Raw genomic sequence first — 57,671 nt, forward strand, 5'->3', positions numbered from 1 at the left:
TGAAGGGGCGAACAACATTATGTAAAAATGGACCGGGTCGAATACGGGCTGTTTTATACATGGCTGCGATTGTTGCCACTAAATATAATCCTGATATTAAGATTCAATATGAACGTTTATTGAAGACAGGAAAAACAAAAATGCAGGCGCTGGCGCTGCAATGAGAAAGTTAGTACAGATTTGTTTTGGGGTGTTAAAGCACCAAAGCGAATACCGATCTCAAGCAATTTAAATGAGTGTTTGAAATCGGTATAGAGAGATGGTATCTACAAAGTGCCTACGGGTGGTCATTTGGCGTTGTGTGCAGGGGTTTTTGTGAGTTTTGTATGATTTTTTGTGAATTTCTTTTGATTTTTGTAGGATGGACTTTAGTCTGTCAACTGCTTAGCGGGAAATTAACGAGATGGGTTAACAAACAGCTATCGCGGGTATTATTTTTTCGGTGTTTGTGCTGTTGACGGTTAAATTTCATTTAACTTGATGGACTAAAGTCCAACCTACAAGGGTTTGCGGGTGAATATTTGGCGTTGGGCGTTTGGTTGTGATTTTTCTTGTGATTTTTGTAGGATGGACTTTAGTCTGTCAACTGCTTAGCGGGAAATTAACGAGGTGGGTTAACAAACAGCTATCACGGGTAATATTTTTTTTCGGTATTTGTGCTGTTGACGGTTAAATTTCATTTAACTTGATGGACTAAAGTCCAACCTACAAAGTGCCTAGTGCTTTTTATTTCTACCTGTTTACATGACTAATGTTAGAATAAGTTCTTTCCCTGTTTTCTCTCTCCAGTGTTAGGTTTTTGTTGTAAATGAAATATATCCCTTCAAGTGTTTTTGGCCGTTTTATAGGTAAAAACACGACAATTAATATCAATGAAATTGGCTTGTCTTTTGATGTTGAAAACAATTTAATCGAAATTAAATGGCAAGATCTTCTAGCCCCTCCGATGTTTTGTATCAGTTTTTTTGGGCAAATTGTTACCTTAAAAACGGCTAATAAAAGCTATGTTCTTACTATGCTAGCTTATAGTTCAAGGCTTATGCAGCAGGGCCATTGTCAGCAACTCTGGGTCGGGGCTAACATGCAACGGCTTGACACCTTATTAAGTGCGATAAAAAAAATCACCCATGAGCAATATCTACGACAATCGACTATTAAACGCGTTCAATCAACCGTTAATCAAGAGTTTACGCGTTGGTTTCCTTGGATAAACAAGAGTAAAGCAAAAGCAATAGTGACTGAAAAACTGCAATTGCTTAACCATTACCAACATTGGCAAGCGCAGGATATAGATGATTGTCGTGAACGCTATATCAAGCGGCAGCTGCAAGTTCATCAACACTTTTTTGATGATGTTGAGTCTAATCCTTTAACATTACATCAGCGTCGAGCTTGTATTATCGACAATGATAATAATTTGCTGTTAGCGGGCGCTGGCACAGGCAAAACCAGTGTTATGGTGGGGCGGGCCGGGTATTTACTTAATAGCCAACAAGCGCAGCCTAGTGAAATGTTATTACTGGCTTATGGCCGTAAAGCCGCTGACGAAATGGATGAAAGAATAAAAGACAAACTGGCGACTACTGAAATAAGTGCGACAACTTTTCATAGTTTAGGCCTAAATATTATTGCTCAGGTGGAAGGGGTTAAACCTAGCTTGTCGGTATTAGCGACAGATGAAAAAACTAAGGCTAAGTGGATCCAAAGCTGTTTTGAACGCTTAATTGATCAGCATGCTCAGTATCGATATTTACTCATCGAATATTTCACTCAGTACTATTACGTTGAGCGAAACGATTTTGATTTTAATAGCTTAGGTGAGTACTACCAATATTTAACCGACAACGATATTCGGAGTTTAAAAGGCGATAAAGTTAAAAGTTTTGCTGAGCTCACTATTGCCAATTGGTTATTTAATCACGGTATAGAATACCAATATGAGGCTAGCTATGCACACAAGCTAAAAACCATAGCGCGTAAGCAATATCAACCAAACTTTTTTCTGCCTGAATTGAATGTTTATATTGAATATTACGCTATAGATGAGCAAGGCAATACCGCGCCTTTTATTGATAAAAAGGCCTACCATGAGGCGATAACATGGAAGCGCAATACTCATCAGCATTATCAAACCCCTTGTCTTGAATTAAGCTACGCGCAGCATAAACAAGGTCGGTTAATTAGCGCGTTAGCCGCGTTTTTTACTCGCCAAAAAATTGCCGTTGAAGTACTGCCTGATGAAGCGATACTGGAAAGTTTAAAAGAAAGTGGACGAATAACCGTACTCGCTAGCTTGTTTTATCAGTTAGTTGGGCTTTATAAAGCGGCTGATGTCGACTCAAGCTTAGAGGCCGCGTTAGAGCATAGCTTAAAAGATAAGGTTATTGCCCATTCTGCTGATCCACAGCAAACCGCCAAGGCACTGGTGTTACTTAAGCCCATTTTAACTGCCTATGAAGCCCATTTAAAACGCCAAGCAGAAATTGATTTTGAAGATATGATCAATAAAGCGCTAGTTTATGTTCAAACGGGGCAATTTAAATCGCCGTGGCGTTATATTATGGTGGATGAATTTCAAGATATATCAGCGCCACGGGCGCGATTAGTTAAAGCATTACGTGATAATAATAATGCCTGTTCAATTTTTGCCGTTGGTGACGACTGGCAAGCTATTTATCGTTTTAGTGGTGCAGACCTGAGGTTAACCACAGGTTTTGCTAATTATTTTGGCGCCACCACGCAATCAGTATTAGATAAAACCTTTCGTTTTAATAATCAAATTGGCAAAGTCGCCAGCAATTTTATTGGTAAAAATCCGGCACAAATTCATAAAAAAATTAACGCATTTAAACAGGTTCAAGCTCCTGCGGTTTCACTGCTGAAACGTGAGAATGCGGCTTTTAACTCATCAAATAAAAATGTCATTGATGAGCTGGAAAATGGCGCGGTTGATGAGGCTTTAGCCGCTATTTCAGCTAAAGTATCTCAGCCAGTGAGTGTTTACTTACTAGCGCGTTTTTGGTTTCAGTTACCCAGTAAAGCAGCGTTAAAGCAGTTAAATAATCAATACTCGCTATTAAACATTGAAGCGCAATCTTTTCATGCTTCAAAAGGTAAAGAGGCTGATTATGTGATTATTATCGGACTGAAAAAAGGTGCGCATGGCTTTCCTTCTGAAAAAGCAACGCCCGCACTGCTTGATGCACTGCTCGCTAAAAAAGAAGCTTTTGCTTATGCAGAAGAGCGGCGTTTATTTTATGTCGCGCTAACCAGGGCTAAAGACAGAGTTTATATTATTGCCGATATGAGCAATGCTAGTTGCTTTGTTAAAGAGCTTATCGATGAACATAGCCTTGACCTTGAGCTGGATGAATTTGGCAGTGCAGTCAGCCAAGCATTTATTGATGAGCTAAATTGTCTGGTTTGTGAAACCGGCAGATTAAAAAAACGCGCCAGTCAGTATGGCGCTTTTTATTCCTGTTCACACTTTCCGCGCTGCGAGCATACAGAACAACCTTGCGCTAACTGTGCAAGCCCCATGAGCCAAAAACGTCATAAAGGCTTTAAAATTTGTTTAAATCCATCATGTCAAAATGTCATACCCACTTGTGAAAAATGTAATGCAGAGATGGTGTTACGTTCCAGTAAAAATGGCGAATTTTGGGGCTGTAGAAACTATAAAGGTAATGATCCTATGAGTTGTAAAAATGGTATTGATGGCTCAAAAATAAACTGGCCTGAAGTAGCAGCTGAATAAAGTTGGCAGCATCTCAATAAATATGGCAACACCCAATAGGCAAAATCAACTAAAGTTGGAAGCTCACTATGCTATGTGTTGAGCGGAAGCTAGTTATCGGTTACCTCTTAGGTCAGCGGACTAAAATTTATCTCAATATATAGTCCGCTTATCCACCATAGTCATTGAGTTACCATGAAATCAAATACCGGTCTGAATTACTGATGCTCGTTTTAAACACTCTATTGCATTAAAAATCTTAATAGAGAATTAATTATCGTAATTTATCCACAACAACCCCCTCTGTTAGCTTTTTTTGGCGACAAGTTGAAGTCAACCTCACTTGTTGAGGTTTTGGTGTGAGGTAAGCTATTTCATTCAGTATGTCTTGTTCAGTATGTATTTTTCAGTATGTCTTGCCGAGTTTCGAGTTAGGTATATTCCAAATGTTTTTATGCTTAGTTGCTGTCTATTTTCATTTTTCTGATGGCGACACTACGGCAATGTTGTAAAAAGCATTACCAATGTCGTTTAAATGATTTAGATGTGTCAATGGCTCTTTTGATCTAAATCAATGATATATAAAAGTTTTGAGGTATGGTTACGACTTAGCGTTGGTTAGAACGTAATTGATAATAAACCTTGGAGACATAATGTGAATCCTTTTAAAAAATTAGCCCTAAGTATCGCAGTCACTACAACACTGGTAACCTTTTCGGCAGGGTCATATGCTGGTGAGACACTTGATACGGCTAAAGTAGGCCTTGCATCACAGGCGCAAGGACTTGAGCGCGTAACACAAATATTAGTAGCACCACCATTTTTACCTAAGCATGAGCAAGTGGCTAAGGGTGGCCCTAAAATTATTGCCATGACCATGGAAGTGGTTGAAAAAGAGATGGAAATATCACCAGGCGCATTTGTCCAAGCAATGACCTTTGAAGGTTCAAACCCGGGTCCAATGATTGTCGCGCATGTAGGGGATTATGTGGAGCTAACCCTGAAAAATCCTAAAACAAATACACTGCTCCATAACATAGATTTTCATGCGGCAACAGGTGCTTTGGGTGGGGGTGCTTTAACTGATGTATCTCCTGGCGAACAAGTTGTACTTCGTTTTAAAGCCACTAAAGCGGGTGTGTTTGTTTATCATTGTGCACCAGGTGGTGTAATGATTCCATTCCATATTGTTTCAGGTATGAATGGCGCTATTATGATTTTACCTCGTGAAGGTTTAAAAGATGAAAAGGGTCAACCTGTAAGCTATGACAAAGCCTATTATATCGGCGAGCAAGATTGGTATGTGCCTAAAGATGACCATGGTAAATACAAACGTTATAACTCACCGGCAGAGGGCATGGCTGAAACTATGGCTGTAATGCGAGGTTTAATTCCGACACATATTACCTTTAATGGCAAAGTGGGTGCTTTAACGGGGGAAAATGCCATGACAGCCAAAGTGGGGGAAACGGTTTTATTCCTACATTCAGAAGCAAATCGTGACACCCGTATCCATTTGATTGGTGGTCACGGCGATCTTGTATGGCCAGGTGGTTCATTTAATGACACACCGATCACTAATCAAGAAACATGGTCAGTACTTGGCGGTTCAGCTGTAGCAGCAATGTATACCTTTAAACAACCTGGTAGTTATGCTTATGTTAACCATAACTTAATTGAAGCCGTTATGTTGGGCGCTTTAGCGCATGTATCGGTAGAAGGAAAATGGAATAATGATTTAATGGAACAGGTTTCTAAACCTAGTCCTATTAAATAAAACCTAGTAGTGAAACTGAACAATAAGCTTTAGAAAAAGTTATGATGAAATCTATTTTAGTCATGATGCTATTTTTTTTAGGTGCTGCAAGTGCCACGTCCACAGAAGTAGAACAACGGATTGCATACACCTCATGAAGATATGTTTAAGCGGTAAATTTGTTAATTCACCGCTTTTTTAAACGATAGCTTTGTTAGACTATTATTTTTTAAGTTACTGGTTTTTAAGTTATAGGTTTTTAAGTTATAGGTTTGTTGTTACCAAACACGCTTATAGTGAACGTAAAAAATCATCATGGCTTGGCATAGTTTCTACCGTGCGATTGATTAATATTTTTAAGTTTTTCATTAAATCGTCTACCTGTTCTTCTGATAAGGTATCCACTAATGGGTGATAATCTTCGGGTATATTACCTTGACCTATCATGACTTGTTGCCATGCTGTTTCAGTAAATAAATCGTCAGGCTGACAAAATACTTTCCCTGTTTTTTTGAATAACTGAATTTTATTCATTAATGACTTAGGTACATCCATGCGCTGACAAGCCCGCCAAAATTCACTATCGCGGCGGTTATTAAGTTTGTAATGTAAAATAATGAAATCGCGAATACCTTCAGACTCCACCTTTGATTGACGATTGAATTCGTTAACTTCTTCAAGGTTAATACCGTAGTGAGGAAAAAATTTAACTAAGCGCGTGGCAGCCATTTGAATTAAGTGAATATTAGTGGCTTCTAAGGGTTCAAAAAAGCCACTAGATAAACCAATGGCAATAACATTTTTATTCCATTGCTTACGGCGGCGACCGGTTTTAAATGAGATTATTTTTGGCTCGGCTAGCGGTTTACCGTCAATGTTTTTGAGTAATAACGCTTTAGCCTCTTCATCACTCATGTGTTTACTGGCATAAACTAAGCCATTCCCTGTTCTATGTTGCAGTGGAATGTGCCATTGCCAGCCAACTTTATGGGCAGTTGAGCGGGTGTAAGCTTCAATATTATCGGTTTTTTCACAAGGTACGGCGATGGCACGATCACAGGGCAACCAGTGAGAGTAGTCGTCATAACCGGTACTGAGTGTTTTTTCTATTAAAATAGCCGCTAGGCCCGTACAGTCAATAAATAAATCACCGCTAATACTGGTGCCATCTTCAAGTGTTACGCTGTTGATATCGCCTGATTTATGATCTTGCGCTATGTCGGTAATCGTTCCTTCAATGCGCCTTACCCCTAAGTCCTCTGCGTGTTTACGTAAAAATTTAGCGTATAAACCGGCATCAAAGTGATAAGCGTAGGCTAACCCAGGTAAATTGGTATTGGGAATGTGTTTAATTGGCGCGAACTTACCTTGCTTAGCGGCTTGGTAGTTTAAGGAATAATCCCAGAAACTGTTACCGTCAATATTGTCGCTGCCACTTTGTAATTGTTGATGTTTTTGCCAGAAATGATGAAAATCACAGAAAGGGAATTTTTTACCTATGCTGCCAAAAGCATGCATATAGCGCTCACCGTCTTGATGCCAGTGATTAAATTCTATCCCCAGTTTCATTGTGCCTTTAGTGGCTTTAATAAACGCTTTTTCATCAATGCCAATAGCGCTGTTAAAGTTAACGATAGGAGGTATGGTGGCTTCACCCACACCAACAATGCCAATTTTATCTGATTCAACTAAAGTAATATTGAGGGTTTTACCTAGTACTTTTGCGAGTAGTGAAGCTGTCATCCATCCAGCGGTACCACCACCGACAATAACGATATTTTTTATCTGACCTTGAGTGTTATTTTTATGCATAATATTTCTCGAGCGTGATAGCAGTGTAGGTTAATTAATACCAATCTCACTCATTATCTGATCATTTTTACTGGTTAAAATAACCCACTACTGCGTTATTTATTTAATAATTAGAACAACTAGTTATTAAAATAAATGCCTTGTATTTGGCCATTTTTCCTGCGTATAAAGTAGACCACCTAATTAATGAAATTGGTATAAAAAAGCCCTTGCAAGAGATTATCACAAGGGCTTTACTTTATCGCACTAGACTAAAAAATTACATTTTGTAGCTAAAGCCTAATAAATAAGAGCTACCGTAGTCTTGGTAATCACGGACTTGTAGTGCATTGTCACCTTGTAATGAGGTGAATGGCTCTTCAGTTAAGTTATAACCTTGTAAGAAGATAGATAAACCTTCTAAGCTTTCAAAACCACCTTCAGCGAAGTCATAACCAATTTGTGCATCAACAATAGTTTCACCCACAATATCAACTTGTACTGTATTGAAACCTAGGCCGTAAACATCACCTTTAAAGGCATCACGTTTACGCATACTGGCACGAGCAGAGAAACCATTTTTATCGTAATAAAAGGTCGCACTGGTAATACTTTTAGATAAACCAGGTAACTCGTAGTCATTATCATTTTGATCTTTCATATCAGATTCAATGCCAGTATAACTCGCAATAAGTCCGAAACCATCAAGATGCTCTGTTAGCATGTTAAGAGGTAAAGTTGCCGATAATTCATAACCCCAAAGTGTGCCTTCGCCACCATTGACTTTACCATTACCCGTACCTGATGTTGTTGCGGGTATTTCACCTGTAGCTGGGTTTGCTACGCCAGTCATATCCACGGCGTAACTACCATCAAAGATCCAGTTTTGTAAATCTTTGTGGAAAAGAGCTACGGAAAAGTAACCTTCAGCACTGAAGTAATTTTCATAAGATAAATCAAGTCCAATGGCTTCTTTTGGCTCAAGTGAAGGGTTACCACCTGAGACACTCCAGTAGTTACCTTCGGTATCGGGTTGTTGATTATATGAGGCGTTAAATGACGCATTCATTTCATCTAAACGTGCACGAGAAATAGTTTTTGCAGCACCAAAGCGTAATGTTTGAGTATCGTCAATTTGCATTGACAAGTTTACACTCGGTAAAAAGTGACTATAGTCATGGCTCACGTCAGTCGGTTGAGTAACCACTAAACCATCAACGGTGTTAAAAGCATTACCTTGTGACGATTGGTCGGTATAAACATAACGTACACCCACATTACCGGTTAATGGCATACCCGCAATTTCAGAAGATATTTCAGCTTGTACAAAAGCAGACATTACTTTTTCATTGACCATCCAAGACTTGGTGGCATGGGTTGGATTAGTTAAGCTTTCTTGCATTAGGTTATAATAACCATCTTTGATTAAGCCCATAGTGTCATAAGCGATCATATCGCCCATACCAATAAAGTCTAAGTTAGCAGTGCCTTCACGGTATTCTTCTGGTACAACTTTCATGCCTGGATTATCAAGAGAAAAATCACTTAAGGTCATGAAATAACCTTCAGACTGTTTGGTTTTTTCACGTTCGCGATAAGCAACGCCGTAAGTAATTTCAGTGATGAAGTTTGAATCAAGCTCTTGGCTAGCAGCAAACTTTAATGACATTAGCTCATCATCAATGCTTGGGGTATTGATAAAGCCATCTTGTAATTGGTTTTCGTACTCAGTACCGGTAACGCCATATTGGTCATTTAATGCGCCACTCCAACCCCAACTTAGTGGACCGCCGAGTTGCATTAGGTTGTAGTCGCTATAATCTAAGCCGTGAGCGAAGGTAGCACCGGTATTGCCTGAGTTAAAAGTGTAACCTAAGTCATCACCAGCACCTCGACTATCACCACGACCCGTACCAGCATAACTTTCAACACTGTACACATCACGTTCAACTTTTGAATAAGCCACATCAAAATCTAATGTCCAACCATCCGTTACGGCCCAGTTAGTATTAAAACCTAATGACATTAATTGTGCTTCACGTTCTTCATAGTCATTACGTACTACAACGCGTTGATCTTGTGTGATTGCACTGGTAACAAAGCCTGTTGCCGCGTCAATTACCGCGGTATCAGCCGAAATAGAACCTTGACCCCATGCGAAAGGTATTTCAATACCACGTAAAATTTTAGTATCTAAAAAGTCGACATAAAGTGCATCAAAGGTCATTTTTATGTCATCGGTTGGCGTAGCTTCAATCACTAACATAGCTGAGTCACGCTCTAAGTTAGATGAGCGAACGAATGGCTTAGCACCACCTAAGATAGAACCTTTTGAGCCATCTTCATATTCAAATTCAGGATAACCCCATGCATTCCAACGCTTTTCTTGGTTAGGCGAGGCCATGGTGGTGTAGGCAAAAGCGACACCTAAGGTATCATCAGCAAATTGATCCATATAGAAGAACGTGCCTTTTAAACCATCATTATCACCATCAGGGTTTAACTTATCAAAACTGGTTTTTTCATAGGTACCATTAAATTGAATAACACGACCGTCTTGGTCTAACGGTTTAATGGTTTGTAAATCGATTACACCGGCGATACCTTCACCTTCAAGGCTAGCATTGGGTGTTTTATAAACGGTAACGCCGCTCATAATTTCAGAGGGGTACAGGTCAAATTCAACGCCGCGGTTATCACCAATAGACACTTGCTCACGACCATTTAAGGTGGTGCCACTTTCATTTTCGCCAAAACCACGAATACTTACTTTGCTCGCACGGCCATCAATACGCTGCGCTGCTAGGCCCGGTAAACGAGCAATTGATTCAGCAATTGAAGAATCTGGCAATTTACCTATATCTTCTGCTGAAATAGCCTCAACTACGTTTGATGAATAACGCTTAAGGTTGATAGATTCGACAATACTTTTACGAAAGCCACTAACTTGAATGACTTCAATTTCTTTTTCGTCATTCTTTTTCGCTGCGGCGACTTCTTCAGCAGCAAACGTTGGTGTGCTTAAGGCGATAAGGCCACTTGAAATTAACGCTAACGTCATTTTACTTGGTTTAAAATTTAACATTGAAAGGTTCCCCTGGCTGATTCTTAATTAATTTTTATAAGCCATTTTCCCATGAGCTTAATTAATTTTTATAAGCTATTTTCCCATTAGCTTAATAATTATATTTTTTATTAGTCTTGTCATGTCATGTCATCTGGTTAAATAAAGCTAAACAGACGGCCATTTCTGAACAACTTTAATATAAAGCGCTGACTGGCAGATGAATAGCGTATGCATACGTATTCACTCGGTGTATTTATCCAAAAAATCGATTGAATACGTATGCAACGACAGTTATTAAAATAAGTAAGTCACTCTGTTGATGAGGGTGTTGATGAGAATGCTGATGAGAAACTAAATAACGCGGTATAAGTTGTTTTAGTCCGATCAGATACTTGCTTAAGCTAGGCCATTTTATGGTTGCGTCAACGTCATAGCAATAAGCTGATTTAATTGATACAGCCCAAACTATACTGCTCAAATTAACCTGACTGATTGAAGTTGCATCGAGCAGCTTCAATGATACTCAGTAGCCATATATTAGCCATACAGTCGCCATACTAGCGGGTAATATTAAACTGAATACGTATGCAAAATAGCAAAATGGGTTTTTTTATATGCCCTTAACAAGTAAGTTAAGGGCAAGGAAAACTTACTTGATTGGTTACAATGAAAAAGCACTATAGATCACTTTTTATTTATGCATCATGTTTTGCTGCGCTACTGTTAACGGCTTGCAGTGAACAGTCGAAAAAGAGCAATTCGCTTGCAGCGGTAGCTGAAGCAAACTCACTTGTACCTGCTGAGCTAGTGGCTCAAGCGAGTGATAGTTCAGTTCACTGGCTAACGCCAAATTTATTGGTTATGCCTAAAGCTAACCAACAGGTACTTTACCAGTTACTCAAGCTAGCAAAAACAGATTTTGCGGCCCTTGATTTATTAGCGGTTAATTTGCCTGATTATTTAATGAAAAAATTCCCACATCTTGCTGACTTTCAAGCCTATAAAGTTGAGTTGTTACCTTCGCAAGCTAAAGCGTGGTTAAAGCAGCCATTAGTGGTTGTTGGGCTGGCGCAAAATAAGCAAATACAAGATGTGCATTTCGTACAAACGGGCGCGGTGTTAGACGCCCTTTATACGCAAGGTGAAAATGATGCCAATGAAGAAACAAACTTAGGCACAAAGATCACTGAAAATGACGTGAGCTTTAAGTTATGGGCTCCAACAGCGCAAAAGGTCAAATTATTACTTTTTAATGACGATTTATCTCCCTTATCAACCGCTAGCCTAACAATGCTTGAAGATACCAAGTCTGGTATTTGGTCTGTTGTCGGCGATAGCTCACTCGATGGCGCTTATTATCAATACCAAGTCACGGTTTATCATCCTCAATCAAAGCAAATAGAAACACTGATCACCACAGACCCATATTCACTTAGCTTGTCTGTTAATAGTCAGTATTCACAGGTAGTTGATTTAAATGATGCGACTACGCAACCGCTTAACTGGCAAAGCCAGACTGTGCCTAAGGTTGAAAATATTGAAGATAATATATTTTATGAAACGCACATTAGAGACTTTAGTTCTGATGATAATGCGCTGTCGAATAATAAATTTAGAGGAAAATACAAAGCGTTTAGCGAGCAAAATTCCAGTGGCATAAGCCATTTAAAGGCACTTAAAAAAGCGGGCTTAAACAATATTCATTTACTGCCCACTTACGATTTAGCCACTATTAATGAAGACGACAGTCAGTCGGTGGATATCAATGATACTCTTGCTCAAGTAAAGGTAAAAGTATGTGATATTGCGCCAACTAGCCATATTTGTAGCACTGATTTTTCTTATTTAAATGATTTCAGTGAAGAACAAAGCTTGAAATCACTACTCGCTAGTTTTGATGCTAGCAGTGCTCAAGCGCAAAAAATGGTGAGTGAACTGCGTCAATTTGATAATTTTAACTGGGGTTATGACCCTTTTCATTACACGGTACCCGAGGGGAGTTACGCACTCAGTCCAAAAGGTAAAAGCCGTTTAGTTGAGTTTCGTGAAATGGTGCAAAGTATTCACCGCCTAGGTTTTCGCGTCATTATGGATGTTGTTTATAATCATACTTATCAATTTGGTTTAAAAGAAAAGTCGGTGCTTGATAAAATTGTGCCCCATTATTATCACCGGCTTAATATCATTACCGGTGAAGTCGAACAGTCAACCTGTAACACCTGTGGCAATACCGCGACCGAGCGGGTGATGATGGCCAAGTTAATGTCAGATTCATTGGTGACTTGGGCGCGTGATTATAAAATAGATGGCTTTCGTTTTGATTTAATGGGTCATCAAACAAAAAGTGCCATGCTGGCAGCGCGAGAAGCGGTGCGAGCAGTGGATGCGGATACTTATTTTTATGGCGAAGGTTGGAACTTTGGTGAAGTTGCGAACAACACTCGTTTTGTTCAAGCGAGTCAACTAGAGCTAGGCGGCAGTGAAATTGGTACTTATAGCGACAGATTGCGTGATGCCGTGCGTGGTGGTGGTAATAATACGCGTGATTCACAAGGGCTAGGTAATGGTTTACTGATGCAGCCAAACGAACGTCAAACACAAAGTATTTCATCTCAAAAAAATAATTTGCAAGCATACCATCTTCGCATGGATCAGCTACGCATTGGTTTAACGGGGAATTTATCAAACTTTCCGCTTTATCTTATTGAGGGTAAAGCGATACTAGGCAAAGATATTCCTTATGGCGATCAGCCAACAGGCTACGCCTTAGACCCTGCTGATACTATTAATTATGTTTCAAAGCATGATAATCAAACGCTGTGGGATAACAGCCAGTATCGTTTGGCTTTTGATGTTTCAACCGCTGATCGCGTTAGAATGCATTTACAAAGCTTGTCGTTTGTTCTCTATGCTCAAGGTATTCCCTTTTTGCATATGGGCAGTGAATTTATGCGCTCAAAATCTTTTCTTAGAGACAGTTATGACTATGGCGATTGGTTTAATCGTGTTGATTTTACTCAGCATAAAAATTACTACCATGTTGGTTTGCCGCCCAGTGATAAAGACCAAGAGAACTGGCCGTTAATTAACCAAGTACGTAAAGGTCATCAAGGACGAGATCAGGTTAGCGCTCAAGACATTGGTTTTAGCGCTAAGATATTTGAAGAGATGATAGCTCTACGTATGAGCTCGCCATTATTTAGATTAACAACCGCTGAGGATATTATCGCCAAGGTGAGTTTTCTTAACCTAAGTCAGCATTCAGTGGCTAATCAAACTTTAGGTTTGTTGGTAATGAAAGTAGATGACACACTTGGCCAACGCGTTGATGAAAATGTGGAAAGTTTACTGGTGATTTTTAATACCAGTACTAAAGCACAAACATTTGCTTACCCTCAAGCTAAGGATTATCAACTGCATCCCATCCAACAAAATAGCCTGGATGCTTTACTAAAGCAGAGTAAAGCCGATGAAAACGGTTTTACTGTGCCGGCATTATCCAGTGTGGTGTTTGTTAAGTACTAACGGCTGGCATTAGGTGAGAAGCCGGGAAACCGGCTTGTTGCTCAAGTGGGTGGATTTTTTATCTTGAAGATCAAAGCCCGAAGTTAAGGTGGCGATCTCAAACAAGCCGGCTAGATTAAAGCCAATAGCATTCATCAATAATATTAAAGTCGCCATAACCCTAGGGCTTTGTAACTGAAATCCCTAACTAATTTGATGCCCCAACACTCGTAATCCTAAGATCACCCACCTAATAAAACACAGACAAAAACCGTACTAAGGGAGTAAGCTATCGCTCCTCTTTTGGCCTGTTTTTCAGAAATCTGACGTGAAAGGCTTAATGTTTTTAAACTTAAAATGGTGAACACACAGGGCATCACATTTAATAATAAACCAGCTAACATAGCCCCAAGCAAAGCGGTTATGCCAAGTGACCATGTATTTTGGTTTTGGCTTGGGCAATGGTTATTACTGTTTACTGTTTACTGGGAACGAGACATGCTCAGTGTTATCTGCTTTAAAACTTAAGGCAATACCATTATCTAGCACTAATACGCCCTGAAATAACGAGCCAAATTCATCGCCAACTTGAGTTTGCATCGTCAGCAAACCATCATGATGAATAAAGGCTTGCGGAGCATTATTTATTATCATGTTATTGATAACAGGATAAATATGCGCGTTGCTACTTGCTATTGAACTAGGTAAAGGCAAAGAAAGTGTAAAGCGTTTTTCATCTGAGGAAAACTGTCCTTTTGAGTCTAATGGCTTGGGTAATTTGTCGCGCCATTGATTGAATTTAGCCTGATTATTATCACTAGTGCCATTACCCACAACGAATGTGGTTGCAACTTTTTGCTGCTCAGGCATACAGCTTATTGGGCTACAGGCTAAGTAACTGATATCAAGTTTTACGGTGATTTTTGTACCCATAGCAATACTTTTATCAATCGTTAGCGGTGCAAGCAGAACGAATTCATCGTGATAAATATAATTCATAAAATTTCTGGTCATAAGCTGACTTGGCGCAGGATATTGAACCTTTGCTATGCTAACCCCTTTGGGTAACTGCCAATCATAACTCGCAGGAAATCCTGCATCACCAGGGTTACGCCAGTAACCATGCCATCCTTTACGTGGTTTCATGATTAACGCTAACGTTTGTGTCTGCTCTGGGGCAGGTTTATCTGATGCCACAAGCATAGAAATAGCAATGAGTTTCTGTCTTTCACTGGCTTGTGTGTTCATGACGTTTGATGAGCAGATCAAGATGATAAACCATGGGATGACTTGAATAATATGTTTCATACTGTCCTTATATTGCTAAATTACTGGGTTTACTTAAGTTTTGAAATAATGTGTAAAGCCGCGGCAAAATCATCATCTTGAATGGAAGACTTTAGACTTATTTTTCCGTTAGCATCTATCAGGATAATAGTAGGAAGCTGGTTGACATCAAACTGAGTAAACAAGTTACCTGTTTTGTCAAATACAATGGGCAAGGTTGTTTTATAACTCTTTCGGTAATCCTGCAAATCGGCAACAGATGACCATAAGTTAGTTGAAATGTTTATCCACTGAATATTCGATTTTTTTGATTTACTCTCTAAGAGTTCACGAACCTGTTTACAGGCTTTAGAGGTTTTAGGCTCTGTTTCTTCTAAATACCATTCACACCAAGGGCCAAAGAAGACTAAGCCCACTTTTTTACTCTTAGGTCTATTAAAGGGTATATCGATAAGTACATCATCAATGGAAGATAAGGAAAGGTTTGCTACCGTATCACCCTGTTTATAACCCGAGTCGTTAACGATAAAAGTAGGGTTACTTACTGGCTGATTATTGACTTTTTCGGCTACTAGCTTGTTCAATGCTTGATGAAATTTTTCATCATCTTTGTGTCCAAAGTAAGCAAATTTTCCACGTTTATCGATTAATAAATGCTGGGGAGTTACACGTAAATTAAATGCACGGGCTAGCTTGCCATCATCAATCGTTATTGGCATCGTCAAGTGCATTTTTTCTCGAAAGGCATTGACTGATTTTAGATTGTCACTGATGCCAGTATTCACGGCAATGACCTGAACTTTTTCACCATACTTTGTATAAATGGCTTCAAAGCCTGGCATTTGTTGACGACAAGGCACACACCAAGTTGCCCAAAATTTAATATAAACTGGTTTTTTACCATAAACATTGGCTAAATCTATCGTCTGGCCGTCAATGGTGACAATCGTCATTTGAGGGGCTAAAGTGCCGACTAAAGACTGGCCTGCGGATTTGGCTCTTCGTTCTCCATCAGCTGAATAATCTTCAGCTTCTGCCTGTACAAAGTGCGTGCTTGATATTAGGCATAATAATGCCAGTAATGTTGCTTTGATCGATAAATAAATACGGGTATTCATATAAACTTCCTAGCTTAGTAATATTTAGTAATGTTCAGTAATTAAAATTTAAGTGATTTTGACAAAATAGGTACGGGCCTTGCTCAAATAATATTTGCATCAAGGCTTAAGAAAAGTGAGTAACTAAATGCTCACAAATTTCTCGCTTTAATTTATCTATCTGCGGTTGTACTAAGTTGTGACTTAACGCAGTACCTTCGAGGGCAAAAAAATGCATATTTTTAAGGCCAATTGTCCCTAATACTTCCTTCATATAAGGTGTAAAAAAGTCGGGTTGAGTAGCGTTTGCATTTAAAAAAAAGCCGCCTGATGAAATCAGAATATACACCGGCTTATCGTTTAATAGCGCTTGTTTGCCAGTTGCAGTAATCTCAAAGGTTTTTCCTGCTCTAACAACATGGTCTATCCAGCTTTTTAAGCTTGAAGGTAAAAAGTAGTTATGCATCGGAGAGGCGATAATCACAACATCAGCAAACTCAAGAGATGCAATCAATCGATCTGAAAGGGCTAAGCTTCCTTGATTTGTGTCGTGTGGCTGATGACCAGTACACACTGCATCGGCGTAAAGGCTATCTACATGTGGAAGCCTAGTTGCATCAAAATACTCTACTTCAATAGTGTTAATACTGGCTAACTGTTTTAGCATGGTTTGCGCTAAATTATAGCTGGAAGACTTTTGTTGCTGCGCACTACAAGTGATCACTAATACGTTCATATTTCTCTCTAAAATTAGGTATCTTCATCTATTGGTTTCACCCATGAAGGCTTGTATGATACTAGTAAATATGGCTCTAAAAAAGAGCCATGAATTTACTTTTTTTATAGACCATATTAAAGATGAGAAATTAATGGCTAAAATCCTGGCTTATCAAAAAGTGTATCAACGAATTCATGCTGCTATTTTGCAAGGTATATTAAAGCCGGGTGAGCGGATCCCAGCCGCTCGAGTGCTCTCAAAAGAAATGGGCGTTGCGCGCGGTACCGTAGAAGAAGGTTATGCGATATTAAAAGCCGAGGGCTATATTGAGTCTAGTGGTCAAGCTGGAACACGGGTCAGTGAAAAGTTACTTACGCCATCCAAAATTGAAAAACCTAAGGTTAATACCCGCCAGCCAGGGTTTACGGGTGAAATTCAAACAGCTCAGCTTTTACCTTTTCAACTCGGTATTCCTGCCTTAGATGCTTTTCCCAGAAAAGCCTGGTCAAGAATGGCCGCCCGATGTGCGCGAAATATTAATAAGGACGATCTAGCATATCCTTGTGCTTACGGGCTGGCGCCATTAAGAACCTCAATAGCACAATATTTACAGCTTTCTCGAGGAGTACAATGTGATCCAACGCAGGTATTTATCACCTCTGGCTATGTCAATTCAATCAACTGGATCACCCAAGTGCTTTTAAATGCTCAGTCTACCATTGCCATAGAAGATCCGGGTTATCCACTCACGGCAAAGATATTAAAGGCTAAGTTCTCACATATTGTCTCAGTACCAGTTGATGAAGAGGGTATTAATCTTCCATCAAACATTGCAGCCGATGTGGTTATAGTTACACCCACTCATCAAAGTCCAACCTGTGTTTCGTTATCTTTGCAGCGCAGACAAGCATTATTAGATTGGGCAAATAGACATCAAAGCTGGATTATTGAAGATGACTATGACGGTGAATATCGCCATACCGGACTGCCATTACCGGCATTAAAAAGTTTAGATAGCCAAGACAGAGTGGTTTATTCAGGCACCTTTAGTAAGGTGCTTGTTCCAAGTTTACGCATAGCCTACATTGTGGTGCCTAAAACTAAGGTCCAAGCTTTTGAGCAATGTGCTGAACTTTATGCTGGCAATGTTGCTGCGCTCACTCAAGCTTGTGTATTAGCTTTTATCGAGGAAGGGCAGCTGTCACGACATATTCAACGGATGAGAAAATTATATCGAGAACGCCGAGAGTTAACTGCCAGAGTATTTAAGCAAATTTTGGGTGATAAAATTTCGATAGAAAATCAACCTGGAGGCATGCACATGATAGTAAAACTTAACAATCCAGATATAAATGATGTTGAGCTATCAAACAAAATGATGGCTGCGGGTTTATTTGCTCAGGGGTTATCACAATGGTCATCAAGACCTGTGCATCCAAGTCTCATTCTAAGTTTTACTAACATCTGTACAGAAGAAGAGTGTAAAAAACTGGTATATAAAATAAAAGCAATTGGCATTTAAACCGAAAAGGCTACTTTTATTTTTGATAGGTAAGCTAACAATTTATTTATTCAACTCATGTTTTAAGCCTGGTTGATTGCAATACTGCCACCTTTTAGCATCAGCCTTTTTACTTCAAAGTGATAACTTCAAAGTGATAATTTCAAAGAGTAACTTCAAAGAATAAAACGCAATAATTTAACCCCGTGTTATGACATTTCATGCTGCCTTTAAAGGTTGAATGCGGTAGCTTTTTTCATTTTAAGCTATTTTGGCAGATATTTTAATCATCAGGGCTTTCTCTAATCCTAGCTTAATCTGTGCTTAATTTTTAGCCTAATGCGTAGGAGGTTTTTTTATACCCAAACGCAGCTAAACAAAACTAAAAAATCTCATCAGTATGCCTGTTGTAAATATAATGTTGCCCTATTCAATGGCGCTAATCTTAGTTTTAAAGTGTCATTTTTACTTCATTTGAACCTTATTTAAACCATATTATAACCACTTTTTATGCATGTTCTAGTGCGAAAAGCACCGAGAAGCAAACATAAAATCGAAATATCCTATCTCTAATTTAGCTTTTTCATAAACTATATATGAAAATAATTAATTGAATTTAATGACTAATATTTATTTTATTAAAAAGCATGGGTCTTTTATGAACAAACAGGTTGACTATATAAATTTTGAGTGGGATTATGTTCAGCGCCTGAACATTTATACGAAAGATGGCTTTTGTAAGTTAACGGGTTCAAATGTAAATAAATTAATAAGTTTACAAATAACACATAAAATATACAGGGTTCACTATGTTAAAAAACATACAAACAACACTAACTTTGTTAGCAGCTAAAAGGGGAATGAATATGTCCAACTTAACAATCCGCAAAACTCATAAATTTGGTTTACTCGCAGCAGCGGTTATGGCCGCATCAGCACCGACGTACGTACAATCTGCCGAATTTCTTGACGGCCTTGCAGAAGTTAACTTCCTCGCATTGCAAAACTACCAAGCCATTCAAGCGAAAGAGGGCGCGTTTCGTCCAGTAGACGAAGAGCAGTCTTCAGGCTTTGGTCGTATCAGAGTTAATTTACAATTTAAATTTCACATCAACGAGTATATCGTCGCTGATGTCGACATCGCGGAAGAGCCAAACGATTTTGGTAATAACGGCGACCGAGATTTCGCCTTTCACCAAGATTTCGCCGGGATTGAATTTGAACTACTCGGCCTTTCTGGCGCCGCGCGCGATAACGCTGACTTAACACTTCGCTTAGGTAACATAGGCGCATCACCTTTCCAATTTAAAGGTTTTCAAGATGGCGCTGATAACCAAGGCAATGCCCTTATTGGTAACGGTATAACAGACTATGCAACTGCAGAAAATGGGATGCAATTAAGCTACAGCGAGACACGCGATAGCGGTCTGATCCGCGGCTATAATGTTGCCGGTCATGTCACTACGTCAAGTTTTGGTGAAGCCTTCCAAGAAGATCGCGGCTTTAACTTTCGACTGCAAGGAACACTTGAATTTGCTGGCGGGTTTAAAGCGGGTTTAAATTATTTCCAAGCCAACCAAGGCGACCAACTACGTTTTGAAAATGGTGTAGCCAGTCTTGCTGGTGTTACCACCACTAACTATCGCTTTGGTGATGGTGAAAACTACAACTTCTCTGCTTCAGGTTCGAGCGAGCGTGATACCCATGTTGGCGCTATGCCAGGGGTTGAACAGTCAATTATTCAGTTAAACTTAGCGTATCAGCCAACTGCAGAAACTAGTCTAATTTTCATGTTAGGTAAGTCAACGGATGATTACACTTTCGCCGATGCCGCCGGTAACGCCGTAGCCGGCATTACTTACTTTGGTGTTGACGGTATTGCCGATGCTAATGGTACAACTTTCGACTCAAATAGTGTCATTAAAGGCGACTCGTCTGTTGAGTACTACACCTTTGAAGCACAGCACTACATAATACCGAACAAGTTTTATCTAGCGGCGCGTTATTCAGAAGCGGAAAACACTTCAGATTTAATCGCACAAACTGACAACACGGTTGAGCGTATTCAAGTCGCCGCAGGTTACTGGTTTAATGACAAAACATTGTTGAAGTTTGAATATGTTGATCAAGAAGAAGGCGCTAATTCAGGTGGCCAAATCGGTACAGGCTTTGACGGCTTCACCTCAGAGATTTCGGTTAAGTTTTAAAAAATTAGCCGGCGTTGTCGGCTGATTAACGCTAGCCATGTTGACCTGGGCTTAAGCCCAAGCGGCATGGCAAGTCTATTTTCTTATAGACTACAATAACTTACAATGACAATTATAATGATAATAAAAGTCTCATTTAACACCGTTTGGTGAGACATTAACGTTGAATATGGGGAACACCTGATGAAAAATAAATTAATGATGCTAGCTTGTGGCGTGATGACCATGAGTGCAGCAGTCGCCGCAAAAGAGACGATCACCATCGCCACAGTTAACAATGGTGACATGATCACCATGAAAGAACTCAGCAATGACTTCACCCGCCAAAACCCTGATATCGCCTTAAAGTGGGTGACTTTAGAAGAGAATATCCTTCGTCAACGTGTCACGACTGATGTGGCCACCGGTGGTGGACAATACGACGTAATGACCATAGGCACATATGAAGTGCCAATTTGGGGCAAACAAGGTTGGTTAACTGAACTTGATAACCTAGGCGCCAGCTATGATGTTGATGATTTATTACCCGCGATAAGAAGTGGCTTAACCGTAGACGAAAAGCTTTTTGCCGCCCCATTTTATGGTGAAAGTTCGATGGTGATGTATCGCACCGACTTGATTGCAAAAGCGGGACTTGAAATGCCTAAAAAGCCAAGTTGGGGCTTTATTCGTCAAGCAGCTAAAGCCATGACAGACAAAGAAGCCGGTGTTTATGGTATCTGTTTACGGGGTAAAGCCGGTTGGGGTGATAATATGGCCCTAATAACGGCTATGTCTAACTCATTTGGTGCGCGTTGGTTTGACGAAAACTGGCAACCACAATTTGACACCCAAGAATGGCATGACACCTTGCAATACTATGTAGATGTGATGGCAGAGTCTGGTCCTCCGGGCGCATCCGCTAATGGTTTTAATGAAAACTTAGCCTTATTCCAAACCGGTAAATGCGGTATGTGGATTGATGCCACGGTGGCAGGTTCATTTGTGACTAACGAAAAAGATTCTGCCGTAGCAGACAAGGTCGGCTTTGCTTTAGCCCCGGATAAAGGTTTAGGCAAACGCGGAAACTGGTTGTGGGCTTGGACATTAGCTATTCCTTCAAGTAGTAAGAGATCTGACGCGGCGATGAAATTTATCAGTTGGGCAACGTCTAAAGAATATTCAGCTTTAGTGGCTAAAAACAAAGGCTGGGCAAAAGTACCACCGGGTACTAGAACGTCACTTTACAATAATCCTAAATACCTCAGTGCGGCACCTTTTGCACAAATTACTATAGATTCTATCCAATCGGCTGATCCTGTTAACCCAACCGTTAAACCTGTTCCTTATGTGGGTGTGCAATTTGTCGCTATCCCTGAGTTTCAAGGTATCGGCACGGCAGTTGGACAACAATTTGCGGCGGCACTGACCGGCACCATGACGGTAAAGGAAGCGTTAAAGGCTTCTCAGCGTTTAGTAGAGCGTACAATGCGCAAAGCGCGTTATCCAAAATAGTTCATTAGTTATTGGTGGGCAAGCACGTAAGTGCTTGCCCTAAGCTTTACTTATAAGAGGTTTTACTGTTGGCGACTTCAAATTCAAGAACACTCGCTCGGTTAATGTTATTTCCTTCAGTTGTTTTACTGTTGGCTTGGATGTTGGTACCGCTATGCATGACATTGTATTTTTCATTTTTAGATTACAATCTACTTACCCCTGGAAATAATGCCTTTATTGGTTTTCTAAACTATGAATTTTTCCTGACCGATCCGGCATTTTTTGCTTCATTTTTCAATACAATATTACTGGTGGGTGGTGTTTTACTGATCACCCTGGGCGGTGGTATTGGTTTAGCTATTTTGCTTGACCAAGCTATTTGGGGTCGTAACTACGTCCGTATTATGGTCTTAGCCCCCTTCTTTGTTATGCCGACGGTTTCTGCCTTAGTGTGGAAAAATATGCTGATGAACCCGGTGAATGGTTTATTTGCACATTTTGCGACTTGGCTTGGCATGTCGCCGATTGATTTCTTTGCTCAAATACCCTTATTGTCCATCATTATTATTGTCTCGTGGCAGTGGTTACCGTTTGCCGCGCTGATATTACTGACGTCAATTCAATCGTTAGATCGAGAGCAACTTGACGCCGCCGATTTAGATGGTGCGGGTCCCTTCAGTAAATTTTATTACATCGTTTTGCCGCACTTATCGCGCGCCATTACCGCGGTAATTTTAATTGAAACTATCTTCTTACTGTCAATTTTCGCCGAAATATTAGTCACAACCAGCGGTGGTCCAGGCTATGAATCAACCAATATCACCTATCTGATTTACACCCAATCATTATTACAATTCGACGTCGGTGGTGGCTCAGCAGGCGGCATTGTTGCTGTTATTATCGCCAATATAGTTGCTATTTTCTTAATGCGATTAATTGGTAAGAACTTGGAGGATTAAGCGATGTCGATAAAAAATAGTCATAGATCAAAAATTATTTATACCTTTTTAGCTTGGACGATCAGTAGCTTAATATTTTTCCCCATATTATGGACCTTGATCACTAGCTTTAAAACAGAAGCGGAAGCTATCTCTGCTAGCCCAAGCTTATTTATGTTTGACTGGACGCTAGAGAATTATGAAGAGGTATTAGCCCGATCGCCTTACTTTAACCACTTTTGGAATTCTATAGTGATTTCACTAGGGTCAAGTATTTTAGGGCTACTCATTGCTATCCCTGCGGCTTGGTCCATGGCATTTGTACAAACGAAACGCACTAAACATTTATTAATGTGGATGCTTTCAACCAAAATGTTACCGCCGGTGGGCGTGCTTATTCCCATTTACTTGTTGTTTCGTGATTTTGGTTTACTCGATACTAAAGTAGGTTTGGTGATTGTGATGACCTTAATTAACTTACCTATCATGGTGTGGATGCTCTACACCTATTTCAGAGAAATCCCCAGTGAAGTGCTTGAAGCATCACGCATGGATGGGGCCAATATTGCTGAGGAAATTTGGTATGTACTCTTGCCTATCGCTTTGCCAGGTATCGCATCAACATTATTGTTAACGGTAATTTTAGCGTGGAACGAAGCTTTTTGGACGCTGATTTTAACCGCCGCCGACGCCGCGCCATTAACGGCCTTTATAGCTAGCTATTCAAGCCCCGAAGGTTTGTTTTATGCCAAGTTGTCTGCCGCGTCAATGATGGCGATAGTGCCGATCCTGATATTGGGTTGGTTTAGTCAAAAACAATTAGTGCGTGGATTAAGTTTCGGCGCCGTTAAATAGGAAATTTCAAAATGGGCAGTATTAATTTAAAACAAGTAACAAAAGATTTTGGTGATGTTAGCGTCATTAAACCGATTGATTTAGCCATTAAAGATGGTGAGTTTATTGTCTTTGTGGGGCCGTCAGGCTGTGGCAAATCCACCTTATTAAGAATGATTGCGGGCTTAGAAGACACCACCAGCGGCAACATAGAAATTGATGGCCAAGATGCGACTGATACCCCACCGGCTAAAAGAGGGCTAGCTATGGTGTTTCAATCTTATGCTTTGTACCCTCATATGTCGGTGCGCAACAATATCGCTTTTCCCTTAAAGCGTGCGAAAGTTAGCAAAGAAGAGATTGAGAAAAAAATAGCAAGTGTCACCAAAACATTAAACCTATCTGATTACCTTGACCGTAAACCAGGGCAATTATCTGGCGGTCAACGCCAACGTGTTGCTATTGGTCGTGCCATCGTGCGTCAGCCTTCTGCTTTTTTATTCGATGAGCCCTTATCTAATTTAGATGCGTCTTTGCGGGTCAATATGCGTTTAGAGATTTCTGAGCTGCATAAAACCCTCGCCACGACCATGATTTATGTTACCCATGATCAGGTAGAAGCCATGACAATGGCCGATCGTATTGCGGTATTTAATGCCGGCATCATCGAGCAAGTGGGTAGCCCACTTGAGCTTTACAACACGCCAGTGAATAAATTTGTGGCGGGTTTTATTGGCTCGCCAAAAATGAACTTTATAGATGTTGAGCCAACGGCTACCGATGCCACTTGTTGCTTAGGCATAAGACCTGAGCATATTACTATATCAACAACGTCAGGTACCTGGCCTGGAAAAGTAGGGGTTATCGAACATCTTGGCTCTGAAACTTTTTTACATGTGCATGTTGAAGGTAAAGCCACCTTTACCGTAAAAGCCGGTGGCGATTGCCCTTATGTTTATGGCGACAATATTTATTTAAGTGCCGTAGAAAACAAGATGCTACATTTTGATGCCGCAGGTATCACTTTGCCTCAACAACACGCTAGCCTTGTTGCTATTTAGCCGGTTGAATACCTAAGAGCAGTTATATATGTCAATTAAGCTAAACAATCAAACCCTAGATACACTGCCAAGTAAGGTTGAAAAACCTCACTATAGTAGAGAATCTTTGTCGCCAGGCATCATTCATATCGGTGTCGGTAATTTTCATCGTGCGCATCAAGCTATGTATATGCACAAATTATTTAACACAGGAACGGCTCACGATTGGGCTATTCGCGGTGCTGGCATTAAGTCATACGATGCGGCGATGCGAGATAAACTTAAACAACAAGACTGGTTAACAACGGTTGTTGAATTAGATGATAATAACCTGACCGCTCAAGTTACTGCATCGATGATCGATTTTATTGAAAATGACGCCGCCACGTTAATTGCGGCGCTCAGTGAAAGTGAAATTCGAATCGTTTCATTAACCATTACTGAAGGTGGTTACTTTATGGATGACAAAACAGGTGCTTTTAACCTGGCTCATCCAGAAATTCAAGCCGATATTGCCAATATCGACTCACCTTCAACCGTATTTGGTTTAATTATTGCGGCACTTAAAATTCGCCGAGCACAAGAAATAGCCCCTTTTACGGTCATGTCTTGTGACAACATTCCACATAATGGTCGTGTAGTGCAACGTGTGGTTAATGAAATGGCCAATGCGATTGACCCAGAACTAGCCTTGTGGATCAACACTCATGTGACGTTTCCAAACTCGATGGTTGACTGTATTACGCCTGCAACGTCAGCTCAAGAGCGTGAACGTTTAACCACATTGTTTGATATTGAAGACCAAGCGCCGGTTTTTTGTGAACCGTTCAGACAATGGGTATTAGAAGATAACTTTGTCAATGGTCGCCCACCTTTAGAGCAAGTAGGCGTTGAATTTGTTGACGATGTCGCACCATTTGAATTAATGAAATTGCGCATTCTTAATGGCGGTCATGCCGCTATTGCCTACCCTGCCGCGCTGTTAAATATTGCTTTTGTGCATGACGTGATGGCCGATCCCTTGATCAGTAAATACCTTAAAAAGCTGGTCAGTGAAGAAATTATCCCAACACTTGCACCGGTACCTGGGGTTAGTTTTGATGATTATTTTGCCATTATCGAAGCTAGATTTGCTAATCCAGAGATACGCGATACCGTGCCTAGGCTTTGCCAAGATGCATCAAACCGCTTACCTAAGTTTATTCTACCCATAATAGCCGCCAATATAGCAAATAATAAAGACGGTAAAGGCCTCGCGCTTGTGGTGGCTTTATGGTGCCGACTTTGTTTTGAAGGCGGTAATGTTGACAATAACTTTACGCTTGATGATCCACAAGCAACAAGGTTAATAACACAAGCGACTCTAGCCAAAGAAGACCCGTCAGTATTTTTACAAATGAATGATATCTTTGGTAATCTTAGTAATGATGACAACTTTACTAAAAACTTTACCTTTTGGTTGGAAATGCTTTGGGATATCGGTACTCTTGCTACTCTAGAGAAGTATTTAAAATAACCACACAATAGGAAAAACAAAGATGACTGAATCTATGGCTTTATCTCGGCATAACTCGATAAATTTAGTCATCTTTGATTGCGACGGAGTCTTAGTCGATAGTGAAATATTAAGCCAGCGCGTATTACTTAATATGCTTGAAGAAATCGGTGTGGTGGTGTCAGAGGATTATTTTCTTACTCACTTCTTAGGGTTTAATTTTGAGCATGTTACCGCTAAAGTTCTCGCCGACTTTGCGGTTATTTTAACCAGTGAATTTCGCCAACGTTATCGAGCAGCCTTGATAGAGGTGTTTGCCGCTGAGCTCCAACAGACGGATCATTTGCAATGGCTATTATCTCAACTTAATGTCGACAGTTGTGTTGCTACCAGTGGCAGTCCAGAGAAAGTAAAACACTCACTGCATTATACCAAACTTGAACAGTATTTTGACGGCCAGGTATTTACGTCCTCTGAAGTAAAAAATGGCAAACCCGCACCAGATTTATTTTTACATGCGGCGAAAAAAATGGGCGTAGCACCGCAAAACTGTTTAGTGATAGAAGATTCCAACGCGGGTATCCGTGCTGCACTTGCAGCCAACATGCATGTCATCCGATATGTTGGGGCTAGTCATTTAAAAAATAAAGATAGCGCTACTCAAATACTCGAGGGTGTTAGTACAATAGGACATTGGAACCAGTTGTTTGAACAGGTACCTTCGCTAAGTTCATCATTTAAAATCGAGAGGTAAACCATGTTAAAGCGATCTAATGCAGAAACAAGAAAGCTAGACGATGCAGCTAAAGCCGGTTGGTTATATTATGTTGCCGGTAATACACAAGAAGAAATCGCCAAAAAGCTTAATGTCTCGCGTCAATCTGCACAACGCATGGTGGCGTTATCGGTTAGCGAAGGCTTGATTAAAGTCAGGCTAGAACATCCAATAGCTAAGTGCATGGATCTTCAAGTAAAGCTCAGAAATCGCTTTGGCTTAAAATCTTGTATTGTGGTGCCAAGTGACGATGGTGTACCGTCATCTACCTTAGGGCTTGCTCAAGCAGGTGCTCAGGAAATAGAAATGCACTTAAAATCATCTGAGCCCAAAGTGATAGCGATGGGAACAGGCCGAGTTTTACGCGCTTGTGTAGAAGAACTCTCCTTATTGAACTGTGAACAACATCAAATAGTGGCGCTATTGGGTAATATGGCTTCTGATGGTTCAGCCTCTTCATACGATGTTGTTATGCGTATGGCTGAACAAATTAACGCTAAGCATTACCCTATGCCATTACCGGTACTTCCCAATAGTAAAGAAGAAAAAGAGCAGTTGCACGCGCAACATTATGTCGCTAATAATTTAAAGTTAGCCGCGCAAGCTGATGTTACTTTTGTTGGCGTTGGTAATTTAGCTATTAATTCTCCACTTTATATCGATGGTTTTGTTACCCCAAAAGAACTCAAAGAGTTACAAACCAAAGGTGCTGTCGGTGAGTTAATTAGTTGGATTCTAGATATCAAGGGTAATTTGATTGACTGCTCCGTTAACCAACGGGTTGCTAGTACGCCTTTAAAAATAAACTCTGACAAGGCGGTATATGCTATTGCCGCTGGTGAAGAAAAGGTATTTGCCATACTAGGAGCACTTAGATCTAAATTAATCAATGGCTTAATCACCAATGAATACACAGCTGAACGCTTATTAAGCATAGATTAAAATCGACGGTATTTATATTGCTGTTTCACCTCACAATGCCGATTTCAGCACATTAACAATTAAAACTAACCTGTTGTGTTTTAACAAACCCGCAACAGGTAAATGAAAGGAATTAACATGACATTTAAAGTAGCTGTTTTCGGTGAAGCGCTTTTTGATATGATCGAGCAAGAAAATGACGATTACCGTCCTTTTATTGGTGGATCTCCCTATAATGTAGCAAGAAGCTTTTCTAGACAGGGACTTGACTGTAGTTACTTATCACCTATTTCAACTGATATATTTGGCGATAAAATTTACCAGTCTGCCGTCAAAGAAGGTATCAATATCCCGGTTAATAACCGCTCGATGCAAAAAACCTCGTTAGCGTTAGTGTATAAAGATGAACAAGGTAACCCAGACTACAGCTTGTATCGTAAGTCAGTTGCTGACTTAGATATTAGCGCTGAGCAGCTTTTAGACATGCTGCCAAAAGATTTAGATCTTTTTCATACCGGTTCTTTAGCACTCGTGCCTGGAATGCTTGAGGTGTTAATTCCGGTGATGACCGTGCTGAAATCTAGAGGCGTAAAAATTAGTATCGATGTCAATGTCCGTAAAGGTGTTGAAATTGACCACGGTAAATATGTTGCCGCCATTGCACAATTTTTCACCTTTGCCGACATTGTAAAAGTCAGTGATGAAGACTTACAATTGCAAGATTTAACGGGTGATCCAGAACATCTCGCTAGCGCTATGCTTAAGCAGATGACCAACGGCATGGTGGTACTAACCTTAGGTGAACAGGGTGCGCACTTTATTACCGAAACCCTAAATATTAAGCAAGATGTATTTAAAGCTGTGCCTATGGGCGATACCGTAGGTGCCGGAGATACTTTCTTTTCAGCGATGCTAGCTCAATTACTTCGTGATAATGCGCTAACACCGTCAGCAAAACAGGAAGACTTAGCTTACGCGTTAAAATTTGGCTCTTTGGCGGCGGCGATTAACGTCTCAAAAATAGGTTGCCAACCACCGACTCATCAAGCAGTGCTCAGTAAATTAGATTAGCGTTTTGGCTTGTTAAAGCCAATAGCACTAACATTGAATAGATAGCACTGTTGTCGTCAGCAAAAATCATTTTTGTTCACGACTCCATTTTTTGAAAAAACTTAAATTTTATTAGAAAGGCTTATTACACATGTTAACTAATTCACTGGCATGGCAAAACTTACAAATTCATTATTTAGACAGCAAAATAATACACTTAAAATCTTTATTTCGTATTGACCCTGAACGCTTTGATAAATTCACCATCACCGCAGCAGGATTAACCTTAGATTACTCCAAGAATCATTTGGTACCAGAAACAAAGAACTTGCTTGTTGATTTGGCGAAACAGTGCGGTGTAGATGAAAAAATAGAAAAAATGTTTTCTGGCGCGCCAATAAATACCACTGAAAATCGCCCAGTGTTACATACCGCCTTACGTAATTTTTCTAATGAGCCGGTGTATGTTGATGGCGAGAATATTATGCCCTTGGTCAATGACACCTTAGAAAAAATCAAAGGTTTTGTGAATGATGTTTCCTCGGGCGTTACCAAAGGTTATAGCGGCAAGGCTTTTAAAGATATTGTTGCTATTGGTATTGGCGGCTCATTTTTAGGGCCTAAAATTATGTCTGAAGCCTTAAAGCCATATCGTCAAAAACACTTGAATGTACATTATGTCGCCAATGTGGATGGTTGTCATATTCATGATGTGCTGTCGGGTTTAGATCCAGCAACAACCTTGGTGATCACCTCATCAAAAACATTAACCACCCAAGAAACTCTAAGAAATACTGAAACGGCGAAAGAATGGTTTTTAAAACAAGCCAAATTCAGTGATATTCAACATAACTTTGCTTGTGTATCGGCTAATATTGAAGCGGCTAAAAGTTTTGGTATCAATGAAAAAAATATCTTTCCCATGTGGGATTGGGTCGGTGGACGATATTCTATTTGGTCAGCCATTGGTTTACCGCTTGCTATGGGTATTGGCTTTGATAACTACTTAGCGTTTTTACATGGCGCCTTTGAAATGGATGAACATTTTAGACAAGCACCATTTGAAGAAAATATGCCGGTAATTATGGCACTATTAGGTATTTGGTATAGAAATTTCCATGGTGCACAATCGCAAGTATTACTGCCCTACTACCACTATTTACGTGGTTTACCGGCATACATACAACAACTGGATATGGAAAGTAACGGTAAATCGGTCAACTTAGATAATAAAGAAACCAACTACGATACCGGCCCTATTATTTGGGGTAGTGAAGGAACCAATGGACAGCATTCTTTTCATCAATTAATTCATCAAAGTAAAACGCCTATACCGGTCGACTTTATTCTTCCGCTTAACCCTCATGTTGATATTTCAGATCATCATGACATGTTAATTGCCAACTGTTTGGGACAAAGCCAAGCGTTAATGGAAGGTCAAACTGAAGAACAAGTTATTGCCGCGATGACCAAAGCAAAATGCAGCACCGATGAGATAAGTTACTTATCATCTCATAAAGTCATGAAAGGCAATAAACCCAGTAACACCATCTTAATGCCAAAATTAACCCCGAAAGCTTTAGGTAGCTTAATTGCCCTGTACGAGCATAAAGTATTTGTTCAAGGCGTTATCTGGCAAATAAACTCATTTGATCAATGGGGTGTAGAATTAGGCAAAGCGCTCGGGAATGACATATTTAGTAAGCTGTCAAATATTGATATACCTTTAGATATGGATGGCTCAACTAAAGGGCTGATCAACATTTGTCGAAAAAGACGTACTATTACTTAACGCCATAATACCTTAAATAAATGCTAGAAAGCCTTTAACAATATGAGTTAAAGGCTTTCTAGCATTAAATATTTTATCTAATAAAAACATCATGTTAAAGTTTTTTATGTTGAAAATCAAGAGTTAAGGGATTCATCGAGTATAAATCTAAGGTGGATCGCGATACTCTATTTAGCAGAAAACTAGGCGCTAAAGTAAATATTCAGCAAGATATGACTTAAGTTATTTAAAGCGTTTTTGTGCCAAACACTTGAAATCATCATCGAAATTTAAGCTATTATTCAGACGGTTAATTGCTGCTTGGTGATCAAAAACTCATCAAGCATTTTCAGCTAGCTATTGTATTTGTATTTTGCTCAACATTGGGAAATTTAACAGAAACACAACATCCTTCGCCCAGTTGAGATTCAATTAACACCCGCCCCTTGTGCTTATCCATAATTGTTTTCACGATCGTCAAGCCAACCCCACTGCCTTTTGTAGTGGATAATTTTTCAAATAGATCAAAAATTAATTGGTGATATTTTGGGTCAATACCTATGCCATTGTCCTTGATATGAAGGGTGGTAGCAGACGAAGTTTTTGTGGTAAATATCTCAATAATTAAAGGGCGGGCAGGCTCTAAGTAACGTAGTGCGTTACTTAATAAATTTAATATTACTTCAGAGAGTAAGCGCTCATTCGCACTCACGGGAGCTAAATTTTTAGCAACATTGATCCTCGCATTCGCTTCTCCAATCGCTTCTTCTAAAGCAAGACATTGCTGTTGAATCACGACGTTAACATCGACATTAGCTGTGGTAATAGCTTGTTGTACTATACGAGATAAGTCGAGTAAATCGGCTAATAGTAGTTCCATGTTATCAGCATTTTGTATAATACGGTTCAATCGATAGCTTTGCTTTTCTGTCAAGGTATCAACAAGTTCTGCTTGCAACTTTTGGCTAAATGCTGCGATGGTAACTAAAGGTGATTTAAGATCGTGAGACACGGTGTAGATGAACTGCTCCATCTGCTTGTTCTTATTGATTAATTTTTTATTAAGTGTGGTAGCCTGACGTTTTTCTTTTTCCACATCTTGCATCACACTCAATAAAATGGCTTGTGAACGTGCCATATCAATTTCGTGACTTTCCATTTTGACATTGAGCGCCTTACTTAGCTCGAGGGCTGCTTGTTGCTTTTTAAAGAAAAATCGGATTATGGCCACTAAGGTGAGTAACAAGGCAACCATCACCAATAAACCCAACTTAAAGCTTCGATCGAGTAAATCAGACAATTGGCTTGCAAATAAGGCAGAAAGTTTCTGGTATATCGCTTCTATTTCCAAATGAGACGGTTCGTCGTCGTAACTCAAATAACGACCAAGTTCACGCACGTTGGTATTTTTATCAAGTAAACTAGGCAGCAAAGTTAAGCGTTCTCGGTAAGCTGTCAGCATATCTCTAGTCCCTGGCATTTTTAGCTCGCCAAGGATTAACCCACCTTGCAGCTCAATCTTATACAATTGAATGGTGGCTACACGTAAATTTTCCGAAGCTTTGTCGATATAGAGGCTATCTTCAGCGCGCAAAATAGCGTTTTTAAAATTATCGATTAAACCAACGAAGCCAATCTGGCTTTTAAGTTCATTGATCTCTGTATAAATCGCAACGCGCTTTTGATTTAACTCTTTTTGTTTTGACTCATAATCTAGGGCAATTAGCACTTCAAGTGTGATAAAGAACAACAGCAAGGTAGTCAGTACAGCATTTTTGGTATTCATTTATACTCCTGACAATAATGGCTCAGCATAAATAGCTTTAGCATAAGTATTTTTTTTCATTAAACATCGTAGCTCTTTGCTCGATCGAGTTCGCTCATTAGCGCATTCACTTCTTTTTTCAACTCAAGTATCCGATCCTCTCGGTCAAGTGTGACTGAATAAATTGAGCTCATTTGCTTGTTTTTTTGTTTTATCACTTCAAGCTCTGCCATAGCGCTATGATATTTGACTTCCACACCTGGTAATCGGATAAGCTGAGGTAGTTTAGGCGCCAAGACAATCGCGGTTAAAATAGAGGTAAAAGCGGTCAAGGCTTTTATCCAACCTTGATATTCATAAGCGGGATACCAAGTGACATAAATCGCCACAAAATGTGTGGTACCACAAAAGAAAATAAACGCCATAAATAAGGCAAATATGTCTTTGTGTGGCACGCTTTCTTTGCGTTTATACAGCAATATACCGATAATAAGGGTGATCAGATAATACGCAACACCAATGGTGATATCGGCTGTAACGTGGGTCCATAATATGTCAGGTCGCCAAAGGTAACAGTGTCCGTGAGGCATAAAATTGGGGTTAGCGAATTGTTGCAACCATTCGTTCATCTGCATTCCTTTTATGGCTTATTTAATTGATTGTTATTGTTATTAGTAAAATGATAGTGGTTACGTTTTAGGGAAACGCAGTTCAAAGCAACTACCCTGACCTAATTCAGACACTAAGCTTACCGAGCCATTATGTTTTTCCATGGCGGCTTTAACTAGACTCAAACCAATACCTGTGCCTTGGCCTGGATTAATTTGCTCAAAGACATTAAAAGCACGTTTTTGATCGCTTTTTGCTATGCCTATGCCATTGTCACTAATAAACAAAGAGACTGAAGCTTCCAACTCTTCGGTGTGAATTTTTAATGTTAAATCGCGCTCAGCACTTCGGTACCGAATGGCATTACTTAACAAATTATCAATGCATTGAGACAACAGGGTTTGATTAGCCCCGATGGCGTGCAGCGGCTTGGTTAACACCAATTCGACCTCCACCTCTTTGTACCCTGTTATCAATCTTTGCCAATTTTGCTCAATCAGCGTGGTGAGATCAATCGGCGCTTTGCTTATTTCAGCTTTCATGACTCTTGAAAGCTCTAATAAATTAGTCAACAAATCCCCCATATGAGTTAAATTTTCAAGTATTCTTTGAAAACGATGTTTCTGCTTTTCCGTGGTATGAGCTGATAACTCTTTGGCTAACATACTGGTGAAACCATTGATGGTCACCAAAGGCGATTTCAAATCATGGGATACGGTATAGACAAACTGCTCTAGCTCTTTGTTTTTTGCTTCTAAGCTTTTAGTTAATAACAGCGATTGCTCCAATGACCGTGATTGCGCCAAAAGATCATGTTGAATTCGCCCCGCTTTTCTCAGTTCTAATTGCGTAACCACTTGTTGAGCAATAATGATCAACTGCTTTTTTTGTAGTGCGGTCAAGGATGATGGTTTATTGTCGATAACACACAAGGTGCCTAATCGCAGGCCACTAGGTGTTACTAGAGGCGCTCCGGCATAAAAAATCACTTGCGTGGGCCCCGTCACTAAGGGGTTATCATGAAAACGCTGGTCTTTGCGGCTGTCTTGTATTTCAAATAATTCATCATGGTGAATAGCATGCGCGCAAAAAGCAATCTCGCGCGGTGTTTCTTGCGCGTCAAGCCCGTGATGAGACTTAAACCATTGTCGCTTTTCATCAATTAAAGAAATCAAAGCAATGGGTGTACCGCAAACACTAGACGCTAGATCGGTTAGCTGATCATAAGCCTGCTCTGCTAGCGTATCTAAAATGTTATACTCATCCAAAGCGTTTAGACGAGCCAATTCATTATTGGGTATTGCCGCTGATTTCATCTTTTTAGTTCACTCGGTTTAGTATTGACTTGTATGCTTAATATTGCGTCACCTGATAAAGCGCCGCTTGGGTAATTAACTTTGTTCAAGTAACTTTGCCTCTAACAAATCCGCTGGCATAGGCCGACCCAGTAAGTAACCTTGTATTTTGTCAATGTTCAACTTATGGCATAAAGCCAACTGACTGTCTGTTTCAATCCCCTCGGCAACAACGGTAAAATTGAGTAATTTCAGCATATGGGTGACCGCTTCCAACAAACATTTTTTAGTGCTGGCATCCGATTCATTTTTCTGTAGTGATTTATCCAGTTTAACAATGTCAATCGGGAAATTGTTCAAATGGGCGATGGAGGAAAATCCCATACCAAAGTCGTCTAAGGCAATTTTAAAGCCTAGTGATGAAAGCGAATGCAGCGTATCTCGCGTCACCTCGTCATCTTCTAGTAATGCTGTTTCAGTAATTTCTAAGACAATGGTTTCGGGAAAAATACCATGCTCTTCGGTTTTATTTTTAATTTTTTGCGTCAATTGAGCATCCTGCAATTGCAGCGCTGAAATGTTAATTGCCATGGTAAAGTTAGGATCAAAACGCTTTTGCCATGAGGCCAAGTCAGTTAAGGCAGCATTAATAACCCACTGTCCTAAGTCATGAATTAAACGTGTTTCCTCTGCAATAGGAATAAACTCATCGGGGGTATAAAATTTTGGTGTATCAGGCCATCTAATCAGCGCTTCGACACCTTGTATTTTTTCGTTATGGGCAGAAAAAACCGGTTGATAGAATAACCTGAACGAAGATTCTCTGAGAATGTCACTGATTTCACTTTGGATTAAGAAGCGACGGTTCAACTCATCCTGATAGTGTGACTGATAAAAGCGTAATGAGTTTTTACCGTTTTGCTTTGCTCGGTACATCGCGATATCAGCACACTTGACCAATTTATGACGGCTATCAGCATCATTAGGATACAAAGCGGCGCCAATACTTACCGTGCAATTGATGCGTTGGCCATCAATGTAGAAAGGTTTTTGCACTGACTTTAAGATGCGATTACCAATCATGTTAACTTCTTCAACCGAATGTATATTCGCCAAGGTGATAGCAAATTCGTCACCACCGAGTCGTGCAAAGCCATCGTTATCTCGGAGATATTTTTTGGCTCGAGCAACCCATTCAACCAATAATTGGTCTCCTGCATCATGACCTAAGGTATCATTGACGTACTTAAAGTTGTCTAAATCCAGCGCTAACATGCCCACTGAGACCTTCAGTCGTTTGCTATTGGCAATCATGAACTTAAGTGTCTCATCAAAATAGTAACGGTTATGCAAGCCAGTTAACTGGTCATTTTCCGCCATATTTTTTACGGCTAGGTAGCTTTGATGCATTCTTTGTTCCATCTCAAAGCGCTTAGTTGAATGAATAATCGCTTGATGGAGTTTAATATATGAAACATCACTTTTAGGGATAAAGTCTTGTGCACCCGCTTCAATGCAATTAAGCGCGATTGATGAGCCTTGCGCTGCACTGATAACAATGATGGCAGTATTGCCTAAGTTGGGGCGGGAACGTATTTCGATAATCATTTCAATGCCATTGACTTCAGGCATGTGATAATCCAGCAAAATAATGTCGAAGGATTCGGCATCCATCATCGCAAGACCGCTGGCAACAGAGTCGGCGTATTTCACTTCATAATTATTTTGCAAAGACGAGGTTAGCGCTCTTTTAACGATCGCCATATCTATTTCGTCATCATCAACAATTAGTATTTTCATTTTTGATCTCATCCCTGTATGTATATTTGCTTTAAAACCTATTAACAAGGCTGTTTAAAACTTTTGCAAAATCAGATCATATTAAGCGTGTATTGAAAGCCTTTTTTTTCAAAATTAAAGCTGGGTTTGGCTAAATACGCAAAATATATTCTGATCCATTACGGGTAGTACTTTAGATCGCTCAATGCCTATTTCACACAAATTTTTCGTTGTGATATGTTTAGACATTATCAATATAAGTTGATAATGTCTAAGTATATTTTATATATAAACCGCTTTATATGTGTATATTTTGTATGTGATTTGTAAATGCTTTGTGTTTGAATTATGTACAAGGTATTTGGATTAATGACCACGGATAACACCTAATATGAAAGTGATAGTAATAGAAGATAACCCCGATCATTTTGAGATTATTGAAGATGCGTTTGCGTCTATTACTGCAATACAGGCTCAAGTTGTTCGAGCTGACACTTTAGCAGCCGGAAAATCACTGTTGTTTTCTGAACACTTTGATATCTGCTTGTGCGACTTACAGCTTCCTGACTCAACAATAGAACAAACAGTAGAGTGGTTAAGTTCACAAACCCATCCATTGCCTATGGTAACATTGACCTCACTACACAGCATTGAAATAGCCCAAAACTTGCTTCACAAGGGCGTGCAAGACTATCTATCTAAAGACGAACTGACCGCACAATTACTCTACAAGACATGCCAGTATGCTATTGAACGTTTCAGACACCAACAGGAGACCACTGGATATAATCAAGACATGCAAGTATTCTGTGACAGTTTATCGCACGATTTCAATGGCCACATTAACCGTATTAAAGGTGTATCCAGAGCGTTAAAGTCAGATTTGATGGAAAGAATCAGTTGCACAACAGATGAATTACAATGGTTTGATTATCTTGAAACAAGTACCTCAGAAGTACAAAACTTAGTTTCTGACTTGCAAAGTTACTTATCGGTTGGCTATGTAAACCAGAGCTTTGAAACGGTCTGTTTGAAGTTGGTAGTCAAAAAAGTAGTGGCCTCCCTAAAAAGCGCGCTGCAAATTGATTTTGAAGCTAATATGCCAAACGAACTTGCTACCATTTCAGGCAACCCTGCGTTATTGCAACTGCTGTTCCAAAATCTTATCGCTAACAGCATAAAGTTCAATAGTAATCGGCCAATAATTGACATAACGATGCAAGACAATGGTAATTATATTGATATTATTTTACAGGACAATGGCATTGGATTTGATCCAATACACGCCCAAAAAATATTTTCGCCGTTTAATCGACTAGCTAACCGTAATAAATTTTCAGGCTCTGGCTTAGGCTTAAGTATCGTTAAGCGAATCGTTGCACACCACGATGGCAGTATCGAAGCAGACTCAGTATTAGGCGTAGGTAGTAAATTCACCCTTAAATTCAAAAAAGAAGCATAAAAAGATTAATATTTAACGTATCAACAATGGGCTAATTTATCTTTAAAAAACCCAAACCAACAAGGAGACAAGTGTGGATGATTTTAAACCTATTTCGGCATTAATGGTGGAAGACAATATCGATCATGCAGAGCTGATGATGGATGCTTTCAACGATTTTAATATTAAAAATACCATAGCACATGTCATGGACGGTGAGCAGGCTATTGCCTATCTAAAAAACGCAGCACCTTATGAGAACAGGAGTAAATTTACCCGTCCAGATATTGTTTTTTTAGATATTAGAATGCCCAGGCAAGGCGGTATTGAAACGCTAAAAATAATGAAAGCCGATGATGACCTGTGCAGTATTCCGGTTGTGATGATAAGTACCTCAAAAACTGAGCCAGAAATAAAAGAGTGTTATCGTTTAGGTGCTAGTGGCTATATTACTAAACCACTGAAATTCGATGATTTTTCGAAAAAAATGAAGGAATTAAACTACTATTGGGTACTAACATCTGAGTTACCAAAATAAAATATGGGCTGTTGTGATCTTGATTTAACTCGCACCTTGTATCAAGCGAGAAAATAATATCAATACTTCAGCCATAGTAGATAATCTCTGCTGGCGAAAACCAGTAGGGATTGTTTTACTTATCAAACTACCAAGCAATTCACCTGATGTTCATCGAATGATTTCACTATTTCTCATATGATTTTCTATTCTTAACTGAGCTTTTCCTGAGCTTTAACTAAGCAAGCAGAACTTAAACTTAACCTAAACCTAAACCTAAACATAAGTTCAGCATAAGCTCAGTAGTATTAGCCCCACAAGTAGTCTCCTTGTGCTAAAGGCAGCTATTGAAAAATAAAAACGAACATCTAGACGTCTAGATTGACAAGTGAAATTTACACCATATAATGCTATTCAATATAGACATTCCACCAAATACAGTTATTGTTTAGTTTGAATAAAATAATAACTAAAAAGATCCTATTCATGAGCCATAATATTTCATCTGAACCTACGCCAGCGTCATTGCACAAAAACAACCCAAAACAAAGTTTAAAAAGCCTGTTACCTTTTGGCGCTTTTCTGGCAATATTTCTGGGCACGGGTATCGTTTTAACACTACAAGGCGTTGACTTTGCCTTCTACCAACTACCCGCCAGCATTGCCATTATTCCAGCCATATTATTAGCTATTTATATGGGTAGAGAGACAGTAAATGAGCAAATTAGCCACTTTATAGCTGGGGCTGGTCATCAAAATATCATTACTATGTGTATTATTTATCTTTTGGCTGGCGCTTTTGCGACTGTGGCTAAAGCAACGGGTAGTGTTGATGCTAGTGTGCAACTAGGGTTATCTTTTTTTCCTGATTACTTTTTACTGCCTGGGCTTTTCTTAGTCGCGGCATTTCTTGCCACCGCCATGGGAACGTCAATGGGCACCATTGCTGCCATAGCGCCAATTGCTTTAGGCTTTATTGAGTCTGCTGATATCGATGCGAGCCTTATTGCTGGCTGTATTATATCTGGGGCTATTTTTGGTGATAATTTATCGATAATTTCTGATACCACGATAGCCTCGACCCGCAGCCAAGGTGCGCACATGAAAGATAAGTTTCGGGTAAACTTTAAGTTTGCTGTGCCTGCCGCATTAATTTGTTTAGCTATTTTAGCCGCCAATGGCGTTGCCTTAAACCACGAGGTTAGCCAAGACCTTGATGTTATCGGTTTCTTGCCTTATATCGTTATTTTGGTATTAGCGCTGTCAGGTGTGAATGTCTTTATGGTGCTCATTATCGGTATTATCTTAGCAGCGGCAATTGGTATGCTCAACAACGGTTATCAATTGGCGAGTTGGGTAAGTGATATCAATAAAGGCTTTGCCAGTATGCAAGATATCTTTATTTTGTCGTTATTTATTGGTGGTCTAAGTGAATTAATTAAACGCCAAGGGGGCTTAAGTGCTCTAACAGCGAGTATTGAAGGCTTAACGCATAAAATTAGCCCAAACAATAAAAAGCGTGCTGCTGGTATTGGTATTGGCGCTTTAGCCTTTTGTTGTAATTTTTTCACTGCAAACAATACTGTCTCTATTATTGTGACCGGTGAAACGGCAAAAGACTTAGCTACTGACGGTGAACTCAGTCCAGCTCATTCAGCCAGTTTATTAGATATTTACGCTTGTATAAACCAAGGTTTATTACCCTACGGTGCTCAAGCTTTATTGCTAGGCGCTACCTTAAAAATATCCCCTTTAGAAGTGGTCGCCAATGCCTACTACCCAATGATTTTATTTGTTGTGGCTAGTTTCGCTTTTTGGCGTATTACGAAAAAATAAGCGACTTGCTCAAGCTAAAAAAACCGCTGCGCTAATAGGGTCACTTAACATGAACAAATATTAGCGCAGCGGCCTTAGTTTCAGTTGCAAGCTTAAGTTTGAAACTGAAACTAAACTTACCCAATTAAGTTAAGTTAAGTTAAGTTAAATTGCCGGTTGTAGACATTTAGGCGCTATTGCTTGTTTGAAAATTGGCATTGATATAGGCAAGTGTGCGGTTAACTGTTTAATACGCGTGGCGTTTGATGGATGAGTCGACATAAATTCAGGTGGCGCAGCTTTTGATAATTTCGCCATATTTTGCCACAGCTTGATACTCGCTTTTGGATCAAAACCTGATGTTGCCATTAAGTCTTGGCCGACAATATCCGCTTCACTTTCATGGCTGCGACCATAGGGCATTAACACCCCATACTGCACACCTAAACCTAAACCTGCCATCACGGTATTTCGACTTTCAACATTTTGGCTTTCAAGTACCCCACTGACAATTGATAGGCCTATTTGGCTAACCTGATTTGACGATAAGCGCTCGTTAGAATGATGTTCGATTACATGCCCAACTTCGTGACCAATAATAGCGCCTAATTGGTCTTGGTTTTCTGTAACTTTTAATATCCCGGTATAAACACCTATTTTCCCCCCTGGCAGTGCAAAAGCATTGACTTGTTCTGAATCAAATACCACTACTTCCCAAGCGCCGTTATGAGCAGATTTTGGCACATTCTTGGTGATCGCATTAGCAACACATTGCACATAACGATTAATTTCAGGCGACTGGCTAATTTTTTCTTTGTTTTTCATTTCTTCAAATGATGCGCTCCCCATTTTATTAAGGTCACTTTCTGACATCATCATTAACTGTGAACGACCCGTTGAAGACGTTGTACAACCGGTTAAGGTCATTATTGTTAGGCATAGTGCCAAGGTTAGTTTCATCTCTTCTCCTAAAATACAGTCTAAAAATACAGCCTAAAAAAATGGCTTGAAAGATGGCGTAAAAAATTTATTTTAACATAAATACTTTAATCGCTTATGCTAAGTAATGAAACTTATTGGTTGATTAGCGTATCTTGGCCTTTACTGACCCCATAAATATCGTCAGGATAAAAACCTAAGGTGACATGAAAGTCTTTATTTTTTAACAATAAATTTTGACGAATAAATTGTCCATCCGCAGAAGAGGCAACCACAAAGTAGCTCTTTTTCTCATCATTTTCAACGCGGCCTAAACCATGTAAAACAACACGAAATTGCTCTGGTAATTTTAATTGTGCTTTATTAATCGTTTGATATTCATACGGATTGACCAAGGTAATATGAAAAGTTTGCTGATCACGCGCCGCTTGATACTGGCGATAAATAGCATATTGCTCTTCGCCTAATGCCGTTTTTAGTTGCTCTAAGTAACCGCTAAGGTCAGCGAGAGAAACTTTACCCCCTAAATAAACTAAACCACTATTGTCTCTAAGTTCACTAATCTCTAAGCTTAATGTTTTATCTTCGTTAAAGCTGTCGGCTGACAAGTGATTTTCCGACTGCGCTAGCATTCTAGCTAATGGCGTCGCTTTTTGTGGCTTGGCTGCTAGTTTAGGGTTTTCTTCTGCATGATTACTGACATCATTATTTGTATAAGTAATGCCAGCAGTACTGGCAACTTGCTCAAGGCTTTGAACTGGTGAGTTTTTTTCTTGTGTAAGCACTAGATGCTTTGTTAAGGGGGTTGCGGTAGCAGAATTAGCTAGGGTGCTGATCATGATGATCACAGCCCAATGTATTTTTTTATTCATGCGATTAATTTCCTTCATGGCGCGCTCACCTTAATGTTATGTCATTTTTTGACCTAAGTTAGCACTATGTTCACTAGACGTTTCAGTACACTTTTTTCAGCACAGTATTTTCGCGCTTAAATAGCACGTAAACAGACAGCTAATATGCGGTATAAAGTTTACATATACTAACGCAGACAAGTTAAATTTTTTATCTTACTGGCATAGTACCACTGACATTTCATCACGTTAATCGATATACTGAACCTGCGTCAGTATTTTGCCTGATAGCAAGGCAACAGCGACAATAAAAATTAATCACTTTGGGTTTTCTCAAGTCTTTATCTACATTAACTTAATAATAACGAGCAGGAGTTACTTTTCACTTAATGCCATTTTCAATTACCCCAGAACTCTTTAATTATATTGCGATTACCTTTGCCCGTTTTAAATGGCAACTTTTAGCCTGGAGCCTATTCTTTTTTGTGCTTTATATTGCTTTGCAGTCACAAATTCAACTCAAAACCCCTAGTGTATTGGTTTGGTTAGCGATACTTATTTTATTTGTTGCGATTGAAAGCTTAGTGGTTTCAGCATTTATGTTTTTCTTTCAGGTGCTGCCCTCAACACGAGAAGAAAATGCTGCTTGGTTTAAGTTCTATCGAACCATTGAATGGTGTGAAACAATACTATTTGCCATATTACTGCCCTTGCCCATAGTATTGTTTATTTATACCTTTTTGCGCTTAGCTATTTAGTTGCTTGGCTATTTAGTTGCTTGGCTATTTAGTTGCTTAGCTAGTTAATGGCTTAGCTATTGAGCAGCGCGATCATCTCATCTTCTGTTAAGACGCTAACGCCTAAGGTTTGTGCTTTGACTAATTTAGAGCCTGATTTTTCACCCGCAACTAAATAATGGGTTTTGGCTGAAATACTGCCCGACACTTTTGCACCCAAAGCTTGTAGTGCCGCTTTAGCTTCATTGCGGCCCATTTTACTTAAGGTGCCGGTGAGTACAAAAATTTGATCTTTTAGCGGTAATTCATCGTCACTCTTAGGTTCAATATCTGGCCATGACATAATATTTTCAAGCTCTTCAACGACTTCAACATTATGTGCTTGGGCAAAAAAGTTAATAATATTTTTTGCCACTATCACACCCACATCGGGTACTTGTTGTAATTGTGCTTCGTTCGCCGATTTAATCGCGGTAAAATTAAGAAAATATTGTGCTAGGTTTGCTGCGGTAGTTTCACCTACCTCCCGAATACCCAAAGCATAAACAAATTTTGCTAAGGTGGTATTTTTTGCAACCTTAAGGCCTTTAATTAAATTATCAGCTGACTTTTGCCCCATGCGCTGCATGGTACTGACATCAAGTGTGGTCAATTTAAATAAGTCGGCAGGCGTTTTTATCAAGCCTTCATCCACTAACTGCTCAACTAATTTATCGCCTAAACCGTCAACATCAAGCGCCTTGCGCGAAGCAAAGTGTTTAATGGCTTCTTTACGTTGTGCCTGGCAATATAAACCGCCAGTACAACGTAACACCGCCTCTCCTTCTGCCTTTAAAACCGCAGACTGACAAACCGGACACAGGGTTGGAAAACTAATAACCTCGGCATTTTCAGGGCGACGTTCAAGCACCACACTGACGATTTGGGGAATAACATCACCGGCGCGACGAATGATAACAGTATCGTTTATCTGTATGCCTAAACGGTCGATTTCGTCTTGATTATGCAAGGTAGCATTGCTAACAGTAACGCCACCAACAAATATCGGTTTAAGGCGAGCAACCGGTGTTATTGCACCGGTTCGGCCCACTTGAAAGTCGACTGACTCCAGTATGGTTAGCTCTTCTTGAGCCGGAAATTTATAGGCGGTAGCCCAACGCGGTGCGCGAGCAACAAAGCCAAGTTGCTGCTGCAGGGCAATGTCATCGACTTTAAATACTGTACCGTCAATTTCATAACTTAAGGCAGCGCGTTGTTGTAAAATATCTTGATAGAAGGCTTCTACTTGCGTGGCATTTTCCAGTAGCTTTACTTCCGGGCACATAGGTAAGCCTAACGCTTTTATTTGGCATAAACGCTGATAATGAGAGTTTGCCAACCAGCTTTCGTCAATACTTTTTCTGTCATCGTCACGCTCTGCTAGGTTTTCTAAAGCGCCAACAAAGCCAATACCATAAGCATAAAAGCCCAAGTTACGTTTGGCGGTAATTTTAGAGTCTAACTGTCGTAAGCTGCCTGCGGCGGCATTGCGTGGATTAGCAAAACCTTTTTCACCTTTTTTTATCGCCTGTGTATTTAAAGCGTCAAAGCTGGCTTTTGGCATGAACACTTCGCCACGAACTTCTAAAATATCAGGAAAACTTGTCCCTTGTAAACGTAATGGAATAGACTTTATGGTGCGCACGTTTTCGGTAATATTTTCACCCACTGTGCCATCACCACGAGTGGCCGCTTGAACAAAAACACCGTTTTCATAACGTAAACTTACTGCTAAACCGTCCAACTTAGGCTCGGCGCAAATGGCAAAATCAAGCCTTGATTTTATGCCGCCTCGATTTAACCTATCCAGTAGTCGTTTAACAAATGCTTGCCATTCATCTGCTGAAAACACATTGTCTAACGACAACATAGGTAATTGATGTGTTACTTGACTAAAGGATTTAAGCGCCGCCCCACCCACCTTTTGGCTAGGTGAATCAAGGGTTTTCAATGCTGGATGTGCGGTTTCTAAGGTCATTAACTCCCGCATTAACCGGTCGTATTCAATGTCAGGTACACTGGGCTCATCAAGCACGTAATATTGATGATTGTAGTGATTAAGCAACTGACATATTTCAGTAATGCGTTTAGTAACCGTTTGTTCAGACATAAGTTTTATTTACTTTGAGAGTGAGTGTTTTACGGTCAATAATGCGCGGCTATTTTATGGGTGCACATTATTGACCATGAAATTTATCGAGGAGAACAGTCTTTATTGTGAGCCGATGCGACTCTTGCGTTCAAACTCGCGAATAAGGCTAATATAATGCTGTTCAGTTTGTTTGGTCATCACACTACGCTTGTGATCAAGTAATTGGCCATGAAACTCTACCGCCATTTGTTTAGCCGCATTTAACATTTGCTCAAACACTGAAAAAGCATCACAAGGATTAGGTAAGGTCATAAAAAGGGTGATGCCTTGGGTGCTAAAATTTTCCATATCATCAAGATTAAAAGTACCCGGATTCATCATATTGGCTAGGCTAAAAGTCACTTTTCCATTACCGGCGTTATCTTCATGGCGGTGAAATATATTCATTTCGCCATATTTCATGCCTAAAGTCAGTAATGTGGGTAATAACGCAGCGCCTGACATCACTTGTCCTTTTGGCATAACAACCGAGAGCACAATAACTTGCGGCTCAATATTGATAGCACTAGGTTTTTCATTTGCCGGTGTTGCCGACGAACTAGACTCATCTTTATTAAGCGCAGCGGCTTTATTCACTAATATGTCTGGCTTTGCCTGTGTCACTGGTTGTTGATAAACCGGTTTAGTTTGCAGGGCTTTTTTTCTATTAGCTTCCGTGGTGGCCGTTTTATTAACGGCTGTCTCTTCAAAGCAGCCTTTTTCATAATCAGCGGCGTCTGACAACCCTTGTTGCTTTAAATGCTCTGGTACGGCTTCAGTATCGTTATGCAGAGCACCAAAATTTAGTCCTTGCTCTTGACCTTTTTCGTCAAAGTCAGCTAGAGGAACATCATTTGGCATGGGTGCTTCGCTATAAAAATCTGCACTACCCTCAACACGATGAGACTTGACAGCAAGCTCATCATCTTGGGCGCTAGCGCCAACTACTTTTGGCTTACTGACCCCGTCTTGATCAAAACCTGAGCCATCAAAACCCCGCGGCTGTGATGCTACAGGATCTACTTTGGTTTTTAATTTATAAGGATTTTTTTGTTTTCTAATAGTCCAATAACCATGAATAAAAATAGCGACTATCACGATAGCACTAATAATAATTAATGTGTTTCTGAAATTATCTTCCATTACCTTGCCTATGCTTCTGCCATGGCGATTGCTTCGTCAATATCAACCGCTACCATACGTGAAACACCTGGTTCAAACATAGTAACTCCGGTTAAATGTGACGCCATCTCCATGGCTATTTTATTATGACTTATATATATAAATTGCACTGTTTGCGACATTTCTCGCACTAGATTACAAAAACGACTCACATTTGCATCATCTAAAGGTGCATCCACTTCATCAAGTAAACAAAATGGTGCCGGGTTCAATCTAAAAATCGCGAAGACTAATGATAATGCGGTCAGCGCTTTTTCTCCACCAGATAATAGGTGAATTGTGCTATTTTTTTTACCTGGCGGTCTGGCCATAATGGTAACCCCTGTTTCCAGTAGGTCTTCACCGGTCAAGGTTAAGTACGCTTGACCACCACCAAAGACCTTAGGAAATAACACCTGTAGGTCTTTATTAACCTGATCAAAGGTCAGTTTAAACTTATGACGGCTTTCTTTATCTATTTTTGCAATTGCCGCCTCTAGCGTGCTTATTGCATTATTAAGATCTTGATCTTGTTGGTCAAGGTAACTTTTACGCTTGAACTGGCTTTCATACTCTTCAATGGCGGCTAGATTAATAGCCCCTAATAACTGTATATCTTTAGCCAATTTAATTAACTGCGCTTGCCAGAGCGATTCTTTCGCATTGGCGGGCATGGCCTCAATAACGCTATCAATATTTTGTTGTAACTCAGCTAGAATTTCCAGGCTACTTTCAGCTCTTAATTTAAAACCTTCGCTATCTAATTGTAAACGCGCTAACTGCTGATTAAGCGCACTGATTTTATTTTGACTGCTTTTTTGCTGTAATTCTAATGTTGCTAAACCTGTTTGGCTGTCATTCAAAGTTTGCTGATTAAATTGCAGCTTGTCATTAATGGCGACTAGGTTATCGAGCCATTCGGGTAACTGTTGCTCAAATTCTTGTATTGGCTGACTGTTTTCGGTAAAAACTTGGCTATTACTGCTCAACCTTTGGGTCAGTAAATTAACATTTTCTTGATTAGAGCGAATATTTTGTTCACCTTGCATACGCTGACTTTTAAGTTGTTCAACCACTAAGCTCGATTGATGTCGTTGTTGATGCAATGCTTGGCTGCGCGTTTGAATTTGCTCAATTGACGCTTGTAATCGTGTTTGTTGTTCAGAAAAATCATCCACACTATCGCCGCTGTCATCAGATACTTGTGCTATTTGTGCTTGAAAATCAGCTAACTTTTTTGTAGCTATATGCTCACTTTTTAGCAAGTCATCTATTTGCTCAGTTAATTTTTGCTGCTGACTTTGTTGTTGTTCATTCGCCTGAGCTTTTAATGAAATCAAGTTGTTAAGCTCATTAAGTTTAGCGTGTTTTAAGGTTATGTTTTGACTAATAGTACTTTTTTCACTTGCTAATCGCGCTTGCTGTTCGCTGATTTGGCTTTGCTGCTGCTCGGTATTTTGTTGTGTGCTCGATAAATCCTGAATCGCAGTTTGCTCGCTGGCAAGCTGGCGTTGCAAGCTAATATAGTCGTAACCTTGTTCAAGCTTGCCTTTGGTTAGCATGTGATGATGCAACCAAGTGCCGTCTGGGCAAATAATACTTTGGTGACTCGCTAAACTCGATAATTCTTGCTTAGCTTCACGATAATTTTCAGCCAGAAAAATATTATTAAAATAGCGAGTTAGCGCGCTAACACCCCTCACTTTATGGGCTAAAGTATTAGCGTTAATTGTGCTTAACTCGATGCTATGTTTATCCATACTTTGATCACGGCTTTGATCAGAGCTTTGATCAGAGCTTTGAGCCGAAATTTCAGCACTGTTTCGATAAACAAAACACAAGTTATCTGCCGTTAAGTTGCCATCCGTATCAGCGTTAGGCAAGGTTTCAATAACATGGCCTGCTAACCAATGTGATAATACCACTTCAACCGCCTGCTCCCAGCCATGAGCCACATCAAGTTGACTCTGCAACGACACAACGTCAGTAATGCTTTGCTGACTAAACCATAGGGCTTGTTTTTCACTCCAAGGCGATGTGTCAGCAAGCTTTATCTGCAATGCTGCAATCACTTGACTTTTAACCGTGTGCTGGCCAGCAGTTACTGCAAAGGTTTGACTTAATTCTTGAGACACTTGCTGCAGGTTTGCTGCTTTATCAGTGTTCTGATCCTGTTGTTTTTGCAACTGTTCAATAGCGCCTGTTACCAGCGTTTTTTCTTGTACTAATGCCTGTTCAGCAGCAGGGTCTTGTTGTGGTAATAAAGCTATTTGCTGACGCAATTTAATGCTTTGCTGAGTAACCTGTTCAATAATGGTTTGTTGTTGAGTAATATGAGCATGTATGGTCAATTTTTGCTGCTGATTTTTGTCGCGCTTTTGCTGGTGTTGTTGCCATTGGCTTTGCAATTCTTTCTGTTCTACTTGCTGTTCCGCCAATGCTGTTTGACAAGTTTTTAACGCCGCCTCTGTCGCTTGCAGCTGCGGTTGTTGTTCATTTAATTGTGTATTATACAATTGCAACTGCGCTTGCTCGGTTAAAATTAACTGTTGTGCATTGAGTAATTGCTGTTGAGTGAGTTCGTTGTCGGTTTGACTTTTTTCTGACTGCTCTTTTAAGTACTTAACTTGCTGTTCAGCGCGAGCAATATTTTGCGTTACATTAAGCTTTTGCTGATGCAGTGTTTGATTATTATCATTGCATGCCTGCATGGTGGATTTTAATTCAATCATCACTAAATCATTTTGACTTAGTTCAGCATTTTGACTTTCAACTTTACTTTCAAGCGCTAGAATTCGCGTTTGATGTTGTTGACGTTGCTGATCAAATTTTTGCCAGCGTAACACCGCCAGCTCGGCTTTATATTTGCGTTCTTGTTGTTTCAAGGTACGAAAGCGTTTGGCTGCTTCTGCTTGTTGATGCAATTTGTCAATTTGTACATCAAGTTCAAGACGAATATCACTGAGCCGTGCTAAGTTTTCTCTGGTGTGACGTATTCTAGTTTCGGTTTCTTTACGGCGTTCTTTATATTTTGATATGCCCGCCGCTTCTTCAAGAAACACCCGTAACTCTTGTGGTTTTGATTCGATTAAACGAGAAATAGTGCCTTGTTCTATGATGGCATAACTGCGAGGCCCTAAACCGGTACCAAGAAAAATATCGGTAATATCGCGACGCCGGCACTTTGTGCCATTTAAAAAGTAAGTATTGATACTCTCGCGATTAACGACACGACGCACGGAAACTTGGCTTCTGTCGGCCATCTCACCTTGAATGCGGCCCTGAGTATTATCAAAAACTAGCTCGACACTCGCTTGGCCAATAGGTTTTCGACTGGCTGCACCATTAAAAATGACATCAGTCATGGCTTCGCCACGCAGATTTTTTGCAGAACTTTCGCCCAAGACCCAACGCACAGCGTCAATAATATTGGACTTGCCACAGCCATTTGGTCCAACAATGGCGGTCATTTGTTGTTCAAAGTGAACTTTGGTGGGATCAACAAAGGATTTAAAACCTGCCAACTTTATATGCTTGAGTCGCATTAAATCGAAAAACCTAATCGCAATATTTTATTGGCTAAAATTAAAGCAAGCAACTCGCTAAATTCCTGTCAGCCAATAAAATTAAAATAAAACATCAGTAACTAAGCTTACTGTATCAGAGATTGATGTACTTTGTAACATCACAATACTGTTCATATTAGCCTAAGGAACCTATAATCGGGCTATGAATATCAATTAGTTAGGTTAATAAAACAACAATGAACAATAATAATAAACCCCCTTTGGCCGACGGTGGTGCTGGATATTTTATCAAAGGCTTTGAGTTGATCCGCACACCTGGCATTCGACGTTTTGTATTTGTACCCTTAGCGGTTAATTTGATCCTTTTTAGTTATGCTTTTTATTATATGTTTTTGCAGCTCGAAAGTTATATGCTGACTTTAGACAATTGGCTGGGCGAATCGTTTTCTTGGCTCAGTAATTTTATTTGGCCATTAGCTGTGTTGTTTGTCTTGATTGTTTTTTCATTTATTTTCAGCTCTGTTGCCAATTGGTTAGCCGCCCCCTTTAATGGTTTGTTATCAGAGAAAGTTGAGGCGTTATTGACTAATCAACCCTTAAATAATGCTGGGGCTTTCGACGTTGTTAAAGACATTCCTAGAACGCTAAGTCGCGAGTTAACTAAACTGGGTTACTATTTACCACGCGCACTGGCTTTCTTTTTACTTTATTGGCTACTACCGGTTATCGGCCAAGTGCTGTGGTTTTTATTTCTTGCTTGGATGATGGCAGTTCAATATAAAGACTATCCGTTTGATAACCACAAAATTAGTTTTAACCATATGCGTCAAGCCTTGAAGCAACGCCAAGGCTTAAGTTATAGTTTTGGGATAACAACTGCCGTATTCTCGATGATCCCAATAGTAAACTTAGTTGTGATGCCTGTGGCTATTTGCGGTGCTACAGCACTGTGGGTTGACCATTATCGTGATGAATTTGTTGACCGTTCATAACAAATCAAATAACAATCAATAAGTTGCTAGCTTTTAAACGATAAGCCCAAACATTATGCATATTGTGATGTTTGTTTAAACGTGCGTTGACATGCGGTTCAATGCTCTCAACGAAGGTTTTACTATAATTTGACAGCAAAAAAATCAACGGGCACACTTAATACTCTACCTGTGTTATTAATTAAATGATCTAGATTACCGACTTTATTACAGCCTTTATTTAATGATTTGTCGTTCTAATGATTAAATAAACAAGCCTATTATGGCTGATTTTATTTAGTCTAAGTGATCATAGTCTTGGTGATCTAGGTTAAAATTTATCATTCATATTACATTCACATTACATTGAAATTTAAAAGGAACTGGCAATGCAATCACTGGGCTATATACCCAAAACCTCATTTTTATCCCGTACTTTATTACTGCTGATGTTAAGTTTTAGCATTAACGCCGCCAGTATTAAGTCAGAAAAAATTACTAGAGAAACAATTGATATTCCGGTCATTGAAGGCGCGCGCGTATTTGCCAAATTTGATGATAAAACACCTGTGGTGATCAATTACTTCACCTCAGTAACTGAAGATGGCGTAATAGCCTTTTATAATAAAAGTTATGGTGAGCCGATTCAGCAAGAGCGCAAACGTGGCCGTTTAACTTTACACTACCAAAAAGATTTACAGCAAATACGTGTAGTTATTTCACAGCAAAACAAGTTGCGCCAAGTTGATATCATTGTTGATAAACGCACAGTAGAGTCATAATTATTTGTATAAAAAATTCAAAAGCTAATGGCTAGACATAAAAAAACATCGCAAATAGCGATGTTTTTTTTACTTTTTATTACCTTAACTTTGGAATATTAACTAGCTAACTCGCTCATTAATGCAATCATTGCTCGCAACAACTGGACTTAAGTTGAACTTAATTTAACAAAATAGCGTCAACAGTACCCTGTGCTAATGGGTGATAACCTGGACGTGCCTTTTTATATACTGCTTGTGCCCAACGCTTGCCTTTTGCTGATGTTGCCAACTCTTTATATAAAGGCACAATGAGCTTACGTCTACCTATTGATTCTAAGTAGTTTGCCATCGCAGGATACACCACGTCATAACCAGAGCGTAATGCTAACAAATACCAAGCATGAGCAACCTCGGCGTTGCTACTCTTGGTGAGGTTAAAGGCTTTATCTAAACTTGCCATACGCTGATTAGAAATGCTCAAAGGCAGATTATTAATAAAGTGTAACCATTCATGTAAGGTCCAGTTTTGGGTCGGTATTTGCGCCAACTCGAGCTGATCACTGGTCCATTTTGCAATAGTATCATCAATTTTAATAAATGCATTTGAGCGTGGCTTAGGGGCGTAACTAGGTAAACCTTGCTCATAAATCCACTCATTGAGTTCGACATCACTCACGATATTGGGGTATTTATCCGTTAAATTAGCTTTGAGATAAATAACAAAGTTTTTGGTACCTAAACTTTGAAAGGCGTGATCATCAAAATATTGCATGATGAAGGTATCAAATTTGTCTCGGCCAAACTTTTCTTCTAAGTAAACTAAGAATAACTGCCCTTTGGTATAAGGTACGCCAGAAAAAGCATCATCAGGGTCACGACCTTTAAGGTCGATATACAACTGAGTATCGCCTGGTGGTAGTTCAGCCATTTCATAACTTAAATTTTGCGCATCTAATGCGCGTTCCATTAAGGCTCTATCGGCGCCAAATACCGCTTCCATAATACGATTTTCAACATAACTGGTAAAACCTTCGTTTAACCATAAATCGCGCCAGCTTTCATTGGTCACTAAGTTCCCCGACCAAGAGTGTGCTAGTTCATGAGCAATTAAATTGACTAAACTTTTATCGCCCGCAATGACGGTTGGCGTAATAAATGACAATCTCGGGTTTTCCATGCCACCAAAAGGGAAACTTGGTGGTAATATTAATAAGTCATATCGACCCCAACGATAGGCGCCAAAAAGCTTTTCAGTTTCATCGATCATCAATTGCGTATCATCAAACTCAGCAACGGCCCGATCTAAAATATATTGTTCGGCATAAATACCGGTTTGCTTACTCATCGCTTTAAACTCTAAATCACCCACGGCAATAGCAATTAAATAAGCGGGAATAGCTTGCGGCATAGCAAAAGAATAATCGCCATCACGCAAAGCATCAGGTTCATTGTTTGCACTCATCACAGCTAACAAGTCATCTCTGGTGGTAATGCGAGCGTTGTAAGTCATGCGCACACTAGGCGTATCTTGTATGGGTATCCAAGAGCGGGCATGAATTGCTTGGCTTTGGCTAAACATAAAGGGTTTGTCTTTACCGGCGGTTTGCTCAGGAGATAACCACTGTAAGCCAGAGGCTTGCGGCAGTGAGTTATAATAAACTCTAATCATTGGCGTTTGAAAAGGTGTGTTAATGGTTAGCTTTGAACCCATCACATCATCACGCGTAGCCAACTGGTAATTTAATTTTACCCACTGATTACTGGCATTTTTTGCCATCACACGATGAATGTCTAAATCGCGGGTATCTAAATAAATATCAGCAACATCGTCATCTAGCCAGTTAAGGCTTAATTCAGCAAAGCCCTTTAATGACTTTTGCTCAAAATCAACGTTCAAGTCTAGATAAAGGTGGCTAATTTTTACTTGGTCATAGTTTGCATAAGTTAAGGCATCGGCTGCTTGCGCCGAGGCTAATTGAACCCAGGCAAGCTGTACAACGCAAAACGTAGTGGCAACAAGGCGAACTAAAAATTTCATAAATCACATCCAAAGCTAAAAAGGCCTGTAGATTACAGTGAATATACAGGCCTCTTCAAGTGCTATTTATTTTTAACCGCTTAAGATAAAATTATGGCTGTTCCATACGGATAACAACTCGACGGTTTTTGCCACGGCCAATAATGGTTTCATTAGACGCTACGTGGCGCTTTTCGCCATAACCATTCGCTTCAATGCGACTCGCGTCGATACCGCTGCTAACAATAAGTTCTCTGACATTATTTGCCCGGCGTTGTGACATTTTCAAGTTAGTGTTTCGGCCACCATAACTGTCTGAATAGCCATCAATTAGCACTAAGTCTAGCTTGGAATCAAGTGCTAAGTACTCAACAATCATATTCATCCGCTTTTGTGATGCTTTGGTTAATTTATCAGAGCCAAATTGATAGTTAAGCACGGTGTAAGAGATATCATCAAAGTTAAAGTCTAGTAAATTACTCACGCAACTAACAAAGGCTTGATACGCTTGCTGAAAACGTGCGGTAGATAAACCAACGGTAATTTTATCGTCATCACTATACCAGTCGTTATAGTAAAATGTTGGGCTCATGCCTTGATCAAGCTCATTAAGCATATTCCAGGCAATTTTTTTCGGTAAGCCGGGAGAAAATTGTTTATGTAGTGTCATATTCGCTAACGTTCTACCGGCAATGCCAGGTCGCCAATTAGGCGCTTCAGAACGTACTTCGGCTAAAGAATAGCTGTCAGGCAGACGCATCATTTCCAGTTCAAATTCCATATTCATTTTTCGATTGGCCGAACTATAAAATTTGGCTTGACCATAACGTGGAATTTGATGTGATAAGGTGCATTGCAAGCGAGAATTATCGGTTAACTGCCAGCTAGAATTTGAAATATCTGCGCGATATTGCCTAGTCCCTGCATTTGTTTGGGCAATCAGTAATGATAATGTAACCAGCGTAATAGTTTTTTTCATAAAAATAATTTCATGTCAATTTAGGTAAATTTTATAGCGACATCTTTACTATCGACAAAATCGTCAATAACTTTAACAGTTAATTAAAATATAGCCAAAAATAAATTCACGCTTTTAGTGTTGGGTGATGTCTTAACCGTTTATTTCTGCGATAATCTCAAATAATATTTTTGCTAACCCGTACCCTTTGCCTTTATGTCTGATAATAAAACAGCGACTAACACCACTACTGAAAAATCACTACTTGCTCAACGCTTTCGCGGCTACTTCCCCGTCGTTATCGATGTTGAAACCGCCGGTTTTAATTCACAAACTGATGCTTTACTGGAAATTGCCGCCACCACACTGACCTTAGATGAAACTACTGGCCAATTAAGTTTAGATGAGACCATACATTTTAATGTTGACCCTTTTGAAGGCGCTAACCTAGAGCCAGCCGCATTAGAATTTACCGGTATCGATCCCACTAATCCGTTACGTGGAGCAGTAGATGAGAAAAAAGCGATTACGGAAATATTCAAACTTGTGCGAAAAAAAATGAAAGCGGCTGGTTGTCAGCGCGCGATTATAGTGGCACACAACGCAGCCTTTGATTTGGGTTTTGTTAATGCGGTCACTCAACGTTGTTCAATTAAACGCTCACCTTTTCATCCTTTTGTTAGTTTCGACACCACAACCTTGTCAGGCTTAGCATTAGGGCAAACGGTATTAGCAAAAGCCTGCGCAACAGCGCAAATTGATTTTAATAATAGTGAAGCGCATTCGGCACTATATGACACAGAAAAAACCGCTGAGTTATTTTGTTATATCGTGAATAAATGGCAACAATTAGGTGGTTGGCCATTAATTCAACCCGAAGAAACTGCACAGGAAAGTGCTGCTGAAGAATAATTTCAGTTCTATTTTAACCCTATCGCTGTGCTACACATCTCAACAGTTAACTGGCTAAAATTAAAATAACGACTTTGCTTTTCGGCGATTGTTAACTCTGAAAAGCAAATTTCTTAATGCTAGCATCATTAAAAAAAAAGCTAAAAACTGTAAGCTGGGTAAACTGGTGTTTAATAACATAACCGTCGCAAAAGCAAAGTAGGTATAAGGTAGGTATTCGTAAAGCCATTCAGGTAAATTGTTTTTGTTATTTGGCTGCTTTTCATTAGCTTTATAACGGTCAAGGCGACGATAGCCTGAGCGAGTGACCAAGGTTGCACAACCCGCCAGATAGAATAAACCGACAGAGGCAAACACAGGCCAAGTATCGTAAAAAGCAATTAAATAGCCACAAACTAAAAAATAAGCGTACGGCAGATTTTCATAAATGCATTTTGGATAAAACATCAACATTCCTTGGTGAGTTTATTTTTTAGCTGGTCTTTGCAGCATTAGCTAGTCTTTGTAACAAAGAGTGATTTTTTCATACCAAACAAATTAATTCTCAGCGTTCTCGATATTAGCTTAGTTATAAAATGCTATTTTTCAATGACTTTTATATGCCTTTTTAAATTTTCAGTAAATTTCAGCCACAAAAAAAGCCGCTAAAAGCGGCTTTTTAACTGATAAATTAACTTAAGCGTTAAAGTTTATCGGCATTATCTTTAAGGTAAGCAGCAACACCTTCTGTCGTCGCTGTCATACCTTTATCACCTTTATTCCAACCTGCAGGACATACTTCACCGTGTTCTTGGTGAAATTGTAAAGCGTCAACCATACGGATCATTTCATCAACGTTACGACCAAGGGGTAAGTCATTAACCACTTGATGACGAACATTGCCTTCTTCATCTATTAAGAATGAAGCACGAAAAGCCACACCAGCTTCTGGGTGCTCAACATCATATGCTTTACAAATCTCATGTTTAACATCAGCAACTAAAGTATATTGAACCGGACCAATACCACCATCGTTTATTGCGGTGTTACGCCATGCGTTATGAGAGAATTGAGAGTCGATAGAAACACCGATAACTTCAACACCACGGTTTTTGAATTCTTCAATACGGTGGTCGAAAGCTAATAACTCTGAAGGACATACAAAAGTAAAATCAAGTGGGTAGAAAAATACGACCGCTTTTTTACCTTTAATGGCTTGTGCAAGATTAAAGCTATCTACGATTTCACCTGATCCTAAAACTGCTGCTGCTGTAAAGTCTGGTGCTGCGCGACCTACTAATACACTCATTATATTCTCCAATTTTTAAAATAAATTTAAATTACTTAATGTTAACTCCACCTGATATGGTGATGTTAGGTGATAATTCAATAGTTATTCTGAACTTTCTGCTGCGCCATGCTTAGCGGCAGATTCAGTGATCAAGGTTTGTAATTCACCTTGCTGATACATTTCCATGATGATATCACAACCGCCAACAAGTTCACCGTCAACCCATAGTTGTGGAAACGTTGGCCAATCAGCATATTTTGGTAATTCAGCACGGATATCAGGATTGAGTAAGATATCAACATAAGCGAATTTTTCACCACATCCCATCAACGCTTGAGAAGCCTGTGAAGAAAAACCACAATTAGGTAATTTTGGTGAGCCCTTCATGTAAAGAAGGATGCTATTTTCACTGATTTGTTCTTTAATGCGTTCGATCGTATCCATAATAACCTCAAAAATTAATACTTATTGTGCTCAGTACTTAAAGTAAAACTCATGAAAATAAACAGAACAATAAATACTAAAGCAAAAAACTTATATATTAAAACATAATAGCCTTGATAAAACCTATGGTAATACCTATATACATGAGTAAACTATGTAAGCTTTAATACTTGAGTAGTTTACTAGGTTTTAGAAAAACAAACTACCTCTTTAAATTTGCATAAGAATAATTTTTTATAATCACTATCTGGAGAATATAATGACTATCGAGTTACCCGCACTACCATATGCTATGGATGCACTAGTACCACATATCTCAAAAGAAACGCTAGAGTTTCATTATGGTAAGCACCACAATACTTATGTTGTAAAGTTAAACGGTCTTATTGAAGGTACTGATTTTGCAGGAAAATCTTTAGAAGATATCGTTAAAACATCAACAGCTGGTGTTTTCAATAATGCGGCACAAATCTGGAACCATACGTTCTACTGGAACAGCTTAAGCCCTAACGGCGGTGGCGAACCAACAGGTGCATTAGCAACAGCTATTGATGCAAACTTTGGCTCATTTGCAGAATTTAAAGAAAAATTCACTGCTAGCGCCATTAATAACTTTGGTTCAAGTTGGACGTGGTTAGTTAAAAATGCTGACGGCAGCCTTGCTATCGTTAATACATCAAACGCTGCGACGCCACTTACTGATGAAGGTGTTACACCGCTTATCACAGTAGATTTATGGGAACATGCTTACTACATTGATTACCG

General features: G+C 39.6%; 41 protein-coding genes (1 of these 41 running past the window's edge). 22 read left to right on the forward strand and 19 right to left on the reverse strand.

Annotation, left to right across the window (positions count from 1 at the left end; translation table 11 throughout):
* The first annotated feature begins 808 nt into the window (after positions 1-808).
* Together H4J65_RS00490 and nirK are read left to right on the forward strand one after the other, a co-directional pair.
* Complete coding sequence (locus H4J65_RS00490) at positions 809-3,757, forward strand: UvrD-helicase domain-containing protein (protein WP_182194120.1); 2,949 nt, start codon at positions 809-811, stop codon at positions 3,755-3,757.
* A 634-nt stretch (positions 3,758-4,391) separates the two neighbouring features.
* Positions 4,392-5,513, forward strand: coding sequence for a copper-containing nitrite reductase (gene nirK / locus H4J65_RS00495; protein ID WP_310649891.1), 1,122 nt, complete (start codon positions 4,392-4,394; stop codon positions 5,511-5,513).
* A gap of 270 nt (positions 5,514-5,783) precedes the next feature.
* Here nirK and H4J65_RS00500 read toward each other — a convergent pair whose 3' ends face one another.
* On the reverse strand, positions 5,784-7,304 hold the full coding sequence (locus tag H4J65_RS00500) for a tryptophan halogenase family protein (protein ID WP_182194123.1): 1,521 nt from the start codon (positions 7,302-7,304) through the stop codon (positions 5,784-5,786).
* Between the two features lie 259 nt (positions 7,305-7,563).
* Positions 7,564-10,368 carry a TonB-dependent receptor gene (locus H4J65_RS00505; protein ID WP_182194125.1) on the reverse strand — a complete coding sequence of 935 codons (2,805 nt, stop codon included), beginning with the start codon at positions 10,366-10,368 and terminating at the stop codon, positions 7,564-7,566.
* A gap of 648 nt (positions 10,369-11,016) precedes the next feature.
* Between H4J65_RS00505 and pulA the strand changes: the two genes are divergently transcribed.
* Positions 11,017-13,875, forward strand: a complete 2,859-nt coding sequence (gene pulA / locus H4J65_RS00510) for a pullulanase-type alpha-1,6-glucosidase (RefSeq protein ID WP_182194128.1) — start codon at positions 11,017-11,019, stop codon at positions 13,873-13,875.
* Positions 13,876-14,322: 447 nt separating this feature from the next.
* Here the strand turns inward: pulA and H4J65_RS00515 are convergent, their stop codons facing one another.
* From H4J65_RS00515 to H4J65_RS00525, 3 genes are all read right to left on the reverse strand, one after another.
* Positions 14,323-15,162, reverse strand: coding sequence for a protein-disulfide reductase DsbD domain-containing protein (locus H4J65_RS00515; RefSeq protein ID WP_259367456.1), 840 nt, complete (start codon positions 15,160-15,162; stop codon positions 14,323-14,325).
* A gap of 29 nt (positions 15,163-15,191) precedes the next feature.
* Positions 15,192-16,259 (reverse strand): thioredoxin family protein, encoded by a 1,068-nt coding sequence (locus H4J65_RS00520; RefSeq protein ID WP_182194131.1) that lies wholly within the window; start codon positions 16,257-16,259, stop codon positions 15,192-15,194.
* Positions 16,260-16,365: 106 nt separating this feature from the next.
* On the reverse strand, positions 16,366-16,974 hold the full coding sequence (locus tag H4J65_RS00525; RefSeq protein ID WP_182194135.1) for an FMN-dependent NADH-azoreductase: 609 nt from the start codon (positions 16,972-16,974) through the stop codon (positions 16,366-16,368).
* A 133-nt stretch (positions 16,975-17,107) separates the two neighbouring features.
* Here H4J65_RS00525 and H4J65_RS00530 point away from each other — a divergent pair, with 133 nt between their 5' ends.
* The 11 genes from H4J65_RS00530 (at position 17,108) to pgi (ending at position 30,985) form a co-directional block, all read left to right on the forward strand.
* Entirely contained in the window at positions 17,108-18,478 is a 1,371-nt protein-coding gene (locus H4J65_RS00530; RefSeq protein ID WP_182194138.1) for a PLP-dependent aminotransferase family protein, read from the forward strand.
* Positions 18,479-19,323: 845 nt separating this feature from the next.
* A complete protein-coding gene (locus H4J65_RS00535; RefSeq protein ID WP_259367457.1) occupies positions 19,324-20,664 on the forward strand; it encodes a hypothetical protein in 1,341 nt (446 codons plus the stop codon).
* 183 nt (positions 20,665-20,847) lie between these two features.
* Entirely contained in the window at positions 20,848-22,158 is a 1,311-nt protein-coding gene (locus H4J65_RS00540; RefSeq protein WP_182194145.1) for a sugar ABC transporter substrate-binding protein, read from the forward strand.
* 68 nt (positions 22,159-22,226) lie between these two features.
* Positions 22,227-23,099, forward strand: coding sequence for a carbohydrate ABC transporter permease (locus H4J65_RS00545; RefSeq protein WP_182135256.1), 873 nt, complete (start codon positions 22,227-22,229; stop codon positions 23,097-23,099).
* 3 nt (positions 23,100-23,102) lie between these two features.
* Positions 23,103-23,933: a carbohydrate ABC transporter permease gene (locus tag H4J65_RS00550; RefSeq protein WP_182135254.1), complete on the forward strand. Its 831-nt coding sequence runs from the start codon at positions 23,103-23,105 to the stop codon at positions 23,931-23,933.
* A gap of 11 nt (positions 23,934-23,944) precedes the next feature.
* Positions 23,945-24,973 carry an ABC transporter ATP-binding protein gene (locus tag H4J65_RS00555; protein WP_182194149.1) on the forward strand — a complete coding sequence of 343 codons (1,029 nt, stop codon included), beginning with the start codon at positions 23,945-23,947 and terminating at the stop codon, positions 24,971-24,973.
* A 28-nt stretch (positions 24,974-25,001) separates the two neighbouring features.
* Positions 25,002-26,468, forward strand: coding sequence for a mannitol dehydrogenase family protein (locus H4J65_RS00560; RefSeq protein WP_182194153.1), 1,467 nt, complete (start codon positions 25,002-25,004; stop codon positions 26,466-26,468).
* A 22-nt stretch (positions 26,469-26,490) separates the two neighbouring features.
* Positions 26,491-27,201 (forward strand): HAD family phosphatase, encoded by a 711-nt coding sequence (locus H4J65_RS00565; protein ID WP_182194156.1) that lies wholly within the window; start codon positions 26,491-26,493, stop codon positions 27,199-27,201.
* A 3-nt stretch (positions 27,202-27,204) separates the two neighbouring features.
* The gene (locus tag H4J65_RS00570) at positions 27,205-28,164 is read left to right on the forward strand and encodes a sugar-binding transcriptional regulator (protein ID WP_182135246.1); all 960 of its coding nucleotides are present in this window, start codon (positions 27,205-27,207) and stop codon (positions 28,162-28,164) included.
* A 117-nt stretch (positions 28,165-28,281) separates the two neighbouring features.
* Positions 28,282-29,214 carry a carbohydrate kinase gene (locus tag H4J65_RS00575; protein WP_182194161.1) on the forward strand — a complete coding sequence of 311 codons (933 nt, stop codon included), beginning with the start codon at positions 28,282-28,284 and terminating at the stop codon, positions 29,212-29,214.
* Between the two features lie 130 nt (positions 29,215-29,344).
* Entirely contained in the window at positions 29,345-30,985 is a 1,641-nt protein-coding gene (gene pgi / locus H4J65_RS00580; RefSeq protein WP_182194164.1) for a glucose-6-phosphate isomerase, read from the forward strand.
* 328 nt (positions 30,986-31,313) lie between these two features.
* Here pgi and H4J65_RS00585 read toward each other — a convergent pair whose 3' ends face one another.
* The 4 genes from H4J65_RS00585 to H4J65_RS00600 all read right to left on the reverse strand — a co-directional run bounded on the left by H4J65_RS00585 (position 31,314) and on the right by H4J65_RS00600 (position 36,433).
* The gene (locus H4J65_RS00585; protein ID WP_182194168.1) at positions 31,314-32,750 is read right to left on the reverse strand and encodes an ATP-binding protein; all 1,437 of its coding nucleotides are present in this window, start codon (positions 32,748-32,750) and stop codon (positions 31,314-31,316) included.
* A 59-nt stretch (positions 32,751-32,809) separates the two neighbouring features.
* Complete coding sequence (locus H4J65_RS00590; RefSeq protein ID WP_182135239.1) at positions 32,810-33,358, reverse strand: hypothetical protein; 549 nt, start codon at positions 33,356-33,358, stop codon at positions 32,810-32,812.
* A 60-nt stretch (positions 33,359-33,418) separates the two neighbouring features.
* Positions 33,419-34,654, reverse strand: coding sequence for an ATP-binding protein (locus H4J65_RS00595; protein WP_182194171.1), 1,236 nt, complete (start codon positions 34,652-34,654; stop codon positions 33,419-33,421).
* A gap of 75 nt (positions 34,655-34,729) precedes the next feature.
* Positions 34,730-36,433, reverse strand: a complete 1,704-nt coding sequence (locus H4J65_RS00600; RefSeq protein ID WP_182194174.1) for a GGDEF domain-containing response regulator — start codon at positions 36,431-36,433, stop codon at positions 34,730-34,732.
* A 370-nt stretch (positions 36,434-36,803) separates the two neighbouring features.
* Here H4J65_RS00600 and H4J65_RS00605 point away from each other — a divergent pair, with 370 nt between their 5' ends.
* The 3 genes from H4J65_RS00605 to H4J65_RS00615 all read left to right on the forward strand — a co-directional run bounded on the left by H4J65_RS00605 (position 36,804) and on the right by H4J65_RS00615 (position 40,206).
* Positions 36,804-37,874, forward strand: a complete 1,071-nt coding sequence (locus tag H4J65_RS00605; RefSeq protein WP_182194178.1) for an ATP-binding protein — start codon at positions 36,804-36,806, stop codon at positions 37,872-37,874.
* A 73-nt stretch (positions 37,875-37,947) separates the two neighbouring features.
* Positions 37,948-38,391, forward strand: coding sequence for a response regulator (locus H4J65_RS00610; protein WP_182194181.1), 444 nt, complete (start codon positions 37,948-37,950; stop codon positions 38,389-38,391).
* A 465-nt stretch (positions 38,392-38,856) separates the two neighbouring features.
* The gene (locus H4J65_RS00615; protein ID WP_182194184.1) at positions 38,857-40,206 is read left to right on the forward strand and encodes a Na+/H+ antiporter NhaC family protein; all 1,350 of its coding nucleotides are present in this window, start codon (positions 38,857-38,859) and stop codon (positions 40,204-40,206) included.
* A gap of 144 nt (positions 40,207-40,350) precedes the next feature.
* Here the strand turns inward: H4J65_RS00615 and H4J65_RS00620 are convergent, their stop codons facing one another.
* Both H4J65_RS00620 and H4J65_RS00625 read right to left on the reverse strand, forming a co-directional pair.
* Positions 40,351-41,145: a M48 family metallopeptidase gene (locus H4J65_RS00620; RefSeq protein ID WP_182194187.1), complete on the reverse strand. Its 795-nt coding sequence runs from the start codon at positions 41,143-41,145 to the stop codon at positions 40,351-40,353.
* Positions 41,146-41,258: 113 nt separating this feature from the next.
* Positions 41,259-41,996 carry a hypothetical protein gene (locus tag H4J65_RS00625; RefSeq protein WP_182194191.1) on the reverse strand — a complete coding sequence of 246 codons (738 nt, stop codon included), beginning with the start codon at positions 41,994-41,996 and terminating at the stop codon, positions 41,259-41,261.
* Between the two features lie 368 nt (positions 41,997-42,364).
* Between H4J65_RS00625 and H4J65_RS00630 the strand changes: the two genes are divergently transcribed.
* Positions 42,365-42,733, forward strand: coding sequence for a hypothetical protein (locus tag H4J65_RS00630; protein WP_182135223.1), 369 nt, complete (start codon positions 42,365-42,367; stop codon positions 42,731-42,733).
* A 52-nt stretch (positions 42,734-42,785) separates the two neighbouring features.
* Here H4J65_RS00630 and ligA read toward each other — a convergent pair whose 3' ends face one another.
* From ligA to smc, 3 genes are all read right to left on the reverse strand, one after another.
* Positions 42,786-44,861: an NAD-dependent DNA ligase LigA gene (gene ligA / locus H4J65_RS00635; protein WP_182194194.1), complete on the reverse strand. Its 2,076-nt coding sequence runs from the start codon at positions 44,859-44,861 to the stop codon at positions 42,786-42,788.
* A 102-nt stretch (positions 44,862-44,963) separates the two neighbouring features.
* Positions 44,964-46,025 (reverse strand): cell division protein ZipA, encoded by a 1,062-nt coding sequence (gene zipA, locus H4J65_RS00640; protein WP_182194197.1) that lies wholly within the window; start codon positions 46,023-46,025, stop codon positions 44,964-44,966.
* Positions 46,026-46,033: 8 nt separating this feature from the next.
* Positions 46,034-49,588 (reverse strand): chromosome segregation protein SMC, encoded by a 3,555-nt coding sequence (smc, locus tag H4J65_RS00645; RefSeq protein ID WP_182194200.1) that lies wholly within the window; start codon positions 49,586-49,588, stop codon positions 46,034-46,036.
* Positions 49,589-49,806: 218 nt separating this feature from the next.
* On the opposite strand from smc, the gene cysZ reads away from it, so the two are divergent.
* Together cysZ and H4J65_RS00655 are read left to right on the forward strand one after the other, a co-directional pair.
* Positions 49,807-50,562 (forward strand): sulfate transporter CysZ, encoded by a 756-nt coding sequence (gene cysZ / locus H4J65_RS00650; RefSeq protein WP_182135216.1) that lies wholly within the window; start codon positions 49,807-49,809, stop codon positions 50,560-50,562.
* 368 nt (positions 50,563-50,930) lie between these two features.
* Complete coding sequence (locus H4J65_RS00655; protein WP_182194203.1) at positions 50,931-51,323, forward strand: hypothetical protein; 393 nt, start codon at positions 50,931-50,933, stop codon at positions 51,321-51,323.
* Positions 51,324-51,483: 160 nt separating this feature from the next.
* Here H4J65_RS00655 and H4J65_RS00660 read toward each other — a convergent pair whose 3' ends face one another.
* Together H4J65_RS00660 and H4J65_RS00665 are read right to left on the reverse strand one after the other, a co-directional pair.
* Positions 51,484-53,343, reverse strand: coding sequence for a M1 family metallopeptidase (locus tag H4J65_RS00660; RefSeq protein WP_182194206.1), 1,860 nt, complete (start codon positions 53,341-53,343; stop codon positions 51,484-51,486).
* 91 nt (positions 53,344-53,434) lie between these two features.
* Positions 53,435-54,301 carry an OmpA family protein gene (locus H4J65_RS00665; RefSeq protein ID WP_182135210.1) on the reverse strand — a complete coding sequence of 289 codons (867 nt, stop codon included), beginning with the start codon at positions 54,299-54,301 and terminating at the stop codon, positions 53,435-53,437.
* Between the two features lie 195 nt (positions 54,302-54,496).
* Between H4J65_RS00665 and rnt the strand changes: the two genes are divergently transcribed.
* Complete coding sequence (gene rnt, locus H4J65_RS00670; protein ID WP_182135208.1) at positions 54,497-55,192, forward strand: ribonuclease T; 696 nt, start codon at positions 54,497-54,499, stop codon at positions 55,190-55,192.
* A 60-nt stretch (positions 55,193-55,252) separates the two neighbouring features.
* Here the strand turns inward: rnt and H4J65_RS00675 are convergent, their stop codons facing one another.
* From H4J65_RS00675 to H4J65_RS00685, 3 genes are all read right to left on the reverse strand, one after another.
* Positions 55,253-55,639, reverse strand: coding sequence for a hypothetical protein (locus H4J65_RS00675; RefSeq protein WP_182194209.1), 387 nt, complete (start codon positions 55,637-55,639; stop codon positions 55,253-55,255).
* 235 nt (positions 55,640-55,874) lie between these two features.
* Positions 55,875-56,480 (reverse strand): peroxiredoxin, encoded by a 606-nt coding sequence (locus H4J65_RS00680; RefSeq protein WP_182135205.1) that lies wholly within the window; start codon positions 56,478-56,480, stop codon positions 55,875-55,877.
* 84 nt (positions 56,481-56,564) lie between these two features.
* Complete coding sequence (locus H4J65_RS00685; protein WP_220460862.1) at positions 56,565-56,906, reverse strand: Grx4 family monothiol glutaredoxin; 342 nt, start codon at positions 56,904-56,906, stop codon at positions 56,565-56,567.
* 259 nt (positions 56,907-57,165) lie between these two features.
* On the opposite strand from H4J65_RS00685, the gene H4J65_RS00690 reads away from it, so the two are divergent.
* Positions 57,166-57,671, forward strand: the 5' portion of a protein-coding gene (locus H4J65_RS00690) for a Fe-Mn family superoxide dismutase (protein WP_182135203.1). It continues 76 nt past the right edge of the window; the window shows 506 of its 582 coding nt (coding positions 1-506); it begins with the start codon at positions 57,166-57,168; its stop codon lies beyond the right edge, outside the window.

The organism is Colwellia sp. MB02u-9 (assembly GCF_014077085.1).
Lineage (GTDB): Bacteria > Pseudomonadota > Gammaproteobacteria > Enterobacterales > Alteromonadaceae > Cognaticolwellia.

Bases quoted from the DNA above. Each gene is read 5' to 3' on its own strand.
- H4J65_RS00490 (WP_182194120.1), top strand. From the start codon at position 809: ATGAAATATATCCCTTCAAGTGTTTTTGGCCGTTTTATAGGTAAAAAC.
- H4J65_RS00500 (WP_182194123.1), bottom strand. From the start codon at position 7,304: ATGCATAAAAATAACACTCAAGGTCAGATAAAAAATATCGTTATTGTC.
- H4J65_RS00505 (WP_182194125.1), bottom strand. From the start codon at position 10,368: ATGTTAAATTTTAAACCAAGTAAAATGACGTTAGCGTTAATTTCAAGT.
- pulA (WP_182194128.1), top strand. From the start codon at position 11,017: ATGAAAAAGCACTATAGATCACTTTTTATTTATGCATCATGTTTTGCT.
- H4J65_RS00515 (WP_259367456.1), bottom strand. From the start codon at position 15,162: ATGAAACATATTATTCAAGTCATCCCATGGTTTATCATCTTGATCTGC.
- H4J65_RS00520 (WP_182194131.1), bottom strand. From the start codon at position 16,259: ATGAATACCCGTATTTATTTATCGATCAAAGCAACATTACTGGCATTA.
- H4J65_RS00525 (WP_182194135.1), bottom strand. From the start codon at position 16,974: ATGAACGTATTAGTGATCACTTGTAGTGCGCAGCAACAAAAGTCTTCC.
- H4J65_RS00530 (WP_182194138.1), top strand. From the start codon at position 17,108: ATGGCTAAAATCCTGGCTTATCAAAAAGTGTATCAACGAATTCATGCT.
- H4J65_RS00535 (WP_259367457.1), top strand. From the start codon at position 19,324: ATGTCCAACTTAACAATCCGCAAAACTCATAAATTTGGTTTACTCGCA.
- H4J65_RS00540 (WP_182194145.1), top strand. From the start codon at position 20,848: ATGAAAAATAAATTAATGATGCTAGCTTGTGGCGTGATGACCATGAGT.
- H4J65_RS00550 (WP_182135254.1), top strand. From the start codon at position 23,103: ATGTCGATAAAAAATAGTCATAGATCAAAAATTATTTATACCTTTTTA.
- H4J65_RS00555 (WP_182194149.1), top strand. From the start codon at position 23,945: ATGGGCAGTATTAATTTAAAACAAGTAACAAAAGATTTTGGTGATGTT.
- H4J65_RS00560 (WP_182194153.1), top strand. From the start codon at position 25,002: ATGTCAATTAAGCTAAACAATCAAACCCTAGATACACTGCCAAGTAAG.
- H4J65_RS00565 (WP_182194156.1), top strand. From the start codon at position 26,491: ATGACTGAATCTATGGCTTTATCTCGGCATAACTCGATAAATTTAGTC.
- H4J65_RS00570 (WP_182135246.1), top strand. From the start codon at position 27,205: ATGTTAAAGCGATCTAATGCAGAAACAAGAAAGCTAGACGATGCAGCT.
- H4J65_RS00575 (WP_182194161.1), top strand. From the start codon at position 28,282: ATGACATTTAAAGTAGCTGTTTTCGGTGAAGCGCTTTTTGATATGATC.
- pgi (WP_182194164.1), top strand. From the start codon at position 29,345: ATGTTAACTAATTCACTGGCATGGCAAAACTTACAAATTCATTATTTA.
- H4J65_RS00585 (WP_182194168.1), bottom strand. From the start codon at position 32,750: ATGAATACCAAAAATGCTGTACTGACTACCTTGCTGTTGTTCTTTATC.
- H4J65_RS00590 (WP_182135239.1), bottom strand. From the start codon at position 33,358: ATGAACGAATGGTTGCAACAATTCGCTAACCCCAATTTTATGCCTCAC.
- H4J65_RS00595 (WP_182194171.1), bottom strand. From the start codon at position 34,654: ATGAAATCAGCGGCAATACCCAATAATGAATTGGCTCGTCTAAACGCT.
- H4J65_RS00600 (WP_182194174.1), bottom strand. From the start codon at position 36,433: ATGAAAATACTAATTGTTGATGATGACGAAATAGATATGGCGATCGTT.
- H4J65_RS00605 (WP_182194178.1), top strand. From the start codon at position 36,804: ATGAAAGTGATAGTAATAGAAGATAACCCCGATCATTTTGAGATTATT.
- H4J65_RS00615 (WP_182194184.1), top strand. From the start codon at position 38,857: ATGAGCCATAATATTTCATCTGAACCTACGCCAGCGTCATTGCACAAA.
- H4J65_RS00620 (WP_182194187.1), bottom strand. From the start codon at position 41,145: ATGAAACTAACCTTGGCACTATGCCTAACAATAATGACCTTAACCGGT.
- H4J65_RS00625 (WP_182194191.1), bottom strand. From the start codon at position 41,996: ATGAATAAAAAAATACATTGGGCTGTGATCATCATGATCAGCACCCTA.
- H4J65_RS00630 (WP_182135223.1), top strand. From the start codon at position 42,365: ATGCCATTTTCAATTACCCCAGAACTCTTTAATTATATTGCGATTACC.
- ligA (WP_182194194.1), bottom strand. From the start codon at position 44,861: ATGTCTGAACAAACGGTTACTAAACGCATTACTGAAATATGTCAGTTG.
- zipA (WP_182194197.1), bottom strand. From the start codon at position 46,025: ATGGAAGATAATTTCAGAAACACATTAATTATTATTAGTGCTATCGTG.
- smc (WP_182194200.1), bottom strand. From the start codon at position 49,588: ATGCGACTCAAGCATATAAAGTTGGCAGGTTTTAAATCCTTTGTTGAT.
- cysZ (WP_182135216.1), top strand. From the start codon at position 49,807: ATGAACAATAATAATAAACCCCCTTTGGCCGACGGTGGTGCTGGATAT.
- H4J65_RS00655 (WP_182194203.1), top strand. From the start codon at position 50,931: ATGCAATCACTGGGCTATATACCCAAAACCTCATTTTTATCCCGTACT.
- H4J65_RS00660 (WP_182194206.1), bottom strand. From the start codon at position 53,343: ATGAAATTTTTAGTTCGCCTTGTTGCCACTACGTTTTGCGTTGTACAG.
- H4J65_RS00665 (WP_182135210.1), bottom strand. From the start codon at position 54,301: ATGAAAAAAACTATTACGCTGGTTACATTATCATTACTGATTGCCCAA.
- rnt (WP_182135208.1), top strand. From the start codon at position 54,497: ATGTCTGATAATAAAACAGCGACTAACACCACTACTGAAAAATCACTA.
- H4J65_RS00675 (WP_182194209.1), bottom strand. From the start codon at position 55,639: ATGTTTTATCCAAAATGCATTTATGAAAATCTGCCGTACGCTTATTTT.
- H4J65_RS00680 (WP_182135205.1), bottom strand. From the start codon at position 56,480: ATGAGTGTATTAGTAGGTCGCGCAGCACCAGACTTTACAGCAGCAGCA.
- H4J65_RS00685 (WP_220460862.1), bottom strand. From the start codon at position 56,906: ATGGATACGATCGAACGCATTAAAGAACAAATCAGTGAAAATAGCATC.